A 55,415-nucleotide genomic window follows, 5' to 3' on the forward strand; every position below is an offset into this window, starting at 1 on the left:
ACCCCGGCCACGGACCCGATGGCCCAGGCGACGGTGAGACCGAGACCGATCTGGGCGGGCGACAGACCGACCACTCGGGTGAAGTAGAGCGCCGAACACACGTAGTAGGCACCGTCTCCGACGGAATTGCTCAGCTGGGCGGCGGCCAGGCGGCGCGGCGCGCCCGGCGGCGGCAGGATCCGTATCCTCATCCGACCATTTGAACAGGCTTTCGGCCGGTACGGAGGGTGCGGGTGACCGTAGGTCCGGTGGGCCGCTTGCCCACGCCAACAGCTCCGCCGGTTTGGGGTGGAACGGGCGCCTTCCGGGGCGTGGACCGGGCCCTTCGGGGCCTCTTCCCGAGCTGGCGGAAAACAGTGTCGCGCCGTTGCCAAAAGGGGGGTTCATATGGGGACTTCTAGGAGCTACATTGAGCCACTCGCGTTCACCTGACAGCCCGTTGCCTTTCACTCGCGTTTTGCGCGGGGGGTGACGTCAGAAGCGCAGACTGTGCCACCACCCCACCGCCTAGAAGGACCGAAGGCTCCGTGCCCGTACCCGTACTCCTCGCCGGCCGCACCGTGCGGCTCGAGCCCCTCGCCCCCCACCACACCGAGGCCCTGGCCCTGGCCGGGGCCGAGGATCGTACGACTTACGCCTTCACCCCCGTACCCCACGGGCTGCAGGCGTCCCACGAGTACATCGACCGTGCCCTCGCTGATCAGGCAGCGGGTCGATCGCTCCCCTTCGCGGTGGTCAGGGCCACCGACGGACGGGTGGTCGGATCGACCCGGTTCCTGGAACTCGACTACTGGCAGGGGCCCCTGGTGTGGCCCGCCGTGCCGGGAGTCCCGTACGGCGACCCGGCCACGTCGATCCCCGATGCCGCGGAGATCGGGAACACCTGGCTCTCGCCGGGTGCCCAGGGAACCGGCATCAACACCGAGGCGAAGCTGCTCATGCTCCGCCATGCCTTCGAGACCTGGGGGGTCCGCCGGATCTCGCTGCGCGCCGATGCCCGCAACACCCGCTCCCGCGCGGCCATGGAGCGGCTCGGGCTGACCTGTGAAGGGGTCCGCCGGGCCCATTCGCGGGGGCTGGACGGAGCCGTGCGCAGCACCGCCTTCTACTCGGTGCTCGATGAGGAGTGGCCGGCCGTGCGCTCCGTCATCGAGCTGCGGATCTCGGGCCGGCGGCCGCGCCGGTCCCGGCGCCCCGCGGAATCCCTGATCCCGGCGTAGACCGGCACGGGGCTCCCCCCTCGGCCCTCGCCCCGCCTCCCGGCTGTGCTCAGCCGAGGAAGGCCGGGGCGAGGGCCGAGGGCATGAACCGGACGGGCGCGCCGCTGCCGTCGGCGGGTACGGAGTACAGGTCGGAGCCGAAGTCTCCGGGCAGGGAGTAGGCCACCGTGTGGTCGTCGGTCCACACCGCCTGGTCGTCGACGCTGCGGGCCTCGGCGAGCGGGGTCTCGACCCCGGAGGCGAGGTCGAGCGCGTAGAGCCGCCAGGGCGCGTCGGCGGGGGCTCCCGACACGCGCTTCTTGAAGACGATCCGGGTGCCGTCGGGCGACAGCGAGGGGCACTCCACGTTCTCGCGGACGGTGGTGAGGGTGCGCTCGGCGAGGTCGCCGTGGACCAGGTAGGTCCTGCCGCCGGTGGCGAGGGTCGCGTAGAAGGTCCGCTCGTCGGCCGCGAAGGTCACGCCCCAGAAGTTCACGTCGGCCGCCCGGTAGGGGTGTCCGTCCTTGCTGATGGCGAAGTCCTCCAGGGAGGCGTCGTACTTCCCGGTGCGGGTGTCCAGCAGCGAGGTCCGGGTGGAGAAGTCGGTCCCGGCGTACGAGTCCCCGCCGACGAAGACGGTCCAGGCCACCAGGTGTCCCCCGGGCGAGACCCGGGCGCGGGTCGGAATCCCGGCCAGCGGCTCGCTGGAGACCTCCTTGAGGTGGGCGTCGAGCACCACCGCCCGGTAGCTGTCCTGGACCCCGCCCTTGACGGAGCGCAGGCAGACCCCGGTGCCCGCGGCGGCGTAGAACCGCAGGCAGGAGACGCCGGACGCGGTCCGCTCGCCCTCCGGCCGGTCGGCGGGCACGCTGGCCAGCTCGTCGCGGTGCGGCCCCCAGGCCATGTTCCGGAAGACGATCCGCCGCCCGCCGCCCGGGGCCAACGAGAGCGGTCCCGGGGTGATCCGCGGCCCGCCCGCCTGTTCCTGGTTCTTCTCCTGCGCGCGGGAGGAGGCCCGTACGACGGCGACGATCCCCACTCCCGAGAGGACGAGCACGGCGGTGAGCAGGATCAGGATCCGGCGCTGGAGGGTCATGGGTGGGGGGCCTTTCGGGTGGGGGCGCGTCAGCGGGTCGCCGTGGCGGCGGCGGGTTCGGCGTCGTCGGGGCGCAGGCGGGCGCAGACGGCGGTGGCGGCGGCGAGCAGGACGGCGGCGGCGATCAGCGCGGGCCGGGCGCCCCAGGCGGTCCAGGCCGCGCCGAAGGCGAGGGAGCAGACGAAGCGGGCCAGGGCCTGGCCGGTCTGGACGAGGGCCAGGCCGGCGCCGCGGTGCTCCTCGGGGACGGTGTCGGCGGCCGCGGCCATCAGCACGCCGTCGGTGGCGGCGTAGAACGCGCCGTGCAGCAGCAGGACGGCGTAGGGCAGGGCGGGCTGTTCGGCCCCGGTCAGCAGGAGTCCGTAGGCCAGGAGCAGGGCCAGGTGGCCGCCGAGGAAGACGCGGCGGCGGCCGATCCGGTCGGCGAGCCGGCCCAGGGGCAGGGCGAGCAGGAAGAACGCGGCCGCGGTGCCCAGCGGCAGCAGCGCGAACCAGCGGTCGGCGATGCCGGTGGTGCGCTGGAGCAGCAGGAAGACGAAGGCGTCGCTGACCGTGCACAGGCCCAGCAGCAGCGCGCAGAGGCTGATCCGGCGCAGCGCGGGGCGGCGCAGCAGGTACAGGGAGGCGCGCAGCCGGGGGCGCGCGCCGGCGCCGGTCGCCGGGTCGGCGTCCGCGGCGTCGGCGCCGGGCCCGGCCGCGGTGTGGCGCGGCACGAACAGCACCAGGACGAGGACGCCGAGGGCGGCCACGCAGGAGCTGACGGTGAAGACGGCGTCGTAGCCGTCGGCGGCGCCGCGCAGGATCACGAAGGCGAGGACCGGTCCGATCAGCGCGCCCGCGGTGTCCATGGCCCGGTGCGCGCCGAAGGCCCGGCCGCGGTCCTCGGGGGTGCTGGCCAGCGAGATCAGCGCGTCGCGCGGGGCGGTGCGCAGGCCCTTGCCGGTGCGGTCGAGCGCGAGCACCGCGCCGATGGCCGGGAGGGTGTGCGCGAGCAGCAGCAGCGGCTTGCAGAGCGCGGAGAGGCCGTAGCCGAGTCCGGCGAGCAGTTTGTGGCGGCGGAAGCGGTCGCCGAGGTGGCCGCCGGTGAGCCGGACGAGGGCGCTGACCCCGTTGTAGAGGCCGTCGAGCAGGCCGAACCCGAGCGGGGAGAGACCGAGTCCGACGACGAGGTAGAGCGGCAGGACGGCCGTGACCATCTCGGAGGAGACGTCGGTGATCAGGCTGACCGTGCCGAGGGCGAGGACCGTGGGGGCGAGCGCGGCGCGCCGCCCCGGGCGGATGCCCGGGGCGACGGCCGGTTCGGTGGTCACGGCGGGCGCGGGAGTACCGCGGCTGTCCGCAACGTACATCGTCAGCTCGCCCAGATCCCCGTGATGTCATGGGCGGAGGCGGCGTTCCCCGCGTGGGTGGTCAGGCCCGCCAGGCCCTCCAGGGTGCGCAGCACGTCGTAGTGGTTGTACGTGGTGGCGGAGGAGGAACCGGGGGTCACGGGCTGGCCGTAGAGCACCGTCGGGATCTTGTTGCCGGCGAGCCGGTTGTCCTCGTCGAAGGTGACGACGAGGAGGCTGTTGTGGGTCTTGGCCCAGTCCGCGTAGGCCTTGAGGTTGGTCTTGAGCCAGGTGTCACCGGTGCCGACCGAGCAGTCGTGCATGTCGCTGCACAGGTTCGGGACGACGAAGGAGACCTTGGGCAGGGTGGTGTAGTCCGTCGGGAACTGGGCCATCGTCTTGGCCGTGTTCGTCGGGACGTTGGAGAAGCCGAACCAGGGGTTGTGCTTGCGGGCGTACTTGCCGCTGCTACAGGTGGTGGAGCCCTGGCTGGGCAGGGTCTCGTTGTAGCTGCCCCAGGTCTTGCCCGCGGCGATCAGCTCGGAGGCCAGGTTGGGCGCGGAGCTGAAGCCGGGGGTGTAGCAGCTGTCGTCGGTGACGCCCTGGTTCGAGCCCGAGAACAGCTGCATGTAGTTGGGCTGGCTCGGGTGGGTGACGCCGAACGACTGGGTGAGGTTGGCACCGCCCGTCTTGAGCGAGTTGATGTAGGGCGCGCTGGAGCTGCCGATGACCTGGTTGTAGGCGTGGTTCTCGAACACCACGACGACGACGTGGTCGGGGGCGGGCAGCGAGGCCGCGTGCGCCGGCTGGACCGCGCCGAGCGAGGTCCACAGGGCGGCGAAGGCAGCGGTGAGGCCGATCGCGGACGCGAGGGCGGTGGTGCGGCGGGGCCGTGACAAGGGCAGGCCGAACACGGGATGTACCTCCGGCTGAGGGGGTTCTGGGGGCGGCGCGGACGCACCATACCGACGGGCATGTGCAGGGGCCAGAGATCGTGGGCCAACGGAAAAAGAACGCGCGCTGCACGCTGGGGGCCGGGTAAGGAAGTGCTCTAGGTGAGATCAAGAAAGTGAAAAATTAGGAACCTGAGGGCTCTGTCGTTCATCCTTCGAACGGAAGAGGACCATTCCCGCCCACGTGCGGGGCCCATAACAGCCGGAGAGCTCCGCACATGTCGTATTCGCCCGACGGGCAGTACCAGCCGTACCAGCCGTACCCGCCCGAGGGCCAGCGACCCGACGGGCCCTACCAGCAGGCACAGCACACCCAGCCGCTGCCGCGCCAGCAGTACCCGCGCCAGGACCAGTACGGCCAGGGCCAGCAGCAGGGCCCGTACCAGGGTCAGCAGCAGGCTCCGCGCCAGGACCGCCACCAGGGCGTGGCGCCCGGCGAACTGTGCCCGACCTGCGGGCACGTGGCCCCGGAGGCCGAGCCCGAGCGCCGTCCGTCGCGGGTCAAGCGCTGGGTGATCGCCGGTGGCACGGTGCTCGCGCTCGCGGGCATCGCGGCGGCCGCGATGACGTACTTCGAGATACCGCCGTTCACGGACAAGGGCAGCGCGGTGTCCTTCGGGGACACCCCGGGCGCCGGCAAGGGCGGCGACGCGCCGCAGGCGGCCAACTCCAAGGCCCTGATGCCCACGGGCCCCAAGGCCGACTTCGCGAACTCGATGACCCTGCCGGACGGCACGCACGTGGCCGTCACCACCATCACGGGCAAGAAGTCCGGCTTCAAGGGCAAGGTCTGGGTCTGGGCTCCGAAGGAGTACAACGACCCGAAGTTCGCCAAGAGCGGCTTCCCCGTGATGATCGCCCTGCCGGGCGGCGCCGGATTCCCCAACAACTACTGGATGGGCACGGACCTCGGCCTCCAGAAGAGCGTCAGCAAGTGGTACGAGGAGGGCAAGGGCAAGCCCTTCATCCTCGCCATGCCCGTGCTGAACCCGGCGCCCGACGACAACGGTACCTACTGGGACGGATCCGACATTCCGGGTCAGCCCAAGATGGGCACCTGGCTCACCGACGACGTCCCGGACCTGATGCGGGAGAACTTCCGCACCATCAAGTCGCGCGACGGCTGGGCCTTCATGGGTTCCTCCACCGGTGGCTTCGCGGGCCTCAAGGCCGTGCTGAAGTACCCGGAGAAGTTCAAGGCCGTGATCGCCTCCGGCCCGGACATCGTCCCGGACTCGCTGCTCTGGAAGGGACACGAGCAGGAGAAGGCCGCGAACAACCCCGAACTCCTCGCCAAGGAACTCATCAACAAGAAGGGCCCGGACGTCTACCTGGCCTTCCAGGTGGGTGACAACGAGAGCAACAAGAAGACCTTGCCGGACGTGCAGAAGTTCATCGCGACCTACACCAAGGGTCCGATCCACACGAGCCTGCGCGTCATCCCGGGCGGCCAGCACAACGCCAAGACCTACGTGCCGAACATGGGCGAGGGTCCGATCCAGTTCATCAGCAAGGTCATGGAAGGACCAGTGGAGTAGCGGCCTCCCGCCGCACCTCTCCCGCGTCCCCTTCCGCGCCTTCGCGCTCCGGCCCGCCGAACGTCTTCGGCGGGCCGTTGCCGTCCCAGGGCTCCCAGCCCGGGCTGCCGGTGACCGCGAAGCGCACCCAGGCCGCGTGCATCTCGTCGGCCAGAGCCTGCGGCGCGTCCGGGCCGGCCAACCACGTGCTCTCGGGCACGGCGAGGGTGTCGAAGACGAAGCCCAGCTCCAGCGCGTGGCAGGCGCCGAGCCCCGGCAGGCCGGACGGCCAGGCGAACTCGTACAGGTAGCTGGGCGCCTCCCGGCGGGCCCCGGCCAGCCGCCGCAGCGGATCGCGCAGCAGCTGGTCGGTGAGCAGCCGGCCCACCAGGTCGGCCGGACTCACCCCGGGCAGGTTCTCCCGCAGCTCCCGCACCGCGAGCCGGTCCTTGCCGCTGCGGTGCCGGGCCAGCGCCACCGCCAGCGGACCCAGCTGGTCGAAGAGCCGCATCGCCCCGCTGGGGGCCAGCCACAGGCGGTGCTCCTGCGCGGTCCAGCCCACCAGCAGGGGTATCTCCCGTGCCGCCCGGCCGTCCGCGACGGCGTCGAGCGGGGCCTCGGGCAGCGTGTCGGGGTCGGTGACCAGGAGGAAGGCGGGCCCGCCCAGCAGCGGTCCGGAACGGCGCAGTACGGCTGCCTGGGCGGCGAGCAGGGCGTCCGGCTCCACCGCGGTGAAGGCCTCGGCGGTGGCGGGCACCTTGAGCAGCGAGGCCATCCGGCGGACCATCGGGCGGACCCGGTCACGGGGATGGACCTCGGGGGCGCCGCTCTGCAGCACCGCCCGCGCGAAGAGCCCCTCGGCCCGGGGCGCCGCGAGCAGGGCCCCGACGCTGATCGCCCCCGCCGATTCGCCGAAGACGGTCACCCGGTCCGGGTCCCCGCCGAAGGCCTCGATGTTGTCCCGCACCCATTCCAGGGCGGCGATCTGGTCCAGCAGCCCGCGGTTGGCGGGGGCGTCGGGGAAGAGCCCGTAGCCGAGGACGCCGAGCCGGTAGTTGGCCGAGACCAGGACCACGCCGTCGCGGGCGAAGGCGGAGCCGTCGTAGACGGGCACGGCGGCGGAACCGCGGGGCAGGGCGCCGCCGTGGAACCACACCATGACGGGCAGCCGGTCGCCGGGACCCGCCCCGGGCGTCCAGACGTTGAGGTTCAGGCAGTCGTCGCCGGGGACGTCCGGATCCGCGAGCAGCGCGGCGAACCGCTGCGGGTAGGGGACCTTGGGAGCGGTCGGCCCGTAGGCACCGGCGTCGCGTACGCCGTCCCACGCGTCCGGGGGCGCGGGCGCGGCGAACCGCAGGGCACCGACGGGCGCGGCCGCGAAGGGGACGCCCTTGAAGGCGAAGACGCGGCCCTCGGCCCGTCCTTCGACCACTCCGTGCCTGGTCGTGGCCCTGGGGCGGGCTCCTGCTGCGCTCATCTCGTCCTCCTGTGTCCGCTCCTGGGCGCACCGTCGCACAGCCACCTACGGGTGACAAGGCGTGACCCGGGACGGGTCCGGGCGGGTTGGACCCCGTGCGGTGCAGCCGCACCGGCCGTTTCCAGACGTTCCCCGAGGGGCGAGACCTCCATGCGCATCCACCACACCATCCGGGCGGCCATCGGGCCAGTGCTGCTGCTGGCCGGAGCCGCCGCCGCGGCGGCGGGAGCCGCGGGCACGGCGCAGGCCGCCGGCGCGGACTTCCAGTACATCGGCCAGGACGACAAGCCCCACGCGGTCCCGGCGCGCGCGGGCTGCCACCCGGCGGAGGGCGGCAGTTCGCGGGGCGTGGTCAACCAGACGGGAATGAAGGCCGCGCTGTACCGGGACGAGGGCTGCAAGGGGCAGCCCGTGGCCTACGTCCTGCCCCGGACGAGCGCCCCCGTGACCGCCTACTTCGCGTCCGTACGGCTGTCCGGGTAGGTCCGACCCCACCAGGTGGGCGCACGGGCCGTGACTCCCGGGCGGTCGCTGCGTTGTACGCCATGTCAAACGCCGCAGATTCTGCGGCACCCCATTTCTCAGTAGGAGATCTTGATGTCGCGTATCGCGAAGGCACTCGTCGTCACCGCTGCGGCCGGTAGCGCCCTGGCCGCCGGCGCCGGTCTGGCCGCGGCCGATGCCGGAGCGCACGGTGCGGCGGTCGGCTCCCCCGGTGTCCTCTCGGGCAACCTGCTCCAGGTTCCGGTCCACGTTCCGGTCAACGTCTGCGGCAACACCGTCAACGTGATCGCCCTGCTGAACCCGGCCTTCGGCTCCACCTGCGTCAACGCGTCGGGCGGCGGCCACCACACCGAGGGCGGCTACGGCGGCTGATCACCGGCCACCGCATGACGGCCGTGCCGTGAGGAGGGCCCCCGCCGACCGGCGGGGGCCCTCCTTCGTGTCAGGACGCGTGGCGGCGGGTCAGACCTCGTAGCGGTAGAGGCCGACGTGCCCCAACATCTCGCGCGGCGGGATGCCCCACGGCGGCATCGGCTCGTCCAGGGCGATCACCCGGCCGTGCTGGAGGTCGTACTCCGGCGGCGGGGTCGCGGGCAGGTAGCCGGACCCGGGGTGGCGCTGCTGCCAGCGGTCCCAGACCAGGTCGACGAAGGCGTGGTGCAGCCAGAACACCGGGTCGTTGGGGGCCGTGCCGCCCGTCATGTGCCCGCCGACCCACTGGTGGACCTTGTTGTGGTTGCGCCAGCGCTCGCTCTTGGGCGCGGCCCAGCCCTCCAGCTTGTTGCGGAAACCGCCCGCCCGCGCCGTGGAGTCCCAGGGGTCCGTGTCGTAGACCGGGTCGTCGAGCGCCGTCCGCAGCTCGGCGGCGGTGGGCAGCGCGATGGGGTTCTGCGGTCGGCCGAGGTTGCGGGTGAGGAAGCGGGACTCGGTGACGCCGACGGTGACCGTCCAGTTGCCGCCCGCGTGGGCGAAGGGGCCGGTCATCACCTGGTGGTCGCCGTCCCGGCCGGTGCCGCCGAGGAAGTCCTCGGCCCAGAGGGAGGAGACGGGGCTGGTGTCGGTGGTCCAGTCCCAGTACGGGATGGAGACCCCGGAATCCACCTCCCGCAGTTGCTTCTCGAACTCCAGCAGGTAGCGCCGGTGCCACGGGAAGAACGACGGCGACATGTGACCGACCCGCAGTTTGCGGTCCCGGTCCGGCACGAAGTACTTGTCGTGGGTGCGCACGAACGCGTCGTAGGTCCCGTTGCGCTTGAGCTCCAGCACGGCGGCCGTGAACCGCTTCTTCTGCGCGCTGGTGAGGTTCTTCTGGTTCTGCCGGGTGTACACGCCGGTGTCCTCCCCTTTCCCGTGGTCCCGTCGGGTACGGCCGTCCGGTCCGGCCGCGCCGGGTCTCAGCCGTGGTGCGGGGCGCCGGCCGCGAGCGCCAGTCGGGCGGTGCCCAGCTCGTCGACGGCCGCCCGGGCCAGCTCGATGGGCGTCGCGAAGGACTCGAAGTGGTTGACCCCGCTGAGGTAGCTGCCGTCCGCGCGCCGCATGACGTGCAGCGGGCGCCCGTCGATCCGGATCCCGGTCCGGCCGATCGCGATGTGCCGGCCCCGGTACGTCTCCTCCGCGAACGGGGCGGGGGTCACCGTCTGCACCGGGCGCCGGGCGCGCAGTACGGGCGCCAGTGCGGCCGCGGTGGCGGCGACCACCGCGGCCGTGAAGAGCGTGCGCAGGGCCGCGCGCCGCGTCGGCGGAGCGGTGGGGCCGGTGGCCGCGTGCATGCGTTCTCCCTCGATCGGTGGCTGCGTCACGGGGTCTAACGCCGCGCGGCGGGCGAGGTCACCGCCGCGGGGAGCGGCCCGCCGGAACGGCCGCCCGGATCAGCTGCCGACGCGCTGGAGGCGGGGCAGGTGGAGGTCGCCGAAGACCGCCGCCATGCGCAGGGCGAAGACCAGGCCCGCCGAGACCACGATCGCCACGGTGGCCGAGGCTCCGGTCCAGTGCAGGAGCAGGTAGCAGCCGGCTCCGGCGAGCGCCGCCGTCGCATAGACCTCCTCGCGCAGCAGCAGCGGCGGGAACTCGCCGCACAGCACGTCGCGGACGACCTCGCCGGTGACCCCGGTCAGGACGGCGAGGATGAGCACGGCGACGGGGGTGACGTGGGCGTCGATGGCGGCGCGCGCTCCGATGACGGTGACCACGGCGAGGCCGACGGCGTCGACCACCATCAGCGTCCGCTGGGGCAGTTCCCATCGGCGCAGGTAGAGCATGGTGGCCGCGGCGACCGACGCGATGAGGACGAGGAGCACCCAGTCGTGGGTCCAGTAGAGGGGGTGCCGGTCGAGGATCAGGTCGCGTAGGGTGCCGCCCGAGATGCTGGCGGCGAAGGCGAGTACGAAGCCGCCGAAGGGGTCCATGTTGGCGCGGTGCGCGGCCAGCACGCCGGAGGCCGCGAAGGCGGAGATGCCGAGCAGGTAGAGGGCGTGCAGCACGGCGCCTCCTTCACGGGGCGGGGGCGGGACGGGGTGATCCGTCGAGGATGCCGGAGCTCCGATCCCCCGCGCATCGGCCGTTCGGCCACGCCGCGGCCCGGCTCCCTCGACAGATAGTCTGCGCGCAGACAGTCTGTGCACAGATAAAAAACACGGCACGACGACGTCCGAGGAGACACCCATGTGGGACTACGAGCACAGCCTGGACACCGACGCCCCCGCCGAGGCGATCTGGGCGCTCTGGACCGACGTACCGAACTGGGGAACCTGGAACGGCGAGATAGAGCGCATCGACTTCGAGGGTCCGTTCGCCGTCGGGGCCGGGATCACCATGACCCCGCCCGGGGACTGCCCCGTGGAACTGCGGGTCACCGACCTGGTCGCCGGCGAGTCCTTCACCGACGAGGCACGCGTGGGCGGGCTGGTCCTGCGCACGGCCCACACCCTCGCGCCGCTCCCCGAGGGCCGGACCCGTATCGTCTACCGGATGGAGATCACCGGTACGGGCGCCGACGAGGTCGGCCCGCAGATCGGCCCCGGCATCACCGCCGACTGGCCCGAGACGATGGCCGCGCTCACCGCGCTGGCCGCCCGGGGCTGAGGGCGGTGCAGCCCGGCGAGAGCCCCGGCTTCCTGCTCTGGCACGCCACGCTGCGCTGGCAGCGCGGCATCGCGGCGGCCCTGGCTCCGCTGGGCCTGACGCACGTCCAGTTCGTGCTGCTCGCCTGCACCTGGTGGATGAACGGCCGGGGCGAGCGCCCCAACCAGCAGGCCCTCGCCCGGCAGGCGGGCACCGACGTGAAGATGACCTCGCAGGTGTTGCGGACCCTGGAACAGAAGGACCTGGTCGCCCGCGAGGTCGATCCGGCCGACAGCCGCGCCAAGCGACTGCACGTGACCGACCTCGGCGCCGAGCTGGCGCCGCGCGCGATCGCCGCCGTCGAGGAGGTGGACGCGGGCTTCTTCGGCCCGGTCCCGCTCGACGACGCCCTCACGCTGCTCGGCCGCCTCGCCCACCCGGCCGAGACGGCCTAGTCGCGGCCCGGCCGGTCGGGCGCCGTCGGCCGGACGCGGTCGCTCAGATGCGGTCGGCCGCGATCAGGACGTACTGGAAGGAACCGTCCCGGTAGGAGTTGATGAAGGCCTCCTCGATGCCGGTGACCAGCGAGGAGGTGGCCCTCAGCTCCCAGTACGGCAGGGTGTCGGGCGTCAGGTCGATCACGGCCTGGGGGACGAGGCGGTTGTCGGCCATCGCCTTGAGGTACTCCCGGCGCGAGTGGATGTTGCACTCGAAGTGGGCGTTGATCTGGGAGACCCACTTCGAGGGCTGGCCGTAGCGCGGGTTCCAGCAGCCGGTGATCGTCACGTACCGGCCGCCCACCCGGAGCACGCGGGAGTGCTCGGCGAAGAGGTCGTCCAGGTCGACGTACATGCTCGACTCGTTGTTCCACGAGGCCGCGGCGCTGCCGGTCTCGAAGGGGGTGCGGAGCATGTTGCAGACCCGGGCGCGGACGTGGTCCTGGATGCCGAGTTCGGCGGCGCGCTGGTTGCCGAACTCGGCCTGCTTCGCCGACAGGGTGACGCCCTCGACCTTGCAGCCGAAACGTTGATGCGCCATGACCATCGAGCCGCCGCGGCCGCAGCCGGCGTCCACGAGGGTGTCCTCGGAACCGATGGCGCCGAGGTTGTCCAACAGGACCTCGGCCTGCGCCGACTCCAGCCGGTGCAGCTCGGCGATCAGCCGCTTCTCGTAGGCGCTGTCACCCGTGTCCCCCAGGGCGGCGTGGTCGACGTCGCCGATGCCGTAGTGGTGGTGGTACAGGCCGTCGACGTCACCGAGGCGCAGGTTCACGGGCCTGGCCTCGTGGTCCCAGTAACGGGCGATGTCCCCCTGGTAGGCGGTCGCCGGAGACGGGATGAACACGGAGCCGCTGACGGAGGTCGCGGTCGTGGCGGTGGTGAAATCGGTACCGGTCATGAAGAGTTCCGTCCTTACCAGAAATCGGGCAGGCTGTAGCGGTAGGTGTTGGTCTGGTGCCAGTAGTGGTTGCCGTCGACCCACGCGGCCACGCCGCGCAGGAAGCGCAGCACGCTCGGCGCGGGGCAGCCGGCGGCCAGGGCGGCGGCTTCGGATTCGAAGTCGCGCATGAGGTCGTTGTGCACCTCGACCGCCTTGAGGTACGCGTCCCGCTCGGAGGCGCCCTCGCGGTCGGCGATCACCACGGGCAGGTTCAAGTGCCGCCCGGGGCTGGCGAGTTCCTTGGTGTACGAGTACAGGTCGTTGACGATGGTGGTGGCGTTCCCGGCGAGTGCGATGACCCGCTGCATGGCGGGCTGCGCGTGGAGGTCCGCGGGCAGTTCGTAACCGCCGACGGTGTCCGTGATAGTCGGACAGGGGCGGAAGTTGTTGAACTGCCGCATCGCCAGGTACTCCCACACCTCCGGCACGTGCTCCGTCTGGGCCCAGGCCGCCTCGGCGAGGTAGCCCATGTGCAGCCGGGCCATGTCGTGCCGGAACCGGTCGGCCTGGGACGGCGTGCACTGCCCCAGGAGGTACTGCATGGCGGAGCGGTAGGCGCGCCGCGGCGCGTCCGCCGAGAGGGAGTCCGCCCACTGCGGCTGGTACTCCTTCGTCGTGTGGAGGGGATCGAGCGCGGTGTGGGCCAACAGGAGCCGGCCGCCGAGGCCGATGGGCGAGCCGCCGTGGTCCTCGCAGTAGACGTCGTCGACCGCGTTCTCGGCGACCATCAGCCGCGTGGCGACCATCAGGTGTTCGATGGTGGGGGCATCCGGGTGGCAGGCCACCATGTAGCGCCCGACCAGGAAGCCGTCGAACTGGTCCTCCCATTCGTCCGGGTAGAGATCGACCTCGTCCAGCGCCCACGCCTTGATCCGGCGGCTGACCTCTGCCACGCGCGCCGGATCGGGCTCCGGCACGGGGTGGTAGTAGAGGCCGGGGATCGGCGTGCCGGCGACCGGCTCCGGGTGCGTCGCGACCTCCGGTGTCGGCGCCAGGTACAGGCCCGCCGTACCCAGGCCGCTCGGGCCGCGCAGGAGCCGCTCCAGGGCGGCCGCGACTCCGGCCACGGACCCCGCCGCGGAGATCTCCGGGGTCGGGTCCGGCCGCACGTCCGGGACCAGGTCCGGGGACGGGTCCACCGGGACGGGCACCGCCGCGGGGGCCGGCGCCGGTACGTCCCCTACCTCCCCTACCTCCACGGGAGGGGTCCCCGCGGACAGGCCGGGGACGGACGGCGGACCCGGGAGGGAGGGCTGCGCGGGAGTCGGGACGGCGGGTGCGACGACGGCCGCGTCGGCAGCGGGGGGCTGCGCGGACGCCTGGGCGGTCGCCAGGACGTGGGCGCCGAAGCGCGCCGCCGCACCGGGCAGGCTCGACTGCAGGGGGGAGAGCCCGGGCTCGGGCATCCGTAACTCCTTGGGTGGCGTGGAGGGGCTGCCCGGGATCCGGGCATGCCGGTCCGGCCCGCGGGGGTCCGGGGCAGCTCGGGGATCCCGGGCAGCCGTGACCCTCGGGGGACGTCGGACGGGTGTTTCTGTCGCGCCTAGTCGCGCCTGCGCGCGATCTGCACGTTCTCCAGGACGCCGAGGGCGTCGGGGACCAGGATGGCGGCGGAGAAGTAGGTGGTGACCAGGTAGGAGATGATCGACCGCTCGTCGATGCCCATGAAGCGCACCGACAGGCCCGGCTCGTACTCCTCGGGCAGGCCCGTCTGGTGCAGGCCGATGACGCCCTGATTGTCCTCGCCGGTGCGCATGCAGAGGATCGAGCTGGTGTTCTCCTTGGTGATCGGGATCTTGCCGCAGGGCAGGATCGGCACCCCGCGCCAGGCCGGCACCTGCTGACCGCCGAGGTCGACGTGGTCCGGGTAGAGCCCGCGCGCGTTCCACTCCCGTCCGATGGCGGCGATCGTCCGCGGGTGGGCGAGGAAGAACTTGGAGCCGCGGCGGCGACAGAGCAGGTCGTCGAGGTCGTCCGGGGTGGGAGGACCGGAGTGGGTCTGGATCCGCTGCTTGAAGGCCGCGTTGTGGAGCAGGCCGAACTCCCGGTTGTTGAGCAGCTCGTGCTCCTGGCGTTCCCGCAACGCCTCGATGGTGAGCCGGAGTTGCTCCTTGGTCTGGTTCATCGGCTCGTTGTAGAGGTCGGCGACCCTGCTGTGGACCCGCAGCACGGTCTGCGCGAGGGACAGTTCGTACTCGCGCGGATGGGGCTCGTAGTCGACGTAGGTGCCGGGCAGTTCGGCCTCGCCGGTGTGGCCGGCCGACATCGCGATCTCGGCCTCGCCGTGCTTGTTCTGCCGTTGCAGGGGAAGCGCGCTGAAGTGCCGTACGTGCGCCTGCAGGGCCGGCGCCAATGACAGTACGGCGGCGAAGTCGGCGCGGGAGAGGGTGAGCAGGGTGCCCGCCGTCTCGGCGGTGGCGGTGCAGTCCCACACGGCGTCCGCGTCGAGCAGGGCGTCCTCGCCGAACTGCTCGCCGTCGGCCAGTACCGCGACGGCCACCACGTCCCCGTACTGGCCCACGGAGGTCTGACCGACCCGGCCGTGGGCGATCAGGTGGACCCGCTCCGCGGGGGCGCCGCGCTCGGCCAGCACCTCGCCCGCACGGAAGTCGCGCTGCACGCACCGGTCGGCGATCGCGGTCAGCACGTCCACGTCGTCGAAGCCCCGCAGCAGGGCCAGTTCGCCCAGCTCGCGGGGGATGACCCGGACGTTGCCGCCGTCCTGGACGAACTCGATGCGCCCGTCGCCGACGGTGTAGCTCAGCCGCCGGTTCACCCGGTACGTGCCACCCTTGGTCTCCACCCAGGGGAGCATCCGCAGCAGCCAGCGGGAGGTGATCTCCTGCATCTGCGGCGCGGACTTGGTGGTCGTGGCGAGGTTGCGGGCAGCCGCCGTGCCCAGGCTGGACTGCCGGGGCGGCTCCAACTGGGCTTCGGGGCCGGTGTCAACGGTCATCAGCGAGGCTTCCTTAGCGAGGTAAAGGAATGAATGTCCGGCAATGGGTCCAGAACCGTTCAGAACCGTAACGGCCTGCCGCCGTCCGCTTCGGCGGAGCCGGTCGGATTTACCTCGATGCAGTGATCTTGTGCGATTGGGGGTTTGCCTGAGCCGTTGACGGTATCTGGACACCGACCAGATGGATTCGGCCGAGCGCGGGGTCGGTGGAGCCCGTCAGTACGCCATTTTCATGGCATTTCGGACCTCCGCGAGGGTGGCGTCCGCCTGCGCGCAGGCCCGTTCGTTGCCCTCCCGGAGCACGGCTCGTACGTGCGTGCGATCGCGGGACAGTTCGGCGCGACGGGCCCGCATCGGTGCGAGGTGGTCGTTGACGGCCTCGGTGACGGTCCGCTTCAACGCCGCCGATCCGCCGGCGCCGATCTCCCGCGCGACCTGCTCCGGGGCGCGGTCCTGGCAGAGGGCGGCGAGGAGCAGGAGGCTGGAAACCTCCGGCCGGGCGTCGGGATCGTAGGTGATGTGGCGTTCCGCGTCCGTCTTGGCGCCCTTGATCAGTCGGGCGGTCTCGTCCGCGGTGGCGGCCAGGGCGATGGCGTTGCCGCGGGACTTGCTCATCTTGGTGCCGTCGGTTCCCAGCAGGACCGGCGCGGCCGACAGCAGGGCCGCCGGTTCGGGGAAGACGGTGGCGTAGCGGTCGTTGAAGCGGCGGGCCACGGTCCGGGTGAGTTCCAGGTGCGGGAGCTGGTCACGGCCGACCGGTACCAGGTTGGCCTTGCAGAAGAGGATGTCGGCGGCCTGGTGCACGGGGTAGGTGAACATCAACCCGCTGACCGCGGCCTGCCTCGAATGCGCGATCTCGTCCTTCACGGTGGGGTTGCGGCCCAGTTCGGCGACCGAGACCAGCGAGAGGAAGGGCAGCATCAGCTGGTTGAGGGCCGGGACCGCGCTGTGGGCGAAGATCGTGGAGCGCCGTGGGTCGATCCCCGCCGCGAGGTAGTCCAGGACCAGGTCCTCCACGTGCTCCCGCAGCCGCTCGGCGACGTCCCGGTCGGTGAGGACCTGGTAGTCGGCGACGATCACGTAGGTCTCCACCCCGAGGTCCTGGAGCTCCACCCGTCCTTTGAGCGTCCCGAAGTAGTGCCCCAGGTGCAAGCGGCCCGTCGGCCGGTCGCCCGTCAACACCCGGTACGCGCCGGGGTCGCGGCGGATCTCGCGGATCGCCTCGTGGCGGTCCGGCTGCGTCGTCGTTTCTGTCATGGTCTGCTCCTGCCGCTCGGTTCGGGCGCTCCCCAGGGACCCGGCCGGCTCCGCACACCACGCACCGCGCATGCGAAAAGGGCCGTCCCATGGACGGCCCTTGGATGTGTCCAGTCTGTGGCCGTCCCTACAAGGGACGCCACCAGCACAGACAGGACAACGTAGACATGCCCCCAACATAGCCCGGATCACCCCGGTGATCCAGGGCCACACGTCCCGCGGGAGGGGACTTACGTCACCGGCCGTTCCGGTCTCCGTTCTCGCGACGACTGCGGTTGCGTCGACTGAGGCTCCCCACGAGGGCGATCAAGCCGCCGGTGAGCGCGCCGGACACGAGGATGCGCAGCAGGTCTTCCATCGAGTACTCCCCTTCGGAACCAGGTTCAGGTGGCTTTCGGTCCGCTCCGGCGACGGCCGGTAGCGGATCCCGGGCGCCCCCGCGGGGGCGCCCGTCGGCCACACAGGGGACGCTACTGAGCCACGTACGGCCTGGCTTGGACGAATCCGACCTGGGCCGCCCCTTTCCGATCTTGCTCCGTCACAGCGCGACGGCCCCCTCGGTCACCCGCGCGGCGGCCAGCTGGCCCGGGGTGGTCCCACCCAGGACGCGGAACTCGCGGTTGAGGTGGGCCTGGTCGTAGAAGCCACAGGCGGCGCTGACTTCGGCGGGATGGGCGTGCTCGTGGGTGAGCAGTCGCACGGCCCGGTGGAAGCGCAGCACCCGGCCGGACGTCTTGGGCGTCAGGCCCACCTGCTCGGTGAACCGGCGGGTGAGGTAGCCCTGGCTCCAGCCCACTTCGGCCGCGATCCGGGCCACCGGGATCGCGCCGCCCGCGCGGGACAGCAGGTGCCAGGCGTGGCTCACCTCGGGTGCGGGCAGCGGGCCGCGGGCCAGCCGGGCCGTCAGCGCCAGGTCCAGCAGGTCGAACCGGGCCGCCCAGTCGCCGGTGGCCGCCAGCCGCTCCACCAGCCCCGCGGCCTCGGGTCCCAGGACGTCGCCCAGCTCGACCACCCGGTCGGTCAGCTCGCTCATCGGCAGTGCGAACAGCCGGTACGCGCCCAGGGGGGTCAGCTCCAGTCGGATCGCCTCCTGGCCGCCGGGGTGGTCGCAGACCCGGGGGCCGTTCTCCAGGCCGGCCACCAGCGAGCCGGTCACCTGGTGGTACGGGCTCGCGTGCCCCTGTCGGTCGATCCGGGCGAAGGGCTCCCCCAGGCTGATCACGACGACGGCCCGGCCCGTGGGAACCAGCCTGACCCGGAAGGGCGAGACCGCCCCCTCCCAGTAGCCCGCGTAGCTGTGCACGATCGGGCGCAGGTGGGCCGGCCAGGGCCGGGTCACCCGCCACCGGCCGGCCACGCCGACCCGGGTCACCTCGATCCCCCGACCGGCCGCGCGAAGCCCCGGGCCCGCGCTCGTGAGCACCGTCATGTCCCTCCCCTTCCCGTGCTCCCTCCCGGGCTCCCTCCCGTGGCGACGGGGGCGCGGCTTCGGACCGGCCCCGTCGGGGGGACGGACCCGTCCCCCCAGCACGTCCGGATCGGGGATCAGCATCCCAGACCGTGTCGGGCGGGGTACCGGGCAGTTGGCTTGAACCCGCAGGCCGCGGCCGTGCGGGAGTCGCTGCGCGGCGCCGTCCGGGCCGGGCGGCACGGGCTGCGCGGCGCGCTGGCCGGAACCGGCTGTCCCGGGACCCGGGAGGGGGAGGGTTCCCCGAATCGGCAGCGGGGCGGGGGTCCGGTCGTCAGGATGGGGGCATGGAGCATGGGGATGCGGGACGGGGCGGGGCGCGGCCGATCGTGGTGCGGGTTCCCGTGGAGCCGGTGGAGGCCGCGGTGGAGGCCGATGCGGTCGACGCCGTGGCCAGGGCCGGCGAGGTCGTCGTGCGCGGTCCCCTGTTCGGGGTCGCGGCGCAGGGTCCCGAGGACGGGGCGCGGTGGCGGGTGGTCATCGCGGTGATCAACCCCTGCCCCCAGCTGGCGCGCGACAGCCTGAACTCGAAGCTCTGGTTCCGCGCGAAGGACGAGGCGAAGGACAGGGCCGAGCGGCGCGAACTGCTGGCCGCGGTGGCCCGGTTGGAGAGCGAGCGGGTCGACGATCTGGAGGCGGGCGGGACCCGGTACCGGGTCGTCCGCGCCGAGGAGTACGCGGGCTCGGGGCCGGACGGGATCGAACTGCCGCGCCCGACCGATCCGGAGCCCCTGGTGCCCGACTGGACCCGTGGTGCCCGGGGGCCGGACATCGACGACGCCCTGCTGCTGGACCCGGACGAGCCCGTCCCGCCGACCCGGGCGCTCGAACAGTTGGCCCTGCGCGGCCTGCGCTACAGCGGGGCGCGCTACCCCGAGGACGTGCTCGCCGACTCGCGGCGGGCCCTGGACAGCCACCCGGACGTGCTGCTGCTGCCGCCGACCTTCACCGTCGTGGAGCAGACGGGACCCCGGAACTGGGAGCCGGTCAGCGGCCCGCACGTCAGCGCGCACGAAGCCCGCAAGTCGATGGACTTCACCCTGACGTGGGCGTGGCCCCGGATGCGGGGGCTCATCCCCGTCGACGCCGACATGGGCGCGGACGCGCGGAGCCGGGTCGCCGACGCCGTCGCCGCCGGTGCGCCGGAGGCGGAGCTGGCCGAGTACGCGGGGGCCGCCGACGCCCTGCGCGTCGGGCGCGTGAACCGGTTGGAGTTCCAGGGCACCGCCTACCAGATCGCCCGTACGCGGCGCCTGCTGCGCTGGGGGCCCGACGGGCCGGAGGGCCCGCGGCCCTCCGACTCCAACAGCCAGGAGCCCACCCGCATCCACCTCGCGCTGGACGAGGACGGGCGCGTCGTCCCCGAGGAGCACCCCGAGGATGATCCCGAAGGCCTTCCCGGGGACCTTCCCGGGGACTGACGGGCTACGTCTCTCGCGTCGTCCACGGCCACACGGCCCGTTGGCCGGCCTCGACGAGGCCGATCAAGCGGAACCCGGCGTCCGTGAGGCCCCCGTAGGCGTGCCGGTGGGGCCCCGTCGGACCGTGGGCGGGTCGGTAGCCGGCGAGGTTCCAGGTGTGGACCGGGATCGAGGTCGGGACCGGGTCCCCCGGCGCGCCGGGACGGGGGCGCGCGGCCTGTTCGTCGGTGACGATCAGGACGCGGTCGTGGCCCTGGTAGTGGGTGCGCACCGCCTTCGTGGTCTCGGTGCCGCCGAGGTTGTGGAAGCGCTCCAGCACCTCCAGCACCGGCTCCCCCGCCCGGAAGGGGACCAGCGCACTGGACCAGCCGAACTCGACCAGGTCCGCCTGCTCGGCGCGCATCGCGAGCGCGGTGCCGAACACGGCCGCCGCGTCCGCCCTGGTCAGTCGGGACCGCTCGGAGACGGTGTCGTAGTACATGGAGCCGGACCGGTCGACCATGACCAGCGTCCGGCCGGGCAGCGAGGGCACGTTGGCCAGTGAATGCCCCAGTGCCCGTTCCAGCGGGTCCGCCCAGCGCGCCGACGGGGCGTGCCGGTGGGCGGCGAGGTAGCGCAGGGGGAACTGTCGGGACCGGGCGACCTCGGAGGCGTCCGAGAGCCGTGCGGCGACCCGGGCCGCGACCTCGTCCGAGACACCGGCCTCGTCGAAGTTCCGCAGGTTCCGCAGCAGTGCCATCGGCGCCATCGAGGGGATCACGGCCTCCCAGACGGCGGCGTCCATCGGCCCCTGGAGCCAGCCCGCCAGGGCCTCCCAGGTCAGGCCCGCCGCGGCCAGCCGCTCGGCGCCGCCGGGCCCGGTCACCGCGGCGCGCCGCTCGTCGACCGGCACCGCCAGCAGCGCCCGGTGCGCGCCCAGCATCCGGTCCGAGGCCGGTGGCAGCGCGCCCTCCGGGTGGTGGCGGCGGTCCAGGGCGTGCCGGAACAGCGCGCCCTGCCAGGGCTTCTCGGGGTCCGGGGACGCGTGCACGAGGTTCAGCACGTCGCCGAAGCGGAAGGCGTGGGAGGCGGTGTCGTACTTCAGCAGCGAGCGGGAGGTGTACAGCCTGCGGACGGCGTCGGCGAGGCCGCGCTTCACGGGCTGGGGCACGTTGCGCCCGTAGGCGGAGGTCCAGTGGGCGAGCAGCTCGCCGGGCTCGTCGGCGCGCTGGAGCACCGAATCGATCACGGACCGGTTCGAGGGGCCCGCGGGCCCGGCCGCGGTCGGCCCGGCAGCCAGCCGGGCCCGGACGTACGCGGCCGCGCCCACCAGCGACGCCGTACGCATGTTGCCCTCGCCGCGGAGCCAGCGCAGCAGGCCCGCGGTCCACACCGGATCCTCGACGGCGAGTTGGCCCACGAGGCGGGCGTAGCGTTCGTCGCGCTCCTGGCCGCCCTCGTAGAAGGTGCGTTGGGTCACGAAGTTGCCGACGGCCAGCAGGAAGAGTTCCTCCCGGGGCTCGCGCGCGCGGACCGGGCCGCCCTCGTAGGTGTGGCGGGGCCTGTGGTGGATCCCGGGGTCGGACGGGGTGCGGGCGGCGGTCGAGACGTGCGCGGCCACGAGCATCTCGGACCAGACCTTGGAAACGCGTTGGGTGTGACGAGGCAGTGAATCCCCCCGGATCCGGAGCGAGCGGACGGACCGGCCCGCGCGTCCGTCGCCGATCGGAACGGGACGGGGCGGGGCGGAAGACGACCGCGCTCCCGAGATCAAAGGGGCGGCGGCGTCACTTGGTTGTCAGAAGGAAGTAGCCGCAGCCGGGCGCATCGGGGCGCGGTCGCGGCGTCACCGTATGCGGCTCGGGCGACGGCGCGCCAGCGAATTACGGCGGCGGTCGGTGACCGCTGCTCGGTGGCCGTTGCTCGGTGGCCGCCCGGGCCCGGGCGGGTCACCGCGGTCGGCGCGCCGCGAGCAGCCGGTCGACGAGGGTGTCGACGTACTGCGGTGTCAGGGGTCCGACGCCGAACAGCATCCGCAGGTAGATCGGCGCGAGGACGACGTCGAGCACGTCCAGGACCTCGGGCGGCTCCTCGCCGCGGGCCCGGGCCCGGTCGAGCATGGCCTGGAGCTGTTCGGCGCGGGCGCCGAGGAACCGGTCGCGGGCGGCCTCGCCGGAGGGGCCGGTGGCCAGCACGGTGACCACGGTCCGCAGGAGTGCCAGACCGTCCGGCCCCGAGACGTCCTCGGCGGCCTTGGCCGCGAAGGCGCGCAGGTCGTCGGCGAGGCTGTCGGTGTGGGGCACGGGCGAGCGCTCGGTCAGCCGGCTGACGACCACGTCCATCAGCAGGGCTTCGAGGGTTCCCCAGCGGCGGTAGACGCTGCTGTCGGCCACCCCGGCCCGGGCGGCGACCTCGGCCACCGCGAAGGTGCCGTATCCGCGCTCGGCGATGAGGTCGGTGACGGCCTGGTGGACGGCGGCGCGGACCCGGGCGCTGCGCCCGCCCGGGCGGCGCGCGGCGGGGCGGTCCGGGGACGCCGGCTCGGGGGCGGGCTCGGGGGCGTGGTGGATCGGCACGTCGGGCTGCTCGTTCACGAGGAACATCTTAACGCAGCCACGGATTGCGTTAATGGCGCACCCAGGCGTACGGTTTCCTAAAAGCAGTAATCCACTGCGTTAGGAGCCTCCATGAAGCCGCTCTTCTTCCCCGAGCACCCCTCGTTCTGGTACGAGACCCTGCGGATGCTCGGCCACATCACTTACGGCGGCGCCGACTTCGGGGAGGTCGTCGTGACCGCACAGCGCATCACCCCGGGCGACTACGACAGCTGGCACGACAACTGGCGCGCCACCGCCGAGCGCGTCGACGCCGAGGCCCGCACCTCCTTGGCGGGCGGCCACCCGGTCAGTGCGCGCGACGGGTTCCTCCGCGCCTCGAACTACTACCGCTCCGCCGAGTTCTTCCTGCACGGAAACAGTGCCGATCCCCGCATCCGGCACGCCTACGACGCCTCCGTCCGCTGCTTCCGGCAGGCCGCCGCACTGTTCACTCCTTCCGTCGAGCCGATCGAGATCCCCTACGAGGGCACCACCCTCCCGGGGTACCTCTACCGCCCCGCGGACACCGGGGACGCGGCGCTGCCCACCCTCGTGATGTTCAACGGCTTCGACGGGACCGCCGAGGAGATGCACTTCTTCGGCGCGGCGGCCGCCGTGGAGCGCGGATACGCCGTCGTCACCTTCGACGGCCCCGGACAGCCCGGCACCCTGCACCGCCAGGGGCTCCACTTCAGGCCGGACTGGGAGAACGTCGTCACGCCGGTGCTCGACCACGTCCTGACGCTCCCCGGGGTGGATCCGGAGCGCATCGGCGTGCTCGGAGTCAGCATGGGCGGCTACCTCGCGCCCCGCGCCGCCGCCTTCGACCACCGGATCGCGGCCGTCGTCGCGCTCGACGGCGTCTACGACCTCGGCGACATCAGCACCGCCGCCATCCCGCTGCCCCGCAAGGAGGCGGAGGAGCGGCTGCGCGCCCCGCAGGCTCCCGAGATCGACGCGGCGCTGGAGGCCGCCATGGCCGCCTCCCCCATCGCCAAGTGGGCGATGGAACAAGGCATGTTCACCATGGGCGTCGACACCCCGCGCGCGTTCTGCGCCGCCTACCTCGACTACCACCTGCGTGACGGCATCGCCGAGCGGATCACCTGCCCGGTACTGGTGTGCTCCGCCGAGGACGACGGCTTCTTCAAGGGGCAGCCGGAGGCCCTGTACTCCCACCTGACCTGCGAGAAGACCCTCCTGACCTTCACCGCGGAAGACGGCGCCGAGGCACACTGCCAGGCGGGCGCGCAGCGACTGGCCTTCGCCCGGATCTACGACTGGCTGGACCGCACGCTGAGCGGGCGGGTCGCCGCCTGAGGGGGGCGGCGACCGGCGTCGTGCCGCGCCGACCGCGCGGCACGGCACGGCACGACGCTTCCGCGTCAGAGGCGGGTGGTCAGCAACAGGGGCAGCGGACCCGACCCCCCGGCGCCGCGGGCGGAACCGCTGACCGTCACCTCGCGCCCGGCGGCCGAGACCGTCCAGGGCGCGTACGACCGCTCCGCCGTGCTCGCCGGGAAGCCGAGCGAGGTCACGCGCGAGCCGGAGACCCGCAGGGCGAATCCCCCGTCGGCGCCCAGCAGCCGTCCGACGGCGACGACGCCGCCCGGCGCGGCGGCCACGCCCGTCAGGGACCCCGCCTCGGCGGGCCCGACCACCCGCGTCCACGTCCGTCCGTTCCAGTGCATGATCAGCGCGTGCCCGCGGTCGTTCTCGTCCAGGAGCGTGCGGCCCACCGCCCACACGTCAGCCGGCCCGTTGGCGACGACGCTGTTGAACTCGCCGTACAGACCGCCGTAGGGGGGCGTCGGCAACTGCTTCCAGGAGCGGCCGTCGTAGTGCAGCACGACCGGCCGGTCGTCGTCGCCGTAGCCGCTGCCGACCGCCCAGACGTCGTTCGGGCCGGACGCCGAGATCGCGTTCAGCCCCCAGTTCGCGTACCCCTTGGGCAGCTCCGCGCGCTTCCAGGCGCGCCCGTCCCAGTGCTGGACGAGCCCTTCCATGTGGTCGATGATCTGCGTCGACCCGTCCGGGTCGGGTATCCGCTCGTCGAGGGCCTGGGTCCAGCCCGCCGCCCACACGTCGTTCGGCGCCACCGCGGCGACGCCCAACAGGCCGCCGCCGAGCGAGTTGTCCGGCATCGCCGCCGGCTTCTCCCGCCACGCGCGCCCGTCCCAGTGCTGCGTCATCGCGGGGCTGCCCTCGCCGTCGGCGTCGCCGACCAGCCAGGCGTCCCGGTCCGAGGTCGCCGCGATGGCGTTGACCCGGCCGCTCACCCCGGGGGCGGTCGGCCGTTCCGTCCAGGAACCGCCGCGCCGGTCGTCGTGCGCGTACAGGACGGGCTGGAACGAGACGCCGCCCCCGTCCTCGTTCACCCGGAAACCCGCCGCCCAGGTGGTGTGCGCGTCGGGCTTGACCGAGGCGCTCAGTACGGCGTCGCCGCCCGGCAGCTTGGCAGCACTCCAGCGCGGCGCCCCCGCGTCGGGCGCGGGGGCCGCCATTGCCGTTGCGGGCAGGAGCCCGCCGATCACGAGCGCCGATACCCCGCCCAACACCATCGATCTGGCGCGTGAGCCGACAGCCATGTCGTCTTCTCCAGACTCGGGGCGCGTTGCCCCGTCGCCCGCATGACGCCCCATCAGACCGCCGCGGTTGCAGCGCGCGGCACTCCTGTCCACCCGGCGCCGATCGAAGGGCTCCTCGGGTCTCCGGAAGCCTAACGTCCGTCCTTCAGAAGGGTGTTGAGCCGGGCCGCCTGGCGGGTCAGGTGGTCGCGCTCGGCGAGGTTGGGCGCCGAGCGCGCCGCCTCGGCGTACAGCCGGGCCGCCGCCGCCAGGTCGCCGTCGCGCTCGTGCAGGTACGCCGCCACCGCGGCCCTGCGGGGTACCGGAGCCACCTTCGTCGCGGTGCCCGACGTCGCGGTGCCCGACGTGGCGGCGTCCAGTGCCGCGAGTGCCGCGAGCCCGGCGCGCGGTCCGTCGGCCTCGCCGACGGCCACCACGCGGTTCAGCCGCACGACCGGGCTGTCGGTCAGGCGCACGAGTTCGTCGTACCACTCGACGATCTGCACCCAGTCGGTCTCGCCGGCCGTGGGCGCGTCGGCGTGCAGCGCCGCGATGGCGGCCTGGACCTGGAACTCACCCGGCCGGTCGCGGGCGAGGGCCGCCTGCAGGATCCCGACGCCCTCGGCGATGGCCCCGGTGTCCCACCGGGTCCGGTCCTGCACCGCCAGCGGCACCAGGCTGCCGTCGGGTGCGGTGCGGCTGACGCGCCGGGCGTGGTGCAGCAGCATGAGCGCGAGCAGTCCCGCCACCTCGGGGTGGTCGATCGTCTCCGCGAGCTGCCGGGTGAGCCGGACGGCCTCGGCCGCGAGGTCGACGTCGCCGGAGTAGCCCTCGTTGAAGACCAGGTAGAGGACGCGCAGCACGGTGGCCACGTCGCCGGGCCGGTCGAACCGCACGCCGGAGACGGTCCGCTTGGCCCGGCTGATGCGCTGCGCCATGGTCGCCTCGGGCACCAGGTAGGCCCCGGCGATCTGGCGCGTGGTCAGCCCGCCCACGGCGCGCAGGGTGAGCGCGACCGCGGACGACGGCGTCAGCGAGGGGTGGGCGCACAGGAAGTAGAGCCGGAGCGTGTCGTCCCGCGCGGGTGCGGGACCGGGCGCCGGCTCCTCGTCCACGAGGTCCTCGCGGCGGCGGCGGGCGGTGTCCGACCGGTTCGCGTCGAGGAAGCGGCGCCAGGCCACCGTGACCAGCCAGCCCTTCGGATCCCGCGGCGGCTCGGCCGGCCAGACCCGGACCGCCTCGACGAGCGCGTCCTGGACGGCGTCCTCGGCCGCCGCGAAATCTGCTCCGCGGCGGACGAGGATCCCGAGCACGCCCGGGGTGAGGCTCCGCATCAGGGCCTCGTCGATCGGAGTGCTCATCGGGGGCTCACTCCGTGATGGTGGGCGGCGCGGACAGGAAGGGGCGCAGCTCCAGCCATTCGTGGATCGGCTTGCCGCCCGCCCCGGGGGCGGCCGAGAGCTCGCCGGCCAGCTCGACGGCGCGGTCGTAGCTGTCGACGTCGATCACCATCCAGCCGGCGATGAGGTCCTTGGTCTCCGCGAACGGGCCGTCGGTGACCGGCGGGCGCCCCTCGCCGTCGTACCGGACGAAGGTCCCCTCGGGGGCGAGGGCCTGGCCGTCGACGAACTCCCCCGTCTTCTCCAGCCGGTCCGCGAAGTCCTGCATGTACTGCATGTGGTCCGCGATCTCCTGCGGGGTCCACCGGTCCATGGGGACGTCGTTGACCGCCGCCGGAGCGCCGCGGTAGTGCTTGAGCAGCAGGTACTTGGCCATGGGGTGCCTCCTCGGTGCTGGTGCGACCCATTGTGGTCGCCTTCACCACGGGGACGGAGCCGGGAGGGCGTTCTCGACATCACCGGGAGAAATTCTTTTCCGCCGTTCCCGTCGGCGCCGTCACCGCGGTCGGGACAGCCGCTGCCGCCACTGCCTCCGGTGCCGTCACTGCGGCACGATGCGCTCGATCGCCGCGTCGATGAGCCGTTCCCGTTCGGCCTCGGAGAACACCCCCGGCAGGGTGAGCTGCTCGACGATGAGCCAGTTGAACGCCAGGTAGAGCAGCTTGACGGCGGTCGCGTCCCCGGTCAGGCCGGATTCCCGGTGGTAGGCCACGTTGGCGTCGACGTCGGCGCGGACCCGTTCGGTCAGTACGGCGCGCAGCTCGGGCCGGCGGGTCGCTTCGAGGCGCAGTTCGAGCAGGGCCAGGTAGCCGGCGCGGAAGGCGTTGATCCGGCCGATCAGCTCGTGCATGAGCACCGCGTAGGCCTCCCGGTCCGTCGCACCCTCCCGCAGCCGGGCGACCGCCGCCTCATCGGGCTGGAGCCGCTCGTAGACCCGGGCGCCCGCCTGGGTGAGGAGGTCGTCGCGGTTGGCGAAGTAGTTGGAGGCCGTGCCGTTGGGGACGCCGGCCGCGACGTCCACCGCGCGGAAGGTCAGCCCCCGCGCGCCCTCGGCGGCGAGCACCTCGATCGCGGCGTCGACGAGCGCCGCTCTTCGTTCGTCGTTCCTGCGGGCCATTGATACCACTCCAGCCGTAGTACTACAGTCAAACCACTTCAGTCAGAGTACTACGAATGAGGCCCACTGCATGCGCAAGCTCGTGTACTACGTCGGAGTCACCCTCGACGGATACATGGCCGGCCCCGGCGGCCAGTTCGACTTCTTCCCCTTCGGCGACGAACAGCAGGCCGCCGCCTACATCGAGTGGAGCGTCGCCCACTACCCCGACACGATCCCCACCTTCATGCGCGCGGCCAACGGTCTGGCGGACACCCCCGGTCAGCGGTTCGACACCGTGCTGATGGGCCTCGGCAGCTACCGCCCCGGCCTGGACGCGGGCTTCACCAGCCCCTACGCCCACCTGAAGCAGTACGTCGTCTCCAGCACCCTCGCGCCCGACACCGACCCGGCCGTCACCGTGGTCGCCGAGGACCCGCTCGGCCTGGTCCGCCGCCTCAAGCAGGAGGAGGGCCGGGACATCTGGCTCTGCGGCGGCGGGGTCCTCGCCGGTCAGCTGCTGCCCGAGATCGACGAACTGATCATCAAGAGCTACCCCGTGGTCGCCGGATCCGGGATCTCGGTGTTCAACGGGACGTTCGACCCCACCGTCTTCGCGGTGACCGACCGCACCTCCTTCGACAACGACGTGACGATCACCTCGTTCACCCGCCGCTGACCGACCGGCCCGCCGCACCTCCGCCCCGACCGGATCGCCGGCCCGCTCACGGGACGAGGTGCCACCACTGGTCGGCGTACTGCTCGCCGCAGGACGTCTGCGCCGCGGGTCGGCCCGCCCCGGGGCCCTGCACCATCAGGCACTTGGAGTTGCCGTCCGCGCGCAGCACGAAATGCCCCGAGCGGTCGCCGCTCCCCCACATCAGCTGCCACCGCTGCCCGTCCGCCCGGGGGCCGCAGGTGCGCTGGACGGCGGGGGCGGAGTTCTCGGAGCCCGTCACCGTCAGGCACCGGCCGCCGAGCCCGTCGCGCAGCGTGCGGGTCGCGCCGCCGTCCTGCGCGCGCAGGGTCCAGGTCCCGGCGGCGGCCCCGGTGCAGGAGTCCTGCACCGGTACGAGGTCGTCCCCGGTGCCCGCCGCCCGCAGGCACAGCCCGCTGCCGTCGTTCACCAGCCGCCCGACGAGCACCGACTGATCGGTGCCCGCCGCGCCCTTGTCGGTACCCGTACCCGTACCCGTGCCCGGGATCGCGGTGGGCGGGGCGGCGGAGCCGCCGCCCTCGTCTCCGCCCAGCCGGACGGCTATCACGGCGACCGCGCACACCAGCGCGACCGCACAGGCCGTGAGGATGATGCCCGTACGGTGCTCGTGCAGGTTGACCTGGAAGTTCCCGCTGCCGTGCTGCACCCCGGTCGGGCCGTGGAAGGCGTCCCCGGCGCGCCCGTCGGCCCGGGGGGCGCCGTCGTCCCCGCCGCTTCCCTTCCCGCTCACGGGCGCGCGTCGAACCGGTTCACCTGGACGTTCCCGTCCCCCGACACGATCGCCGCCGGGCCGTGGAACACGTTGTGCGCGACGCCCGCGCCGGCCGCGGGCGCCGCCGGCGCCGCTTCGCCGAGCAGCGTCCGGAGTTCCGCCGCGACCACGGCCCGCTCGGCCGGGTCCAACTGCTCCAACAGCACCTCGACCCGGGTCCGCCAGACCGTGCCGAGCCGGGCCCGTTCCGCGCTCCCGCCGTCCGGCGGCCCACCGTCCCCGACCGCCGCCAGTTCGGCCGCGGTCCGGTCCAGGTGCTCCAGCTGGACGCCCTCGTGGTGCGCGTCGCGCCGACCGAGCACCCGGGCCAACCGGTCGCGCAGCGCCGTCCAGGCGTCCGTCCCCGCGGCCTGTACGACGCCCGATCCCACCGAAGCCGCCAACGCGACCATCGCCTCGTCCAACATGCCGCTCCCCCCTCGACCGCCCCCGCGGTGCCGCAACGGTAACGCCGACCTCCGGGGCCGCGACAGGCGTGCGGGCGCCGGATCCGGTCGAGTTCGGGCCCCGCTTCCGCCGGGGAGCGCGGTGCGGGGCGGCGCCGGCGCGGCGGTATCGTCGCCGACATGGAGCTACGCACGCTGCGCTACTTCGTGGCCGTCGCCGAAGAACTCCACTTCGGCCGCGCCGCCGCGCGGCTCCACATGAGCCAGCCGCCGCTGAGCCGGGCGGTCAAGCAGTTGGAGGGCGATGTCGGTGCGGCCCTGTTCCACCGCTCCGCCACCGGGGTCGCGCTCACCGCGGCCGGGGCGGCGCTGCTGGAGGAGGCCCGCGCCCTGCTGGCCCGGGCGGACCGGGCACGGCTGCGCGTGGCCGCGGCGGCCGGCGCCACCACGCTCACCCTCGGTGTCCTGGGCGGCGGTACCGACCCGGGCGCGACGCGACTGGCCGCCGCGTTCCGTCGGCGCCACCCCGCCGCCGACGTCCGCATCCGTGAGAGCGACCTGACGGATCCGACCTGTGGACTGCGCGCCGGACTGGTCGACGTCGCCCTGACCCGGGGGCCGTTCGAGGGGAGCGGCCTGTCCGTGCAGGCCCTGCGCGCCGACCCGGTGGGCGTGGTGCTGCGCTCGGACGATCCGCTCGCCGGCCGGGACCGCCTCGATCCGGCCGACCTCGCCGAGCGGCGCTGGTTCCGCTTCCCGGCCGGCACCGATCCGCTCTGGCAGGCGTACTGGCACGGCGGCGAGCCCCGCGAGGGGCCGGTGGTGCGCGGCGTCCAGGAGTGCCTGCAGGCCGTGCTCTGGAACGGCACGGTCGGGGTGATGCCGCTCGGCCACCACCTGCCCGAGGGGCTGGTCGTCGTCCCGCTGCCCGACATGGCGCCGAGCCGCGTGGTGGCCGCCTGGACCGGGACCGACCCGGACCCGCTGATCCGGTCGTTCGTCCGGATCGCGACGGCCGCCTACCGCGGCTGACCAGGAGCTGATCGCCGCGGGCCGGGAACCGACCTCGGCGGGCACCATCCGCATGATGAGCCACTACGCCACCGAAGCGGCCACAGCACGAGGCAAATCGCTGTCGTGTGCGAGCGGTGCGGCCGTACGATCACGCGATGACCGCCGATGCCCCGCTCACCCGAGAGTCCTTCCGGCGCCTGCAGCCGATCAGTGCGCCCCGGCCCGTATCCCGGTTGCCGGCACGTGTCTGGACCGACGAGGACTGGGGTCGGATCCGACGCGGCTATCACGCCCGGGACATGGACGAGAAGTGGAACGTCTTCGTCGAGGGCGATGTCCTCGCCGGTCTCGTGGCGTCGACCGCCCGGGCTTCCGGAAGGACCGATCTCCCCGCGGGCGTGGTGCAGCACAGCGTGCTGGGCCTGCGCTCATCGGGAGCGTAGGCTCCGCGGCCCCGCGAGGGTTCCGGCGGGCGGGAGAGCCGCTCGCCCGCCGGTTCCGCGGGGGTCCGGTGGGCGCGCGGCGGTGGCTACGGCGCCGGGAGTTCGGCGAAGTCGGCCACCAGGGCGCGGTGGTGGCCCGCCGTGCCCAGGGCCAGGGAGTCGGCCTTGGCCCGCTTGAGGTAGAGGTGGGCGGGGTGTTCCCAGGTCATGCCGATGCCACCGTGCAGCTGGACGCACTCCTCGGCGGCGCGTACGGCGACCCCCGAGCAGTAGGCCTGCGCGACGGCCACGGCCAGGGGCGCGTCCGGGGCCGAGGTGGCCAGGGCGTCGGCGGCGGCCCGGGCCGCCGCGCGGGCCGAGGCGACGTCGAGCCAGAGCGCCGCGAGCCGGTGCTTGAGGGCCTGGAAGGAGCCGATGGGCCGGTTGAACTGGTGCCGGGTGCGGACGTGGGCCACCGTCTCCTCCAGGCACCACTGCGCCAGCCCGAGCTGCTCCGAGGCCAGCAGCCCCGCGCCGGAGAGCAACGCCCCGGCGAGGGCGGCGCGGGCGGTGGCCGGGTCCGCGAGCCGGGTGCCGCGGGCCCCCTCCAGGGTGACGGACGCCAGCGGCCGGGTCAGGTCCAGCGGCACCTGGGCCCGGATCCGGGCCGCCGCGGCCGGGACGGCGTAGAGCCCGCTCTCGGCGAGCACCAGCAGCACGTCGGCGGCGGCCGCGTCCGCGACTGCGGTGACGGTACCGGTCAGCGTGCCGTCACCGGCGTCCCGCACCAGGACCGCGGGCTGCGCGCCGGGGCCGAGGGTGAGCGGCAGCACGGGCACGCACACGCGCGTCCCGGCGGCCAGCTCGGCGAGCAGCGCGGCGACGGCCGGGTGCTGGCAGTCGCAGTCGAGCAGGATCGCGGTGGCCAGGACGGAGCTGGTGAGGTAGGGGACCGGTGCGACGGCCCGGCCCAGCTCCTCCAGGACGACGGCCACCTCGCGGTGTCCCGCGCCCTGCCCGCCGAGCTTCTCCGGTACCAGGAGTCCGGCCGCGCCGATGCCCGAGGCGAGGGTGCTCCACAGCGCCGGGTCGTAGGGGTCGCCGCTCTCGATGCGCCCGAGGAGGGCTGCGGGGGCGCAGCGGTCGGCGAGCAACGCCCGTACCGCCGCGCGCAGTTCCTCCTCGGTCTCGGAGTAGAGCAGGTCGAGCGAGGAGGTCATCGGGCCAGGTCCTTCCAGGCGAGGTCCTTGTCGTCGCGCGGCTCGGCGGGCAGGCCGAGGACGCGTTCGGCGACGATGTTGAGGAGGACCTCGCTGGTCCCGCCCTCGATGCTGTTGCCCTTGGCGCGCAGGTAGCGGTATCCGGCGTCGCGGCCGGTGAAGTCGACGAGCTCGGGCCGGCGCATGGTCCAGTCCTCGTACAACAGGCCTTCCTCGCCGAGGAGTTCCACTTCCAGGCCACTGATCTCCTGGTTGAGGCGGGCGAAGGCGAGCTTCATGCCCGAGCCCTCCGGGCCGGGCACTCCCGCGGCGAGCTGCTGGCGCAGCCGTTCGCCGGTGAGCCGGGCCACTTCGGCCTCGACCCACAGTGCGAGCAGCCGCTGGTGCAGGGCGTGGGTGCGCAGCTCGGGGCGCTCGCGCCAGGCGGCCGCGACGGGCGCGATCATGCCGCCCTCGCGCGGGATCCGCATGCCGCCGATGGAGACGCGTTCGTTCATGAGGGTGGTGCGGGCGACCTCCCAGCCCTGGCCGACGGCGCCGAGCCGGTGGGCGTCGGGGATCCGCACACCGGTGAGGAAGACCTCGTTGAACTCGGCCTCACCGGTGATCTGGCGCAGCGGCCGGACCTCGACGCCGGGGGCGGTCATGTCGCACAGGAAGTAGGTGATGCCGCGGTGCTTGGGCACGTCCGGGTCGGTGCGCGCGATCAGGATGGCCCAGCGGGCGGTGTGCGCGCTGGAGGTCCACACCTTCTGGCCGTCCACCACCCAGTGGTCGCCGTCGCGCACGGCGCGGGTGCCGAGCGCGGCGAGGTCCGATCCGGCTCCGGGCTCGCTGAACAGCTGGCACCAGACCTCCTCGCCCACCCACAGGGGGCGCAGGAAGCGGCTCTTCTGCTCCTCGGTGCCGTAGGCGAGGATCGTGGGCGCGGCCATGCCGAGCCCGATGCCGATCCGCCGCGGGTCGTTGTCGGGGGCTCCGGCGGCCTCCAGCTCGGCGTCCACGGTCACCTGCAGGGTGCGCGGGGCGCCGAGGCCGCCGAGGCCCTCGGGGTAGTGCACCCAGGCGAGTCCGGCGTCGAAGCGGGCGCGCAGGAAGCCGGTGCGGGAGGTGTCGGCGGGCGGGTGGGCCGCGAGCAGCGCGCGGGTGCGCTCGACCAGTTCCTCGGCGGTGGTCACCGGGCGCCTCCGTCCAGGGCCGGTACGACGACCAGGCGGCCGGTGGTGACCCCGTCGGCGAGGCGCTGGACGGCCCCGGCCGCCCCGGCGAGCGGGACCCGCTCGCTGACCAGGGGCTTGATGGCCCCCTCGGCCGCGAGCCGGGTGAGTTCGGCGTGGCAGGCGAGGACGGCCGCCGGTTCCTTGCTGGCGTACAGGCCCCAGTGGAGGCCGACGATCGCGTAGTTCTTGACCAGGGCGTGGTTCAGGGCGGGGGTGGGGATGGTGCCGCTGGCGAAGCCGACGACCAGGATCCGGCCCTCGAAGGCCACGCACTTGGCGGAGGCGGTGTGGGCGTCGCCGCCGACCGGGTCGTAGACGACGTCGGCGCCGCGGCCGCCGGTGAACTCCTTGACCCGTGCGACCAGGTCCTCGGTGTGCCGGTCGATGACCAGGTCGCAGCCCAGCTCCTCGGCGGCGGCCGCCTTGGCCTTGCCTCCGACGACCCCGATGACGGTGGCCCCGGCGGCCTTGCCGAGCTGGACGGCGGCGCTGCCGACGCCACCCGCGGCGGCGTGCACGAGGAGCGTTTCGCCGGCCTGGAGCCCGGCTCTGCGGTGGAGGCCGAACCAGCCGGTCTGGTACCCGATGTGCAGGGCCGCCGCCTCGGCGTCGTCGAGGCTCTCGGGCGCGGGCAGCAGGGCGCGCGCGTTCGCCGTGACGTACTCGGCGAAGCCGCCGTGCGGCAGGCTCGGGTTGGCGATCACCCGGCGGCCGTCCTCGGTCTCGCCGCAGATCTCGACGCCCGGGGTGAAGGGGAGCGGCGGCCTGATCTGGTACTGGCCGCGGCAGAGCAGCGCGTCGGGGAAGTTGACGTTGGCCGCGAGCACCTTGAGCTTCACCTCGCCCTCGCCGGGCACCGGTTCGGGAATCTCTTCGAGGCGCATGGCCTCACGGGGCTCACCCGGGGTATGTACTCGCCATGCCTGCATCCGGGGCCTCCAGCCGCCGTCGATGAACCACGCTCCGCCCGGCATACTAAGCGGTCGCTTGTCGCGTTGGGAACCAGTTCGTCCGGACCGAACCAAACGGGCGGGGACCGCTAGGGGGTGTCTGACGGATGTGCGTGGGGAAGGAGCGGTGTCCGGTGCGTGCTCTCGGCGCGGCGACCGGAAGTCCGCGTACTGGACGTACTCGGGCTTTCGGTCGGTGCGGCGAGAGTGCGTGCCGGGCGCCGCGACGCCACGGACATCCGTCGGACACCCCCTAGCCGCCGGGCCGGCGGATGCACGCAGTGACCGCCTCCCCCCGTCCCGACATCCGGAAACATCCCCGGAAACGTCCTCGCCGCGCCCGCCCGCCCGCGCCCATGGCGATCTCGGGCCGGGCACGCTATCGATGCCCCCATGGAATCCATGGAGTCCCCCGAGCACGCCCCGCCCGCACCGGGTTCCCCGCCCGCCCCCGGCGGCCTCCCCGGGCCGCCGCCGCCCGGCGCCACCGCCCTCCCGCCCGGTACCTTCGCGGGCCAGGTGGTCCTGGTCACCGGCGGCGGGACCGGGCTGGGCAAGGCCATCGCGACCGAGTTCGCCCGGCTCGGCGCCGACCTGGTGATCGCGGGCCGCCGGGCCGAGCCGTTGCAGGCGGCGCGCGAGGAGCTGGCCGCGGTCCCCGGCGCGGGGCGGGTGACGGCGGCCGTGTGCGACATCCGGGACCCGGAGCGGATCGCGGAGGTCTTCGACGCCGCCGCGGCCGCGCTCGGGCTGCCGGACGTCCTCGTCAACAACGCGGCCGCCAACTTCCCCTGCCCGGCCGAGGACCTCTCCCCCAACGCCTGGCGGGCGGTCGTCGACATCACCCTGACCGGGACCTGGTTCATGACCCGCGAGTTCGGCCGCCGCCACCTCGCCGCCGGCACGCCGGGGTCGATCGTGAACATCGGCGCCTCCTACGCCTGGACGGGCGGTCCGGGCTTCGCGCACAGCGCGGCCGCCAAGGCGGGGGTGAAGAACCTGGTGGAGACCCTCGCCGTCGAGTGGGGCCCGTACGGCATCCAGATCAACGGCCTGGTCCCGGGCCTCTTCCCGCACGGCGACATGAGCGCGGACATCCGCGACGGCCTAGACCGGGCGGGCCCCGACGCCAAGGACGCCCGCCAGCCCGCGCTGCGGGTCGGCCGCCCCCGCGAACTGGGCTGGGCCGCGACCTTCCTGGCCTCGCCCTACGCACGCTTCGTCACGGGGCACACCTTGGTGGTGGACGGCGCGAACTGGCAGCGCCGCTCCCTGGTCAACCCGGAGGTGGTCCCGGTCCGCGCCCAACTGGGCCGCGGCCCCTTCGAGGGGTGAGCGGCCCGGTCCCGGCACCGGATCGTCCCTTTCGGATCGTGTCGGCCCGGCACGATCCGAAAGAGACGTCCTAGCAACCCTCGAAGCGCGGGGGGCGGCGGGCCGCCTTGGCCGCGTAGCCCTCGCGACTGTCCTCGGAGGTCAGCGTCAGGGCCGCCGTCATCGCGACCCGGTCCAGGGCGCTCGGCAGGGCCGCGTCGGCGTAGGCGTCGACCGCCCGCTTGATGCCCTGGACCGCGAGCGGAGCATTCGCCGCGATCTCCATCGCCACCGCCCGCGCCCGCGCGTCCAGTTCCTCGCGCGCGGTCACCAGTTGGACGAGGTTCAACCGCTCGGCCGTGGCCGCGTCGATCCGGCGGCCGGTCAGCGCCAGCAGCTTCGCCCATCCCGCGCCCGCCTCGCGGGCGATGCGCAGGTCGCCGCCCGCGTCCACGGCCACGCCCAGCGCGGCCTCCGGCAGCGCGAAGACGGCGTCGTCCGCCGCGATCCGGATGTCCGCCATCAGCGCCAGCTCGAAGCCGAAGCCGAGGCAGTAGCCCTGGACGGCGGCGACCACCGGCTGCGGAAGGCGGGCGAGGACCGCGAAGCGCTCGTGCACCCACCGGATGCCCTCGTAGTAGTTGCGGGTCCGCTCCGCGGCCGAGGCGCCGGTGATCGCTCCGCCGGGGGCAGTGACGTCGATGCCCGCGCAGAAGGCCCGCCCCTCGGCCCGCAGCAGGACGGCCCGGACGGAGCCGTCGAAGCGGATCCGGTCCGCGAGCAGGCCGAGCTGCCGCGTCGACTCCCAGCTCCAGCCGTTCAGCTTCTCCGGGCGGCACAGGGTGAGGACCGCGAGGCCGTCGGCGACCTCCAGCCCGATGCGTTCCTCACCCTTCCCGATCTCCGTGGACAGAGTGTCGATCACGCCCGGCTCCCTCACATCTGACGATGCGTCAGGATAGGGCGCGGTCCCGGCCCGGCGGAAGGGTCAGCGCGGGAAGACCTCGAAGGCCACCGCGGGGCGGCCGCCGAACCGGGGCGCCGCCCGCTCGACGTTCATCGTCAGGAAGCCGCGGGCGTAGCTCTCGGGGTCCTCGTCCGTCAGTCCCTCGATGTACGCGCGGTGCTCCAACAGGGACGCGACGGACCGCTCGAACCCGGGGCCCGCGTCCACCGCGTGCGTCGGCGTGCTGGTGCCGGCCACCGCCACCCACCGCACCCCGTTCCAGGGCTCCAGCTCCTCCTCGGTGATGAGGTCGGGGAAGATCCAGCGGTTGCCCGCGTCGGCGGCCGCGTCCAGCGCGGCCCGGCCGACCGCCCGGTGGTCGGGGGTGTTCCAGTAACCGCCGCCGCCCTCCCCGCCCCAGGTGTCCCGGTGGTTCAGCGTGACGACGAGTTCGGGGCGGTGGCGGCGGATCGCGGCCGCGATGTCGCGGCGCAGGCCGAGGCCGTACTCGACCACGCCGTCGCGGTGGTCCAGGAACTCCACCGCGTGCACGCCGACGACGGCCGCGCTGGCGCGCTGCTCGGCCTCGCGCAGCGGGGCGCACTCCTCGGGCGCGATGCCGTCGATGCCGGCCTCGCCGCGGGTGGCGAGCAGGTACACGACCTCACGGCCGGCATCGGTCCAGGCCGCGACCGCGGCCGCGCCGCCGTACTCCAGGTCGTCGGGGTGGGCCACCACGGCCAGGGCGCGCTGCCAGTCGGTGGGCATGGGTTCGAGCTGGTTCGGTTCGCGGATCGCGTCGTCGGTCATGATGCGCACGATAGGCGACGGGTCGCCGGACGAACCGTCAACCACGGAGGAACGGGGGCGGCATGGGGGATCACGACGGATCGGCGGCGGCGGCCGGGGCGATGACCGCGGGAGCGGCGGCGCCCGAGCGCTACGGACGGGTGACGGCCCTGCTGGACGCCACCGGCACCTTCTTCGAGTCGGCGCGGGTGGCGTTCCCGGACGCCCGCGCCGCGGACTGGGCGCGCGCCGCCCGGATCGACCCGGGGGCGGTGGGACCCGGCGGCACCTGGCGGCTGGACTTCCGGTGCTTCGCGATCGCCCGACCCGGTGGTCGCTGGGTGCTGGTGGACGCGGGGGTCGGTCCGGCCGACGGACCGGCCGCGGGCTGGGCGCCCGTACCGGGCCGGCTGCCCGAGGCGCTGGCCCGGGCGCGGATCGCCCCCGCCGAGGTGGACACGGTGGTGCTGACGCACCTGCACGAGGACCACGCGGGCTGGTCGGTCGACGCCGCGGGCGAGCCCCTCTTCCCGGCCGCGCGGTACGTCGTCCAGCGCGCCGAGGTCGCCGCCCTGGACCCGGCGGATCCCGTGCGCCGCTGGGCCGTGGATCCGCTGCGGGCCACCGGGCAGCTGCACGAGGTGGAGGGGCGCCACCGGCTGGGCGACGGGCTGACCCTGTTGCCCACCCCGGGGCACACACCGGGCCACCAGTCGGTGCTGGTGGCGGCGGCCGGTGGGCGGGGGCGGGGACAGGGGCGGGACGTGGTCGTCACCGGGGACGTGTGGGTGCACGCCGTCCAACTGGCCGATCCCGCGGTGGCGTACGCCCACGAGCGGGACCCGGCCGCGGCCCGCGCCTCCCGCGTGGACCTGCTGGCACGGGCCGTGGGACGCGGGGCGCTGCTGGCCACGGCCCACCTGACCCGGGCCTTCGTCGAGCCGACGGCCGACGGGTCCGACCGGGCCTGCGGGACGGTGGAGCGGCCGTCAGGCGAGTTCCAGGAGGCCGCCGAAGGTGAAGACGAGCCCTCCGAAGCCGATGAAGGTGGCGAGGTACCGGTAGAACTGCGCTGACGGGACCCGCTCGGGCGGTCCGAGGTCTCCCCGGGCGTGCATGGCGCGCTGCTGGTTGCCGGTGGCCCAGCGCTCCAGCCCGTCGGCGCTCCCCCGGACGTTCAGCGCGACCGTGGCACCGGCCACGAGCGCGACGGGACCGATGGTCAGTAGGACGGTGGCCAGGCTCAAGGAATGCCCCCCAGGCAGTGTGATGATCGACTGGAGGTTACTCGCAGTCGGATACCGGCGCCACGCCCTCCGCCGCGGCCGGAAGGGCCGGGCCCGCCGCCGGGGCCGGCCCGGACGTGGCTCCGCGGGGGCCCGGAGCCGGGCTGTTAGCGTCGGCTCATGACGACCGCACCGCAGCGCTTCGAGGTCCTGCTGGTTCCCGAACACATCCAGGGCGAGGACGCCGGCCCCGCCGCACGGCACGCCGTACGCTCCGCCGTCGTCGGGGCGACCGGGCAGACCGGGGCCTCGGGCTACCCCCGGTACGAGGGGGAGGGCATGGCGGCGGACATCGACCCCGCGACCGGGGCGGTCGAGGCCCTGCTCGTCGACGGCGCCGAACTGGACTACGGGCTGCGGGCGGTGACCTCGCCGGTGGAGTGACCGGTCACCGCGTGCGGGCACCACACGGGGGCACCACACTGGGGCACGCATGGGGAGCACCGCCCGCCGCCGAGCACCCTGGTGTCAGGCCTCGTCCCGGACCAGGGCGAGGAGTCGGTCCAGGACGCGCGGGCCGCCCGCGCGGACGCCGTCGTGCTCGAACTCGTCCGTCACCCAGGTGCGCAGGCCCCGGATCGCGCGGGCGGTGGCCAGGGAGTGGGCGGTGTCCACGTACATGTCGTCGTGGTAGACGGCGGCGGCCACCGGCACCTCGTTCGCCGCGAGGCGCGCCGGGTCGTAGAGGGGCTGCCAACCGGTACGGGCGGCGAGAGCCTCGGCGGTCGCGCGCACCGGGACGAGGGACGGGTCGGTCGTGAAGTGCCAGGGGTGGATGCTCTCGCCGGTGAAGAGCAGCGGCTCGTCCCCGGCCAGGGTCTTGGCCGCATCGAAGCGCGGGTGCCCCGCACGGGCCCGCTCCGCGGCCCAGGCGGTGGGGACCGCCGGGTCCTGTGCGTAGATCGCCTCGTGGAGGAGCGCGTACAAGGGGTGGCCGGCGAAGGACAGCAGGGACCGTGCGCCGTCCAGGAAGGCGTCGGAGAGGCAGGGTCCGGCGGGGGTGGGGACGAAGGCGTCCTCCAGCAGGTAGTGCAGCTGGTGGCTGCCGTCGCCGGTGCCGAGGAGGATGCCCAGCGACTGGAACGCCTCGGGGGTGAACGGGTGCCCGCCGGGGAGTTCGGTGGGGTGCTCGGCGAGGTGGGCGGCGACGGCGCGGGCGCGTTCGACGTCCATCGGGTAACGGGCGTAGTGCGCCGCGTTCTTCCGCTCGATCCGCGGGGCCGCCGCCGCATAGACCTCGTCCGCGCTCGCGTCGAGGGCGGGCAGACCGCCGGTGATCAGCGCGGCGGTGAGTCCCTCGGGCGCGGTGGACAGGTAGTGGGTGACGCAGAAGCCGCCGAAGCTCTGGCCGAGCACGGTCCACGGCGCACCACCGGTCAGCGCCGCACGGATGGTCTCGCAATCGCGGACGATCGCGTCGGAGCGGAAGTGCGCGAGGTACTCGGCCTGCTCGGCGGGGCCGCCGCGCAGCGGGAGGGTCTGCCGGTTCGCCGGGGTGGAGCGGCCGGTGCCGCGCTGGTCCAGGAGGAGCACCCGGAACTCGGTGAGCGCCCGCTCCAGCCAGGCCTGGCGGCCGGTGAAGCGGCGGGCGCCGAAGCCGGGGCCGCCCTCCAGGTAGAGCAGCCAGGGCAGCTGGGCCGGGTCCTTGCCCGTGGCCACGACCTCCCGGGCGTACAGCATGATGCGCTCGCCGTCCGGACGGTCGTGGTCGAGCGGGACCGTGAAGTGGTGGTCGGTCAGGACGACGCCGGGCTGACGGTAGCTGTGGCTGTTGGTCACGGACGGATCCCAAGGTCGGTGCGGGCGCTGGTCGGCCCCCCGTGCTCCGTCACCGGCGCCGCGGCCGCGTCCCGGGCCGCGACGGAAACGGCGGCCGGGCCGAGTCTAAAGGTTGTTGCAGGAGTCGCCGGGCCGCGGGAGCCCGCGGCCCGGCGCGGCGGTTCAGAACAGGACGACCGAGCGCAGCACTTCGCCGCGCTCCATCCGCGCGAAGGCTTCCTCGACGCCGTCGAGCGCGATGGTCTCGGAGACGAAGGCGTCGAGGTCGAGGCGGCCCTGGAGGTAGAGGTCGATCAGCAGCGGGAAGTCCCGCTCCGGCAGGCAGTCCCCGTACCAGGAGGACTTGAGGGAGCCGCCGCGGCCGAAGACGTCGAGCAGCGGGAGTTCGAGCTGCATCTCGGGGGTGGGTACGCCGACCAGCACGACGGTGCCGGCCAGGTCGCGGGCGTAGAAGGCCTGGCGGTAGGTCTCCGGGCGGCCGACGGCGTCGATGACCACGTCCGCGCCGTTGCCGCCGGTCAGGGCCTTGACGGCCTCGACCACGTCCTCGGTGCGACCGTTGACGGTGTGGGTGGCGCCCAGCCCCTTGGCCTGTTCGAGCTTGCGGTCGTCCAGGTCCACGGCGATGATCCGGCCCGCACCGGCGAGCCGGGCGCCGGCGACGGCCGCGTTGCCCACTCCCCCGCAGCCGATGACGGCCACCGAGTCGCCGCGGCCGACGTTGCCCGTGTTGAGGGCCGCGCCGAGGCCCGCCATCACCCCGCAGCCCAGCAGTCCGGCGGCGGCGGCCGAGGCGGCCGGGTCGACCTTGGTGCACTGTCCGGCGGCGACCAGGGTCTTCTCGGCGAAGGCGCCGATGCCCAGGGCCGGGGAGAGCGGGGTGCCGTCCTCCAGGGTCATGGACTGGGTCGCGTTGTGCGTGTCGAAGCAGTACCACGGGCGTCCGCGCTTGCAGGCGCGGCAATTACCGCACACCGCACGCCAGTTGAGGATGACGAAATCGCCGGGTGCGACGTCGGTGACGTCGGGGCCGACGGCCTCGACCACACCCGCCGCCTCGTGGCCGAGGAGGAAGGGGAACTCGTCGTTGATGCCGCCCTCGCGGTAGTGCAGGTCGGTGTGGCAGACCCCGCAGGCCTGGACCTTGACGAGGGCCTCGCCGGGTCCCGGGTCGGGCACGAGGATCGTCGCCATCTCCACCGGTGCGCCCTTGCTCCGTGCGATGACCCCTCGTACGCGATGCGTCACGTCGTACCCCGTTCTCGTGTGATCCGTGCCGTACCGCGAACGTACACGGCGGGGCATGCGCGGGTGGCCCGGTGCGGGAGTTGTGTCACGTTTCCGGCCGCGCCGACGGCGCGAGCTCCGGCGGTACGGCCTCGCGCAGCGCGGCGGCGAAGGCGGCCACGGCCGGGTGCGCCGCGGCCCCGCTCCGGAAGGCGATCTTCGTGCGCCGCTCCATCGGCAGCCGGGTGAGGCGCACCCCGGGCACCCTCGGCGCACCCGCTTCCGCCCCCGCCCCCGGCGCGGCGGATCCGGCCACGCCGAGCTGCGGTACGACGGCCACCCCCTGCCCCGCCGCGACCAGGGCGAGCACGGTCGCGAACTCGTCCACGCGGTGGCGCTCCCGCGGACTGAACCCGGCGGCCTGGCAGGCGCGCACGGTCATGGCGTGGCAGAGGGTTCCCGGGGTCGCGGTGATCCAGGGCGCGTCGCGGTGGGCGCGCAGCGCGACGCCCTGGCCGAGGGCGAGGTCCGGGGCCGCGGAGCCGGGCGGCGGGGTCGGCTCCGCGAGGTACATCGCCTCCCGACACAGCGGCTCGGTCTCCAGGCCCGGTTCGACGGGCGCGGGCACGAAGTCGTACTCGTGGACCAGCGCCACGTCCAGGTCACCGGCCCGCAGGGCGTGCGCGACGGCGGCGGGGTCGGTTTCGGACACCATCGCCTCCAGGGCCGGATGGCGCCGGGCGAGGGTGACGAGGGCGGCGGGGACGATGGCCCGGGTCGCGGTCGGGAAGGCGCCGACCCGCAGGGCTCCCGCCAGCCCGTCGCGGGCCTCGGCGAGGTCCGCCTCGGCCCGTTCCAGGCGCTCCAGCACCGCTTCCGCGTGCCCGACCAGGTGCTGGCCGGCGGGGGTGAGCCGGACCCGGCGGCCGGTGCGCTCCAGGAGCGGCAGGCCCGCCTCGCGTTCGAGGACGGAGAGCTGTTGGGAGACGGCCGAGGGGCTGAAGGCCAGCGCCTCGGCGACGGCGGCGATGGTGCCGCGGCGGGCGAGTTCGCGCAGCAGGCGCAGGCGGCGTACGTCGAGCATCGGCTCAGCTTACGGGTTGGGACGGAAATGCGAACTGGACCCGGGGCTCGGGGGCGGGCCACCCTCGACCCATGGCGCAGAACACCACACAGGACACGGCCCGGAGCGACACCTCCGCGCTCCCCACCCTCCCGACCCTCCCGACTCTCCCCACTCCTCCCCCGCTCCCCGGCCTCCACGGGCTGGAGGGGCTGCACGTCCCGCTCGTCACCCCCTTCGACGCGTCCGGCGCGGTCGCCCTGGACGCCCTGGAGTCGCTCGCCCACGAGGTGCTCGCGGCGGGCGCCACCGGCATCACCGCCCTCGGCACCACCGGCGAGACCGCCTCCCTCGACGCGGCGGAGCGGGACGCGGTGACCGAGGTGTGCGCACGGGTCTGCCGCGAGCGCGGGGCGTTCCTGAGCGTCGGCGCGGGGGGCAGCAGCACGCGGGCGAGCGAGGTCGCGCTGGCGGGGCTGCGGCGGTGGCCCGAGGTGGGGGCCGCGCTGGTGACCGTGCCGTCCTTCGTGCGGCCCTCGGCGGCGGGGGTGCTGGCGCACTTCGAGCGGCTCGCGGAGGTCGCTCCCGTACCGCTGGTCGTCTACCACATCCCCTACCGGACCGGTCAGCCGCTGGACGCCGGGGCGCTGCGGGCCCTCGGGGCGCTGCCCGGGGTCGCGGGGGTCAAGTACGCGGTGGGCGGCATCGACCAGGACACGGTGGAGCTGCTGGGCGAGCTGCCGGACGGGTTCACGGTCCTGGCGGGCGACGACGCCTACGCCTCGCCGCTGCTCGCCCTCGGGGCGGGCGGCGCGATCCTGGCCTCGGCGCATCTGGCCACGGAGCGTTTCGCCGCGCTCGTGCGGGCCTGGCGGACGGGCGACGTGTCCGGCGCGCGGGCACTGGGGCACGCCCTGGCCCGGCTGTCGGCGGCGGTGTTCGCCGAGCCGAATCCGGTGGTCCTGAAGGGGGTGCTGCACGCGCAGGGGCGCATTCCGACCCCCGACGTGCGGCTGCCGCTGCTGCCCGCCGGCGCCGCCTCGGTGCGGGAGACGCTGCGCAGGCTGGAAGAGCTGGCGGAGCTGACGGAGCTGGCGGAAGGGGCGGAACCGGAGCGGCTGGCGGACCGCACCGCGTAGGCGGGCTCGCACCCCCGCAAGAAATCCCCAAGAAGCATGAATGGGCGATTTGCCCTTGAATGCCGTACGGGCCGCTCGCCGGTGACGTCAGTCACGCGGGAGCGGCCTTCGCGGCCACCCCCGCGGGGGTAGCGGAAGGCTGGATTCCGGGCGCCGCAAAGAAATGCGGGATTTCCCGACCCGCCGGGACGAGATCAATTTCCCGGCCGTTTCCGATATGCCGATCACTGCGCGGAATTCAAGCCCTTGTTCCACTCCTCTTCTCTCCTCTACGGTCACCGCAATCCGGGTGGAACGCCGAATCCTGCCGCTACCCGGGAACCCATCCCACTCATGTACGGCAGGAGCGGGGGAACCAGGTAGGCCGCTGGTCCGGACTCAGAGTCCGGCCCGGCTCGGGGTGAAGTCGCACCGCTGACACGCACGTCCTCGTCATGCCTCGGGCATGACCGCGGGCGAGCCGCGTCACGGTGCGGCCGGACAGCTCCCGTCCGAACCCGACAGCTCACCTCGCAGGCGACGGAGAGGAATTCGCCATGTCCGCATCGGGCAAGCACCGCCGTCCCAAGACCAGCCCCCTCGCCCGCCTCCTCGCCGTCGCGGGTACCGGCGGCATGGCACTCGCCCTCCCCCTGATCAGCGCCTCCGGCGCCGATGCCGCACAGCCGGCCGCCGCCCCGGCCGCGGCCCCCGCCGTCGCGGCGCCCGTCGCCGCCACCGCTCCCGCGCTCTCCGTGCGGGCCGCGGCGTCCACCACCTATTCCGTGGTCGCGGGCGACACCCTTTCCACGATCGCCCAATCGCATTCCGTGAGCGGCGGCTGGAAGAAGCTCTACGCGGACAACCGTGCGGCGATCGGCAACGACCCGTCGGTGATCCGGCCGGGGACCGAGCTGACGCTCGGCGGCGCGGCGAAGGCGGTTTCCGCCAAGGCTGGTTCGGCGACGAAGACCGCAACGACCCCGGCGGCCGGGCGCGATGCGGGGGCCACCCCCGCACGGGCCGACCGTTCCGTGCGGGCCACGACCCTGTACGCCAACAACCTCGACGGCTGGATCCGGCAGTCGCTGGACATCATGGCCCAGCACGGAATTCCGGGGACCTACGACGGAATTCGCCGCAACGTCCTGCGCGAGTCCTCGGGCAATCCCCTCGCCATCAACAACTGGGACTCCAACGCCGCGGCGGGCATCCCCTCGAAGGGCCTCCTCCAGGTCATCGACCCCACCTTCCGGGCGTACCACGTGCCCGGTACCGCGACCGACTCCTACGACCCGGTCGCGAACATCACCGCCGCCTGCAACTACGCCGCCGACCGCTACGGATCGATCGACAACGTGAACGGCGCCTACTGAGCGGACCAGGACGCGGCCACCAACGACCGCCGCGCGGCGTGCAGATGGGTGGCCGCGGCCAACCAGGCCCACGCGTAGCGGTCGGCGCCGGGATCGAGGAGACGACCGAAGACGTCCCGGGGCCGCCGGTCGGCCTCGGCGGCCAGCGCGGCGGCCAGCTCCTCGGCCCCCGCGAAGCCGGCCCGACGCAGCGGCCCCCGGCCGCCGTTCGGCGCGAACTCACCGCGGGCCGCCTCCGCCACCGCGCGACGGCCCCCCGCGACCCCGGATTCCAACAGCCGCCGCACCCGCCACAGCGGTGACCCGCCCAGCGCGTCCGCCGCCGGCTCCCGGTCCCCTACGTCGGCCGGTTCGGGTGCGTCGGCCCCGGCCGGGAGGTGGGACCCCTGGAGCAGGTCGTAGCCGAGGTCGGCCCGGCCCAGCCACTGCGGTGGCAGCCGCAGGGTGTACGCCGACCCCGGCACCGGACCGACGGCCAGCGGGCGCAGGGTCGCGCTCCGGTCCGGGTCGGGGCGGCCGAGCACGCGCAGCGCCAGCCCGGGGCGGTCGGCCAGGCGGCGGAGGTTCGCGGTGTGCGCCAGGTCCGGATGCGGGTGGGCGGGGACCAGGGCGATCAGCGGCGCGTCGGGACGTACCGCGCCGTCGGACGACAGCTCCCGGACCAGCAGCCGGTCGCCGGCCGCGGCCACCACCAGCACGTCGCACCCGAGCAGGCCCGGGTCGGCGGCCGGGTCGGCCAGGAGCCGCGCCACGGCCTCGGCCGCCGGGCGGGCGAAGAGCGCGGCGGCCGGTCCCTCGCTCCAGTCGATCCCGCGCAGCGGCGTCGCCCGCACGCCCCGGCCCGACCCGAGACGGCCGTCGGCGGACACGGTCGCCCCGACCACGTGCAGTGCGCCCCGGGCCAGGCCGGCGTGGTCGAGGACGGCGCCGCCGAGGGACACGGAGGCGCTCGCGGCGCCCCGGGCCCGGCCGATCCCGCCGGGGCGGACGTCGGCGAGGGTGAACCGGTCGCCATCGGCGTCGACGAGGTGCGTGACCACCCCCGCGTGTCCGGTGGCCGAGAGGACGGGCTCCCGGCAGAGTCCGTACACGCGCAGGCTGCCGCCGGACCGGTAGGCGCGCCGGGAGCCTCCGGGGGACGGGAGCGCCGCGGTGTGCAACAGCTCGCGGAAGGCCTCCGTCAGCTCGGTCAGCCGCTGGGCGGCGCTGCGGTCACGGGCGGCGCGCAGCCCGCGGACCACCCGGAGGGCGGCCGCCTCGGCGTGCGGCAGGCCCGCCAGGCGCGCGGTGTGCGCGGCCCGCAGCAGCTCGGCCTGTACGACGGCGCCGCCCGCGGGCACTCCCGCCGCCAGCGCGGCGGCGGCAGCCTCCCACAGGGCCGCGGCGGCGACCACCTGCTCAGGGGACGGGGAAGGGGACGGTGGCGGTGGCGCGCCGTCGGTCGCGGGCTCCGGGTCGGATGCCGGCTCGGGCTCCGGGTCGGCGGCCAGGTCGGCCGCCGGGTCGGTCCCCGGTGGCTCCGCGATCGGGGACACCGCGAGGACGGCGGTGCGGTGGAGGCAGCGGGGGCTCAGGAGGCAGCTGCATACGGCCTGTTCGGGGGCGGTGATCGCACCCGAGGGGCCGGGGCGCAGGGTGACCAGGGCGTCCTCGCCGAAGCGGTGGGTGACCTCCCCGTCGGCCGCCACGACGGCCGGTGGATCGCCCGCCGCGCAGGCCTCGATGGTGGCGTCGAGCTTCTTGCGCAGCCGCGCGGAAAGCCCGCCGACGGCCTCGGCCAACAGCTCCGGAGCCACCGGAGGGAGCGCGGGTACACGTACGGGTGCGGTCACGGGAATCACGCGCGCTCTCCACGGAGGCGGTCGCCGACCCAGCGGGCCAGGGCGAGGGGGCTGAGGGCGGCCACCGGCATTCCGGCGGCGACGAGTTGCTGCGCGACCGGGACGCTGTAGCGGGGCGCACCGGTGTCGTCGAGGGCTGCGCAGCCCAGCAGTCGGGCACCCGAGTCGGCCAGTGCGCGGACCTCGCCGAGCAGCCCGCCGAGCGCGTGGCCCTCCTCGAAGTCGCTGACCACGACGACCAGCGTCCGGCTCGGCACCGTGATCAGGGACCGCGCGTGCGCCAGCCCCGCCGCGATGTGCGTACCGCCGCCGACCCGTACTTCGAGCAGGAGGGACAGCGGGTCCTCGACCCGGCCCGTGAGGTCGACCACTTCCGTGGAGAAGGCCAGGAAGTGGGTCGAGAGGGTGGGGACCCCCGCCAGGACCGCGGCGGTCAGGGCGGACCACACGACCGAGGCCTCCATCGAGCCGGAGACGTCGACGACGAGGATCAGCCGCCAGTCGGCCTCGCGGCCGACCCGGGTGCTGAACACCGGTCGTCGCGGCACGACGACCAGGCGGCCGTCGTCCGTCCGGCGGGTGTGCGCGAGGTTGGCCCGCAGGGTCCGGGGCAGGTCGAGCACTCCGCCGGGGCGGCGGGTGGGGCGCGGGGTGGACAGCCCCGAGAGGGCGGGGCGCAGCCGGGTGGCCAGTTCCCGGCGCAGTTCGTCGACCAGCCGCTTGACCAGGGGGCGCAGCCGGGCGAGTTGCTGCTCGGGCAGTCCCCCGGCGAGGGCGAGCACCGAGGCGAGCAGCTCCACGGAGGGGCGTACGGAGGCGGGGTCGAGCTGGGTCAGTACGTCGGTGCGGCCCGCTCCGGCGGCCTCGGCGAGCACTTCTTCCCGTACGTCGGCCCCGAACAGGGCTTCCAGTTCCTCGGCCCACTCGCGGGCCGTGGGGAAGGACGCCTCCCGGCCGCCGCCGGACCCGCCCCCGTCGAGGTCGCCCGCGCCCTCGCCCCGCCCGGCGCCGTACAGCTCGTCCAGGGCGTGCGCGTAGCGGCGGGCCCCCGCGGAAAGCCGGTCCCGGTGGCGCCCCAGGAGCAGCCGCCACCGGTCGTCCGGGGCGATCCGCCGCGGGTCCGCGGTCGCCGACCCGGGGGCCGGGGCGCCGGGCCCGGCCGGTGGGAGCGGTGCGGCGGGTGCTTCGGGGGCCGGGGCCGGGGCCGCGGGACCGGGCGGGAGCGCGGAGGCCGGGGGGAGCGGGAGGGACCGCAGGGCCGCGAGTCCTGCGGCATCCGCCGCCGCCCAGAGGGACAGCAGGGCGGGCGGCGCGTCCAGGGAGAGGTCGATCCGGTCGCCGAGCCGCTGCGCGACGGTGTCCAGCAGCCGGTCCCGGGCCGCCGGGGCGAGGGCGTCGAACCCGCCGCGCAGGGCCGGGAGCCGGTCCAGGAACTCCTGGTCGGTGAGGTGGTCGACGCGGTCCAGGACCGGTGTGAGCGCGTCGGCGCAGGCGTCGAGGAGCGGTCCCGCGGCGGTGAACAGGCCCGCCAGCCGGCGGGTCAGCGTGCGGCGGCCCTCGACGGCGGTGGCGCCGTCGATCCATCCGGCCGCGCGGGCACCGAGGTCGGCGGCGCGGTCCAGGTCGAGCAGGACCCGTACGGCGAAGGCCGCGCCCTGCATCAGTGGGGAGGCCGCGGGGCCGCGACCCGTACCGGTCAGGGCCGCGAGGGAACCCTCCAGCCGCAGCCCCAGCTGCTGGGCGGCGGCCCGGTCCGCGAGGGCCACCAGGGCGGCCGCGTCGGCCGGGTCCTCGCTGCCGGCGAGTCCGGGCAGCGCGCGGACGCAGGCGTCGAGCAAGGTGGCGGCGAGCTCGGTCGTGTCGGGCCGGACCCCGGGGAAGTGTCCGCGCCGCAGGGCTTCCAACAGGTCCAGGGCGCCGAGGAGTTCGGGGAGGGTGGCGGCCGAGGGCAGCACCTGCGCGGCCTGCTCCAGTCGGGCCGCCACGAGGACGGGCAGGTCGCAACGGGCCGCGGCGGACAGGCCGGTGAGCACCTGGGCGCTCGTAGGTCCGCCCTCGGCGACGGCGCGCCGGGCGGTGTCGCGCAAGGTGCCGGCGGCGGCCTGCTCGGCCGTGACCCCGCGCACGCCCGCGAGGTCGAGGCGCGCCGGGACCGAAGGCGTCCAGGAGAGCCGCCACTTGGTGCCGAGGGCCGACCCGTCGCCGGTCGCGGCGACGGCGAGCGGCTCGCCGTACGCCGCCCCGCACACCAGCAGCCGTTGCAGCAGCACCTCGCGGCGGGCGTCCAGCGCGGAGCGCAGCGGGTCGAGGCGGACCTCGCGGGGGGCGGGGTCCTCGGGGGACGGCAGGCGCAGCGCGGCCAGTTCGGCCTCGACGCTGGGGCCGAGGCCGGACCGGGGGGTGTGCGGGGCGATCCGGCCGCGGGCGGTGCCGACGAGCACGACCTCCAGGGCCCGGGCCAGCGCCCGGCCCCGGCCCAGGGGTTCGCCCTGGCCCAGGACGCTCGTGACGGCCTCCAGCAGCTCGCCGCGGCCGGGGGCGGGCAGCGCGCGCAGCCGGGCCAGGTCGCAGGCGACGCGCAGGGTCTCCGCGGCCTCGCCGGTGCCGGCGGTGTGCCCGGCCCGGCGCAGCTCGCGGCAGACGCCGGTCACCGCGGCGGAGGCCGCCGCGCGCAGCCGGGCGGGGTCGCCCGCCGCGGCCAGCACGGCCTGCTGCCACAGCGGGTCCCGGATCCCGGCGGGGTAGCCGGAACGCGAGTCGAGCAGGTCGAAGGAGTACGGCACGAGCGAGGTCACGACGCCGTGGGGGGCGGCCGGGCCGTCACCGGTGCGGGGGGTGGCGGATCCCGTGTCCGGGGTGGCTGACGGGGTGGCCGTCGCGCCGGGCAGGAGGGCCGGGGCGTGGAAGGCGCCGATCACGGCGGCCACGCGGTGGCCTCCGGCGGTGAGGGTCGTGATCACCTGTCGCATGTGGGCCTCGCGGGCCAGGTCCGTGGCGGCGACGGCGGGTGTGTCCTCTCGTAGGGCCCAGCCCACGGCGAGGGCGGCGCGGCGGATCGCCTCGGGGGTGCAGCCGGGGGCGAGCACCTCCACGGAGCGGTCCCAGAGGTCGTCCCCTGCGCGGCCGGTGCCGGTGCGGGTGCCGGTGGCGGTGGCCTGGGCTGCGGTCGCCAGGCCGTCGGCGTAGCCGGGCCGGGGGGCGTCCGACCCGTCCGTCGTCCCCTCCGGGGGCGCCTCAAACGCCGGCGAGGCTGAATCGGGGGCACCAGTCGCCAGCGAGGCTGAATCGGGGGCACCGGTCGGCGGCGGGGCTGAATCGGGGGCCCCGGTCGGCGGCGGGGCGGGAACGGGGGGACCGACCGGCGGCGGGGGAGGAAGTGGAGTCGCAGGGGCTGGAGTGGGCTTCGGTCCGAGGGGGAGGTCGCAGCAGATGAGGTCGATGTTCCGGGCTCGGGCCCAGCGGATCGCGGCCAGTTCCGGGGAGAAGTCCGCGAAGGGGTAGAAGGACAGGCGGCCGTCGCCGCCCGTGGCCGCGAGGGCTACGGGGGCCACGGTCTCCGGGTCGGCCAGGTGCTCCAGCCACGGCTGGAAGTCGGCGGGCAGCTCCACGCACACCACGTCCGCGCCGGAGGCGTCCAGCAGGGCGGGCACGACGGCGGCCAGGGCGGGGCTGTGGTGGCGCACGCCCAGCAGGTACGGCTCCCGGCACGCGGCCAGCGCCGCCACCCGCCCGCGGGGGTCCCCGGGGTCCCGGGGTTCGGGGATCGTCATCGCAGCGAACCCCGCAGGTCCCACAGGCGGCGCCACATCGCCGAGCCGTCCTCGGCCCGGCGGCGGACCGGGCCGTCCCAGTACCCCAACAGGCGCCCGTGATCGGCGGGGTCGTCCTTGCGGACGACGCCCAGGAGGTGACCGGGCAGCAGGTCCAGCACGTCCCCACCGGGCAGGTAGGCGGCGGCCACCCCGAGGGACGCGGCCACCTGGACGGCTTCGGCGGTGGACATGACCGTTCCCGGGCGTTCCACGTCCCAGCCCTCGGCGGAGCGCCCGCACCGCAGGTCGCGGAAGACGGTGACCAGGGCGTCGAGCACCGCGTCGTCGACCTCGAAGGCCGCGCCCGCCCGCTGGACGGCGGCCACCGCCTGGCGGCGGATCAGGGCCGCCTCGGCGTCGGCGTCGGCGATCGGCTCGACCGTCTCGAAGTTGAAGCGGCGCTTGAGGGCCGCGGACATCTCCGAGACGCCCCGGTCGCGCAGGTTGGCGGTGGCGATGACGGTGAAGCCGGGCGCGGCGGCGACCTGCGCGTCCTCGGTGGCGGTGAGTTCCGGCACGCTGATGCGACGGTCGGAGAGCAGCGAGACCAGCGCGTCCTGCACCTCGGGCAGGCAGCGGGTGATCTCCTCGACCCGGACGACCCGTCCGGTCCGCATGGCGGCGAGCACCGGGGAGTCGACCAGGGCCTGCGGGGTGGGCCCCTGGGCCAGCAGGAGGGCGTAGTTCCAGCCGTACCGGAAGGCGTCCTCGGTGGTGCCCGCGGTGCCCTGCACGGTGAGCGCGCTGGTGCCGCTGACCGCGGCGGCCAGCAGTTCCGAGAGCATCGACTTGGCGGTTCCGGGTTCGCCGGTGAGGAGCAGGCCGCGCTCGCCGGCGAGGGTGACCACGCAGCGTTCGACGAGGGCCCGTTCCCCGACGAACTTCGGGGCGATGACCAGCTTGGCGGGCAGGCCGGTCCGGCGCCCGGGCAGGGCGAGCGCGGCCCCGTCGCTGCCGCAGACGAAGGTGACGACGGCGCGCGGGGTCAGGAGCCAGCCGGGCGGGCGCGGGCCGGTGTCCTGGGCGGCGAGGAAGGCGAGTTCGGCGGCGTGGCGCTCCTCGGCCGGGAGGGTCCGGCGGGCGCCGCCCTCAGTGGGTTCGGTGGCGGTGGGGTCGGCGGTGACGGTCATCGTGCTTCTTTCGCGAAGGGGTTCGGTGGTCAACGGCGGCGGCTGCGCTTGACCTTGAGGGTGTCGAAGCGCGGCGCGTCGCCCGCGCGCACCCGCTGCCAGGCGCGCCGGTAGAGGTCGGCGGCCGGTTCGGAGGGCACCAGGGCGCCCAGGCCCGGCTGCCCGTCGACGAGCGGCTCGTACAGCGGGAGCTTCCACTCCTCCAGCGGCAGGGCGGGGGCGGCGGGCTCGGTCCAGCCGCCGGGGAGGAAGAGGGTGCGCCCGGCGCGGGCCCGGGTGGCGCTCACCACGAGCTCGGTCGCGGCCAGTTCGGCCCGGGCGGCCTTCAGCCGGGCGGGCTTCCACCCGGTCCAGCGGGCGGTGTTGCGGTCGGTGGGGTCGGGCATGGCCAGCAGTGCGAGGTAGAGGGTGCTCGCGTCGGCGCCCAGCCCGAGATCGGCGGCGGCCTCGGCGACCAGGTCCGGCACCGAGCGGCTCGGGTCCTGCGGCCACCAGGTGCCGTCCGCCGCGGCGGAGCCCGCCGCCGGGGCTCCCGGGTCGGCGAGCAGCGCGGCGAAGTCCGGTCCCTGCACCACCCGCAGGGCGGTCTCCACCCGGGTGGGCTGTTGTCGGACGCCGCGCAGCAGCGGCAGGTAGGGGTCGGTGCCGGCCGAGTCGAGGAGGGCGGGGCGCAGCGCGGCCGCGGCCTGGGTGTGGACGGTGGGCAGTACGACCGCGCCGTAGCGTTCGTGGTCCTCGGCGGTCTCGGTCGGCGTACCGGCCGCGGCGCGGAACTCCTCGCGCCCGCAGTACCCGACGGACAGCAGGAGTTCGGGGGCGGCGAGCCGCTGGCGCAGGGCGGTGAGCGCGGGCGGCAGCGCGGCCCGCACGGGGTCGCCCGCCGGGAGTCGGTGGGCGAGCCACGCGGCGAGCGCCAGGGACCCGGTCAGGACGCCCGTGGTGAAGGGGCGGGCGGCCGGCTCACGGGGTTCGGGCTGGTTCCCGTTGATGGTCCAGGGCACGTCGGTGGAGAGTTCCGGCGCGCTCGCGGGGTCGAGGAGCGCGGGCAGTGCGTGGTGCACCGCCCATCCGGCGCGCACCTCCCGTACGGCGTCGGTGAGCAGTTGCTCGGGGACGGGCGTACGTCGGCCCACGCGCCGGTTCCACACCTCGGCGGCCGCGGCCGCGTCCGGGCCGGTGGTCCACAGCGCGGCGGGGTCGCTGGGCAGCAGCGCACCGGTCAGGGCGCGGCGCAGCTCGGGGGCGAGGCCGCGCAGTTCGGTGCGGGCGACGGCGGCTTCGGCGACCTTGACGTCGAGCAGGGTGCGCAGCGCCGTGGGCAGGAAGTTGTTCTCGTAGGCGTCGATGTGGGGCAGTCCGGCGACGACCAGCTTGGCGAGTGCGGCCGGTACGCCGGTGAGCCGGGCGAATTCACCGGCGGCCTCGGGGAACCAGGGCGCCGCGCCGCGGGCTTCGGCTTCGGTGCGCAGCCGCGCGGCCCAGTCGGCGTCGCGGTCCCGGTCGCGGTCGCGTCCGGCGAGGGGGGCCGCGGTGCGCAGGGTGTAGGGCGCGGGCACGGCGAAGCGGCCGGTGGGGTCGTGCAGGAGGGCGTCGAACTCGTGGCCGTCGGGGACGGCGCGGTCGGCGCCGGTGAGGGCCAGGACGGCGCCGCCGCCCAGCGGCAGGACGGTGCGGTCCTGGAAGTGGCGTCGCGGGCCGGCGCCGGCGCCGCGGATCCGGTCCGCCGCGAGGTGGACCACGACCCGGCGCCAGTGGGCCGCGGATCCTTCGGCCGCGGCGAGGCCCAGGCCCTCGATCGCGGCGAGCAGGGCGAGCAGCGCCTCGCGCTGGGGTGCGGTGGTGCCCGGCGCGACGGCGCGGAGGGCGAGGGCGGCGGGCCGGTCGAGGAGTCCGCTCCAGGGCAGGCCGGAGTGGGCCGGCGCGGGCAGGTCGAGGTGGACCCGGCCGGGTACGGCCGGGGCGGTGGTGTCGGCGCGGGCCGCCGCGAGCGCGTGCAGGTAGTGGTGGAGCAGGTCCTGTTCGCCGTTCCAGCGGTGGTAGCCGGATCCCAGGAGCCCGCCGAGCGCCTCGTGGAACAGCTCGTCGGTGGGGCCGGGGGCGCAGGTGCGGTCGGTGGCGGCGGGTTCGAGCCGGGCGGCGGCGCGGTCCAGGACGTCCTGCTGGGCGAGGGCGAGGGTGAGGGCCTCGACGACGCCGCCGATCATCTTCGGCTCGGTGACGGTGGGCAGGGCCGCCGCGACCAGGGCGGGCAGGTCGGCGTTGCGGCCGGCCGCGGCGGCCGCCTTCAGGAGCGCTCCGATGCCTTCGCGGTCGGCGGTGCGCAGCGCGGCCGAGGACTCGGGGTCGCGCGGGCGCAGGGCGTACCAGTGGGCGAGGGGCGGCAGTTCGACGCTGCCGGTGGAGAGGGAGGTGTGGTATCCGCCGCGGGATTCGACGGTGACGACGCCGTCGGGGTCGGTGAGGCTGAGCTGGCGCCAGTGGTGGGTGAGGACGCGGGGGCGGTCGTCGCCGGGGAAGACGAGGGCGGCGACGGGCATCTCCCGGCCTTCGGGGGCCGTGACGTGGCGGCCGGCCGTGTCGCGGGCGCTCCAGCCGTGGCCGGGGGTCCGGACGGCGCACCAGCCGAGCAGGCCGTCCGCGGGGGCGCCGAGGACGGAGCCCGCGACGGTGGGCGCGGGGCGCAGCCAGTTGCCCTGGCAGGAGCAGTTCCCGCTGCACGGGCCGGCGGGGACGCCGTCGGCGCTCTGGTCGCGCAGGGCGTCGGTGAAGAAGGCGGGCAGGGAGCGCCGTCCGTGGGCGCCGCTCGCGGGGTCGTATTCGCACCAGCCGCCGTGGTCCTCGCCCTGGGCGCCCTCGGTGTGCTGCCACACCCAGTAGGAGGAGCCGTCGTGGAGGACCGGGCGTTCGGTGGGCAGCCGGGTGTCGCCCCGGTGCAGGACTCCGCCGCCGAGGGCGCGGCCGCCGCCGGACAGGGGCAGCGAGACGTGTTCGGAGCGCATGTTCCAGTAGCCGCGGTCGTTGCCGTCCTTGTCGAAGGCGACGGTGAAGACCCGGTCGGGGGCGGAGTGCCAGTAGCCCTCGGTGGCGCCGCCGTACGTGCCCCAGAGCACCAGGAGTTCGCCGTCGACGTAGTGGAAGCCGTACCGGCGGTGGCCGCCCTTCGGTGCGCGCAGGTCGTGGACGAGGACGGTGGACTCGGCGTCGATGACGCGCACCTGGGAGGTGCTCGCCACGATCAGGTGGGGCCAGGCGTCGACGACGGTCAGGCCGTCCTGGCTCCCGCCGGCGGACAGGGCGGCGAGGGCCTCCTCCCAGGCGGGCCAGTGCAGTTCCTCGAAGAGTCCGCCGCGCAGGGTACGGGCGAGGGTCTCGCCGAGGTCGGCGGCCACTGCGGCGGCGACCTCGGCCGGAGCGAGCTCCAGGGCCTCGGTGGGCAGCCAGCCCAGCCGTGCGGTGGCCGCGGGCAGACCGGGCAGGCCGGCGGCGCAGGACTGCGCGGCGACGCCGCGCATCCACTCGGCCAGCATGGTCCGGCCGCCGGGGGCGGCGGCGAGGCTGCGGATGACCTGCGGGCCGGGGGCGCCGTCGCCGAGCGCGTTGACGGCGCGTTCGAAGGCGGGCCGGAACCGCTGGTCGGCGGCGAGGGCGAGGAGGTCGCGCCGCTGCTCGTACTGGGCCCAGTCGCGCAGGCCCAGTTGGGCGTTCGCGTCGTGGCGC

51 protein-coding genes and 1 riboswitch (2 of these 52 running past the window's edge) are annotated in these 55,415 nt (G+C 74.5%); of the genes, 16 read left to right on the plus strand and 35 right to left on the minus strand.

Translation table 11 applies throughout. From position 1 onward, the window contains the following. On the minus strand, positions 1-191 hold the 5' end (the start) of the coding sequence (locus ACIQWR_RS11590) for an MFS transporter (RefSeq protein ID WP_404006953.1). It extends 1,054 nt beyond the left edge of the window; the window shows 191 of its 1,245 coding nt (coding positions 1-191); its start codon is at positions 189-191; its stop codon lies off the left edge, out of view. Positions 192-527: 336 nt separating this feature from the next. Here ACIQWR_RS11590 and ACIQWR_RS11595 point away from each other — a divergent pair, with 336 nt between their 5' ends. Continuing rightward, positions 528-1,220 (plus strand): GNAT family N-acetyltransferase, encoded by a 693-nt coding sequence (locus ACIQWR_RS11595; protein WP_404006955.1) that lies wholly within the window; start codon positions 528-530, stop codon positions 1,218-1,220. 49 nt (positions 1,221-1,269) lie between these two features. On the opposite strand, the gene ACIQWR_RS11600 is transcribed toward ACIQWR_RS11595, so the two are convergent. The 3 genes from ACIQWR_RS11600 to ACIQWR_RS11610 are packed head-to-tail and all read right to left on the minus strand — an operon-like array spanning position 1,270 to position 4,537. Beyond that, positions 1,270-2,295, minus strand: a complete 1,026-nt coding sequence (locus ACIQWR_RS11600; protein WP_404006958.1) for a TolB family protein — start codon at positions 2,293-2,295, stop codon at positions 1,270-1,272. Positions 2,296-2,324: 29 nt separating this feature from the next. Then, positions 2,325-3,644: an MFS transporter gene (locus ACIQWR_RS11605; RefSeq protein ID WP_404006960.1), complete on the minus strand. Its 1,320-nt coding sequence runs from the start codon at positions 3,642-3,644 to the stop codon at positions 2,325-2,327. A gap of 2 nt (positions 3,645-3,646) precedes the next feature. Continuing rightward, on the minus strand, positions 3,647-4,537 hold the full coding sequence (locus ACIQWR_RS11610; protein ID WP_404006963.1) for an alkaline phosphatase family protein: 891 nt from the start codon (positions 4,535-4,537) through the stop codon (positions 3,647-3,649). 257 nt (positions 4,538-4,794) lie between these two features. Here ACIQWR_RS11610 and ACIQWR_RS11615 point away from each other — a divergent pair, with 257 nt between their 5' ends. After that, entirely contained in the window at positions 4,795-6,114 is a 1,320-nt protein-coding gene (locus ACIQWR_RS11615; protein ID WP_404006966.1) for an alpha/beta hydrolase, read from the plus strand. Here the strand turns inward: ACIQWR_RS11615 and ACIQWR_RS11620 are convergent. Continuing rightward, on the minus strand, positions 6,092-7,570 hold the full coding sequence (locus ACIQWR_RS11620; protein WP_404006969.1) for a carboxylesterase/lipase family protein: 1,479 nt from the start codon (positions 7,568-7,570) through the stop codon (positions 6,092-6,094). The two genes, ACIQWR_RS11615 and ACIQWR_RS11620, sit on opposite strands and share 23 nt — an antisense overlap. Before the next feature lie 150 nt (positions 7,571-7,720). On the opposite strand from ACIQWR_RS11620, the gene ACIQWR_RS11625 reads away from it, so the two are divergent. Both ACIQWR_RS11625 and ACIQWR_RS11630 read left to right on the plus strand, forming a co-directional pair. Next, positions 7,721-8,053 (plus strand): hypothetical protein, encoded by a 333-nt coding sequence (locus ACIQWR_RS11625; RefSeq protein ID WP_404006972.1) that lies wholly within the window; start codon positions 7,721-7,723, stop codon positions 8,051-8,053. Between the two features lie 114 nt (positions 8,054-8,167). Continuing rightward, positions 8,168-8,446: a chaplin gene (locus ACIQWR_RS11630; RefSeq protein ID WP_385779656.1), complete on the plus strand. Its 279-nt coding sequence runs from the start codon at positions 8,168-8,170 to the stop codon at positions 8,444-8,446. A gap of 90 nt (positions 8,447-8,536) precedes the next feature. Here the strand turns inward: ACIQWR_RS11630 and ACIQWR_RS11635 are convergent, their stop codons facing one another. The 3 genes from ACIQWR_RS11635 to ACIQWR_RS11645 form a co-directional block, all read right to left on the minus strand. Beyond that, on the minus strand, positions 8,537-9,403 hold the full coding sequence (locus ACIQWR_RS11635; protein ID WP_404006975.1) for a tyrosinase family protein: 867 nt from the start codon (positions 9,401-9,403) through the stop codon (positions 8,537-8,539). A 65-nt stretch (positions 9,404-9,468) separates the two neighbouring features. After that, the gene (locus tag ACIQWR_RS11640; RefSeq protein ID WP_404006978.1) at positions 9,469-9,843 is read right to left on the minus strand and encodes a tyrosinase family oxidase copper chaperone; all 375 of its coding nucleotides are present in this window, start codon (positions 9,841-9,843) and stop codon (positions 9,469-9,471) included. Positions 9,844-9,942: 99 nt separating this feature from the next. Further along, entirely contained in the window at positions 9,943-10,554 is a 612-nt protein-coding gene (locus ACIQWR_RS11645) for a trimeric intracellular cation channel family protein (RefSeq protein ID WP_404006981.1), read from the minus strand. Positions 10,555-10,735: 181 nt separating this feature from the next. Between ACIQWR_RS11645 and ACIQWR_RS11650 the strand changes: the two genes are divergently transcribed. Beyond that, the gene (locus ACIQWR_RS11650; RefSeq protein WP_404006984.1) at positions 10,736-11,155 is read left to right on the plus strand and encodes an SRPBCC family protein; all 420 of its coding nucleotides are present in this window, start codon (positions 10,736-10,738) and stop codon (positions 11,153-11,155) included. A 5-nt stretch (positions 11,156-11,160) separates the two neighbouring features. Beyond that, positions 11,161-11,589 (plus strand): MarR family winged helix-turn-helix transcriptional regulator, encoded by a 429-nt coding sequence (locus tag ACIQWR_RS11655; protein WP_385779646.1) that lies wholly within the window; start codon positions 11,161-11,163, stop codon positions 11,587-11,589. A 43-nt stretch (positions 11,590-11,632) separates the two neighbouring features. On the opposite strand, the gene ACIQWR_RS11660 is transcribed toward ACIQWR_RS11655, so the two are convergent. The 6 genes from ACIQWR_RS11660 to ACIQWR_RS11685 all read right to left on the minus strand — a co-directional run bounded on the left by ACIQWR_RS11660 (position 11,633) and on the right by ACIQWR_RS11685 (position 18,216). Next, on the minus strand, positions 11,633-12,532 hold the full coding sequence (locus tag ACIQWR_RS11660; RefSeq protein WP_404006987.1) for a geranyl diphosphate 2-C-methyltransferase: 900 nt from the start codon (positions 12,530-12,532) through the stop codon (positions 11,633-11,635). A 14-nt stretch (positions 12,533-12,546) separates the two neighbouring features. Continuing rightward, entirely contained in the window at positions 12,547-13,980 is a 1,434-nt protein-coding gene (locus tag ACIQWR_RS11665) for a family 2 encapsulin nanocompartment cargo protein terpene cyclase (protein WP_404006990.1), read from the minus strand. Positions 13,981-14,117: 137 nt separating this feature from the next. Further along, positions 14,118-15,530, minus strand: a complete 1,413-nt coding sequence (locus ACIQWR_RS11670) for a family 2B encapsulin nanocompartment shell protein (protein WP_404006993.1) — start codon at positions 15,528-15,530, stop codon at positions 14,118-14,120. A 216-nt stretch (positions 15,531-15,746) separates the two neighbouring features. Continuing rightward, on the minus strand, positions 15,747-16,787 hold the full coding sequence (gene trpS, locus ACIQWR_RS11675) for a tryptophan--tRNA ligase (RefSeq protein WP_404006996.1): 1,041 nt from the start codon (positions 16,785-16,787) through the stop codon (positions 15,747-15,749). 235 nt (positions 16,788-17,022) lie between these two features. After that, on the minus strand, positions 17,023-17,145 hold the full coding sequence (locus tag ACIQWR_RS11680; protein WP_404006998.1) for a hypothetical protein: 123 nt from the start codon (positions 17,143-17,145) through the stop codon (positions 17,023-17,025). A 180-nt stretch (positions 17,146-17,325) separates the two neighbouring features. Continuing rightward, positions 17,326-18,216: a helix-turn-helix domain-containing protein gene (locus ACIQWR_RS11685; protein ID WP_404007000.1), complete on the minus strand. Its 891-nt coding sequence runs from the start codon at positions 18,214-18,216 to the stop codon at positions 17,326-17,328. A gap of 326 nt (positions 18,217-18,542) precedes the next feature. Here ACIQWR_RS11685 and ACIQWR_RS11690 point away from each other — a divergent pair, with 326 nt between their 5' ends. Next, the gene (locus ACIQWR_RS11690; RefSeq protein ID WP_404007003.1) at positions 18,543-19,676 is read left to right on the plus strand and encodes a DUF5954 family protein; all 1,134 of its coding nucleotides are present in this window, start codon (positions 18,543-18,545) and stop codon (positions 19,674-19,676) included. Positions 19,677-19,680: 4 nt separating this feature from the next. Here ACIQWR_RS11690 and ACIQWR_RS11695 read toward each other — a convergent pair whose 3' ends face one another. After that, a complete protein-coding gene (locus ACIQWR_RS11695; RefSeq protein ID WP_404007005.1) occupies positions 19,681-21,282 on the minus strand; it encodes a TROVE domain-containing protein in 1,602 nt (533 codons plus the stop codon). Between the two features lie 322 nt (positions 21,283-21,604). Beyond that, on the minus strand, positions 21,605-22,225 hold the full coding sequence (locus tag ACIQWR_RS11700) for a TetR/AcrR family transcriptional regulator (protein ID WP_404007502.1): 621 nt from the start codon (positions 22,223-22,225) through the stop codon (positions 21,605-21,607). Positions 22,226-22,342: 117 nt separating this feature from the next. On the opposite strand from ACIQWR_RS11700, the gene ACIQWR_RS11705 reads away from it, so the two are divergent. Further along, complete coding sequence (locus ACIQWR_RS11705) at positions 22,343-23,572, plus strand: alpha/beta fold hydrolase (protein ID WP_404007008.1); 1,230 nt, start codon at positions 22,343-22,345, stop codon at positions 23,570-23,572. A 65-nt stretch (positions 23,573-23,637) separates the two neighbouring features. On the opposite strand, the gene ACIQWR_RS11710 is transcribed toward ACIQWR_RS11705, so the two are convergent. From ACIQWR_RS11710 to ACIQWR_RS11725, 4 genes are all read right to left on the minus strand, one after another. Then, positions 23,638-24,840: a hypothetical protein gene (locus ACIQWR_RS11710; protein ID WP_404007010.1), complete on the minus strand. Its 1,203-nt coding sequence runs from the start codon at positions 24,838-24,840 to the stop codon at positions 23,638-23,640. A gap of 131 nt (positions 24,841-24,971) precedes the next feature. Further along, positions 24,972-26,168 (minus strand): RNA polymerase sigma factor, encoded by a 1,197-nt coding sequence (locus tag ACIQWR_RS11715; RefSeq protein WP_404007505.1) that lies wholly within the window; start codon positions 26,166-26,168, stop codon positions 24,972-24,974. A gap of 19 nt (positions 26,169-26,187) precedes the next feature. Next, positions 26,188-26,595, minus strand: coding sequence for a YciI family protein (locus tag ACIQWR_RS11720; protein ID WP_404007013.1), 408 nt, complete (start codon positions 26,593-26,595; stop codon positions 26,188-26,190). Between the two features lie 165 nt (positions 26,596-26,760). Further along, the gene (locus ACIQWR_RS11725; protein ID WP_404007016.1) at positions 26,761-27,336 is read right to left on the minus strand and encodes a TetR/AcrR family transcriptional regulator; all 576 of its coding nucleotides are present in this window, start codon (positions 27,334-27,336) and stop codon (positions 26,761-26,763) included. A gap of 70 nt (positions 27,337-27,406) precedes the next feature. Here ACIQWR_RS11725 and ACIQWR_RS11730 point away from each other — a divergent pair, with 70 nt between their 5' ends. Continuing rightward, positions 27,407-27,994: a dihydrofolate reductase family protein gene (locus tag ACIQWR_RS11730; protein WP_404007019.1), complete on the plus strand. Its 588-nt coding sequence runs from the start codon at positions 27,407-27,409 to the stop codon at positions 27,992-27,994. Between the two features lie 46 nt (positions 27,995-28,040). Here the strand turns inward: ACIQWR_RS11730 and ACIQWR_RS11735 are convergent, their stop codons facing one another. Next, positions 28,041-28,763 carry an RICIN domain-containing protein gene (locus tag ACIQWR_RS11735; protein ID WP_404007022.1) on the minus strand — a complete coding sequence of 241 codons (723 nt, stop codon included), beginning with the start codon at positions 28,761-28,763 and terminating at the stop codon, positions 28,041-28,043. After that, a complete protein-coding gene (locus ACIQWR_RS11740; protein ID WP_404007025.1) occupies positions 28,760-29,212 on the minus strand; it encodes a hypothetical protein in 453 nt (150 codons plus the stop codon). The genes ACIQWR_RS11735 and ACIQWR_RS11740 overlap by 4 nt, the downstream gene beginning before the upstream one ends. A 159-nt stretch (positions 29,213-29,371) precedes the next feature. Between ACIQWR_RS11740 and ACIQWR_RS11745 the strand changes: the two genes are divergently transcribed. Both ACIQWR_RS11745 and ACIQWR_RS11750 read left to right on the plus strand, forming a co-directional pair. After that, positions 29,372-30,223 carry a LysR family transcriptional regulator gene (locus ACIQWR_RS11745; RefSeq protein WP_404007027.1) on the plus strand — a complete coding sequence of 284 codons (852 nt, stop codon included), beginning with the start codon at positions 29,372-29,374 and terminating at the stop codon, positions 30,221-30,223. A 137-nt stretch (positions 30,224-30,360) separates the two neighbouring features. Next, entirely contained in the window at positions 30,361-30,648 is a 288-nt protein-coding gene (locus tag ACIQWR_RS11750; RefSeq protein ID WP_404007029.1) for a hypothetical protein, read from the plus strand. A gap of 86 nt (positions 30,649-30,734) precedes the next feature. Here the strand turns inward: ACIQWR_RS11750 and ACIQWR_RS11755 are convergent, their stop codons facing one another. Genes ACIQWR_RS11755 through ACIQWR_RS11765 form a run of 3 tightly spaced genes read right to left on the minus strand, consistent with a single transcriptional unit; the run spans position 30,735 to position 33,996 of the window. Continuing rightward, entirely contained in the window at positions 30,735-31,847 is a 1,113-nt protein-coding gene (locus tag ACIQWR_RS11755; RefSeq protein ID WP_404007032.1) for an acyl-CoA dehydrogenase family protein, read from the minus strand. Next, entirely contained in the window at positions 31,844-33,025 is a 1,182-nt protein-coding gene (locus ACIQWR_RS11760; RefSeq protein WP_404007034.1) for an acyl-CoA dehydrogenase family protein, read from the minus strand. Before ACIQWR_RS11760 ends, ACIQWR_RS11755 begins: the two co-directional genes overlap by 4 nt. Continuing rightward, positions 33,022-33,996 (minus strand): NADPH:quinone oxidoreductase family protein, encoded by a 975-nt coding sequence (locus tag ACIQWR_RS11765; protein WP_404007037.1) that lies wholly within the window; start codon positions 33,994-33,996, stop codon positions 33,022-33,024. Before ACIQWR_RS11765 ends, ACIQWR_RS11760 begins: the two co-directional genes overlap by 4 nt. A gap of 414 nt (positions 33,997-34,410) precedes the next feature. Here ACIQWR_RS11765 and ACIQWR_RS11770 point away from each other — a divergent pair, with 414 nt between their 5' ends. Further along, positions 34,411-35,352 carry an SDR family oxidoreductase gene (locus tag ACIQWR_RS11770; protein ID WP_404007040.1) on the plus strand — a complete coding sequence of 314 codons (942 nt, stop codon included), beginning with the start codon at positions 34,411-34,413 and terminating at the stop codon, positions 35,350-35,352. A 70-nt stretch (positions 35,353-35,422) separates the two neighbouring features. Here ACIQWR_RS11770 and ACIQWR_RS11775 read toward each other — a convergent pair whose 3' ends face one another. Continuing rightward, positions 35,423-36,256: an enoyl-CoA hydratase/isomerase family protein gene (locus tag ACIQWR_RS11775; protein ID WP_404007043.1), complete on the minus strand. Its 834-nt coding sequence runs from the start codon at positions 36,254-36,256 to the stop codon at positions 35,423-35,425. A gap of 63 nt (positions 36,257-36,319) precedes the next feature. Further along, a complete protein-coding gene (locus tag ACIQWR_RS11780; protein ID WP_404007046.1) occupies positions 36,320-37,087 on the minus strand; it encodes a PIG-L deacetylase family protein in 768 nt (255 codons plus the stop codon). Positions 37,088-37,149: 62 nt separating this feature from the next. Here ACIQWR_RS11780 and ACIQWR_RS11785 point away from each other — a divergent pair, with 62 nt between their 5' ends. After that, positions 37,150-38,142, plus strand: coding sequence for an MBL fold metallo-hydrolase (locus ACIQWR_RS11785; RefSeq protein WP_404007049.1), 993 nt, complete (start codon positions 37,150-37,152; stop codon positions 38,140-38,142). Here ACIQWR_RS11785 and ACIQWR_RS11790 read toward each other — a convergent pair. Then, the gene (locus tag ACIQWR_RS11790; protein WP_404007052.1) at positions 38,056-38,313 is read right to left on the minus strand and encodes a hypothetical protein; all 258 of its coding nucleotides are present in this window, start codon (positions 38,311-38,313) and stop codon (positions 38,056-38,058) included. The genes ACIQWR_RS11785 and ACIQWR_RS11790 overlap by 87 nt on opposite strands. 159 nt (positions 38,314-38,472) lie before the next feature. Here ACIQWR_RS11790 and ACIQWR_RS11795 point away from each other — a divergent pair, with 159 nt between their 5' ends. Next, complete coding sequence (locus ACIQWR_RS11795) at positions 38,473-38,736, plus strand: hypothetical protein (RefSeq protein ID WP_404007055.1); 264 nt, start codon at positions 38,473-38,475, stop codon at positions 38,734-38,736. Positions 38,737-38,820: 84 nt separating this feature from the next. Here ACIQWR_RS11795 and ACIQWR_RS11800 read toward each other — a convergent pair whose 3' ends face one another. From ACIQWR_RS11800 to ACIQWR_RS11810, 3 genes are all read right to left on the minus strand, one after another. Further along, positions 38,821-40,131, minus strand: a complete 1,311-nt coding sequence (locus tag ACIQWR_RS11800) for an alpha/beta fold hydrolase (RefSeq protein WP_404007058.1) — start codon at positions 40,129-40,131, stop codon at positions 38,821-38,823. A 162-nt stretch (positions 40,132-40,293) separates the two neighbouring features. Continuing rightward, positions 40,294-41,379 (minus strand): S-(hydroxymethyl)mycothiol dehydrogenase, encoded by a 1,086-nt coding sequence (locus ACIQWR_RS11805; RefSeq protein WP_404007061.1) that lies wholly within the window; start codon positions 41,377-41,379, stop codon positions 40,294-40,296. 85 nt (positions 41,380-41,464) lie between these two features. Further along, positions 41,465-42,442, minus strand: coding sequence for a LysR substrate-binding domain-containing protein (locus tag ACIQWR_RS11810; protein WP_404007064.1), 978 nt, complete (start codon positions 42,440-42,442; stop codon positions 41,465-41,467). 71 nt (positions 42,443-42,513) lie between these two features. Between ACIQWR_RS11810 and ACIQWR_RS11815 the strand changes: the two genes are divergently transcribed. Next, the gene (locus tag ACIQWR_RS11815) at positions 42,514-43,560 is read left to right on the plus strand and encodes a dihydrodipicolinate synthase family protein (protein WP_404007067.1); all 1,047 of its coding nucleotides are present in this window, start codon (positions 42,514-42,516) and stop codon (positions 43,558-43,560) included. A 285-nt stretch (positions 43,561-43,845) separates the two neighbouring features. Then, a riboswitch (cyclic di-AMP (ydaO/yuaA leader) is annotated at positions 43,846-44,092 on the plus strand. A 4-nt stretch (positions 44,093-44,096) separates the two neighbouring features. Continuing rightward, entirely contained in the window at positions 44,097-44,915 is an 819-nt protein-coding gene (locus ACIQWR_RS11820; protein ID WP_404007070.1) for a transglycosylase SLT domain-containing protein, read from the plus strand. Here the strand turns inward: ACIQWR_RS11820 and ACIQWR_RS11825 are convergent. The 4 genes in view from ACIQWR_RS11825 to ACIQWR_RS11840 are tightly spaced (at most 29 nt apart) and all read right to left on the minus strand, a layout consistent with a single transcriptional unit that may run on beyond the window. After that, positions 44,909-46,756, minus strand: a complete 1,848-nt coding sequence (locus ACIQWR_RS11825) for a hypothetical protein (protein ID WP_404007073.1) — start codon at positions 46,754-46,756, stop codon at positions 44,909-44,911. The genes ACIQWR_RS11820 and ACIQWR_RS11825 overlap by 7 nt on opposite strands. Beyond that, entirely contained in the window at positions 46,753-50,526 is a 3,774-nt protein-coding gene (locus ACIQWR_RS11830; RefSeq protein WP_404007075.1) for a DUF5682 family protein, read from the minus strand. The genes ACIQWR_RS11825 and ACIQWR_RS11830 overlap by 4 nt, the downstream gene beginning before the upstream one ends. Then, positions 50,523-51,698: an AAA family ATPase gene (locus tag ACIQWR_RS11835; protein ID WP_404007078.1), complete on the minus strand. Its 1,176-nt coding sequence runs from the start codon at positions 51,696-51,698 to the stop codon at positions 50,523-50,525. The genes ACIQWR_RS11830 and ACIQWR_RS11835 overlap by 4 nt, the downstream gene beginning before the upstream one ends. A gap of 29 nt (positions 51,699-51,727) precedes the next feature. Continuing rightward, positions 51,728-55,415 carry the 3' portion of a DNA-binding protein gene (locus tag ACIQWR_RS11840; protein ID WP_404007081.1) on the minus strand. 1,400 nt of this gene lie beyond the right edge of the window, so the window shows 3,688 of its 5,088 coding nt (coding positions 1,401-5,088); its start codon lies off the right edge, out of view; it ends in the stop codon at positions 51,728-51,730.

Origin of the sequence: Streptomyces sp. NPDC098789, assembly GCF_044759975.1 — a bacterium.
GTDB lineage: Bacteria > Actinomycetota > Actinomycetes > Streptomycetales > Streptomycetaceae > Streptomyces.

Coding starts and splice junctions, on each gene's coding strand:
- ACIQWR_RS11820 (WP_404007070.1), top strand. CDS start 44,097: ATGTCCGCATCGGGCAAGCACCGCCGTCCCAAGACCAGCCCCCTCGCC.
- ACIQWR_RS11665 (WP_404006990.1), bottom strand. CDS start 13,980: ATGCCCGAGCCCGGGCTCTCCCCCCTGCAGTCGAGCCTGCCCGGTGCG.
- ACIQWR_RS11740 (WP_404007025.1), bottom strand. CDS start 29,212: ATGTTGGACGAGGCGATGGTCGCGTTGGCGGCTTCGGTGGGATCGGGC.
- ACIQWR_RS11765 (WP_404007037.1), bottom strand. CDS start 33,996: ATGCAGGCATGGCGAGTACATACCCCGGGTGAGCCCCGTGAGGCCATG.
- ACIQWR_RS11690 (WP_404007003.1), top strand. CDS start 18,543: ATGGAGCATGGGGATGCGGGACGGGGCGGGGCGCGGCCGATCGTGGTG.
- ACIQWR_RS11755 (WP_404007032.1), bottom strand. CDS start 31,847: ATGACCTCCTCGCTCGACCTGCTCTACTCCGAGACCGAGGAGGAACTG.
- ACIQWR_RS11620 (WP_404006969.1), bottom strand. CDS start 7,570: ATGAGCGCAGCAGGAGCCCGCCCCAGGGCCACGACCAGGCACGGAGTG.
- ACIQWR_RS11680 (WP_404006998.1), bottom strand. CDS start 17,145: ATGGAAGACCTGCTGCGCATCCTCGTGTCCGGCGCGCTCACCGGCGGC.
- ACIQWR_RS11705 (WP_404007008.1), top strand. CDS start 22,343: ATGAAGCCGCTCTTCTTCCCCGAGCACCCCTCGTTCTGGTACGAGACC.
- ACIQWR_RS11615 (WP_404006966.1), top strand. CDS start 4,795: ATGTCGTATTCGCCCGACGGGCAGTACCAGCCGTACCAGCCGTACCCG.
- ACIQWR_RS11795 (WP_404007055.1), top strand. CDS start 38,473: ATGACGACCGCACCGCAGCGCTTCGAGGTCCTGCTGGTTCCCGAACAC.
- ACIQWR_RS11600 (WP_404006958.1), bottom strand. CDS start 2,295: ATGACCCTCCAGCGCCGGATCCTGATCCTGCTCACCGCCGTGCTCGTC.
- ACIQWR_RS11605 (WP_404006960.1), bottom strand. CDS start 3,644: ATGTACGTTGCGGACAGCCGCGGTACTCCCGCGCCCGCCGTGACCACC.
- ACIQWR_RS11660 (WP_404006987.1), bottom strand. CDS start 12,532: ATGACCGGTACCGATTTCACCACCGCCACGACCGCGACCTCCGTCAGC.
- ACIQWR_RS11650 (WP_404006984.1), top strand. CDS start 10,736: ATGTGGGACTACGAGCACAGCCTGGACACCGACGCCCCCGCCGAGGCG.
- ACIQWR_RS11830 (WP_404007075.1), bottom strand. CDS start 50,526: ATGACGATCCCCGAACCCCGGGACCCCGGGGACCCCCGCGGGCGGGTG.
- ACIQWR_RS11745 (WP_404007027.1), top strand. CDS start 29,372: ATGGAGCTACGCACGCTGCGCTACTTCGTGGCCGTCGCCGAAGAACTC.
- ACIQWR_RS11750 (WP_404007029.1), top strand. CDS start 30,361: ATGACCGCCGATGCCCCGCTCACCCGAGAGTCCTTCCGGCGCCTGCAG.
- ACIQWR_RS11710 (WP_404007010.1), bottom strand. CDS start 24,840: ATGGCTGTCGGCTCACGCGCCAGATCGATGGTGTTGGGCGGGGTATCG.
- ACIQWR_RS11810 (WP_404007064.1), bottom strand. CDS start 42,442: ATGCTCGACGTACGCCGCCTGCGCCTGCTGCGCGAACTCGCCCGCCGC.
- ACIQWR_RS11630 (WP_385779656.1), top strand. CDS start 8,168: ATGTCGCGTATCGCGAAGGCACTCGTCGTCACCGCTGCGGCCGGTAGC.
- ACIQWR_RS11730 (WP_404007019.1), top strand. CDS start 27,407: ATGCGCAAGCTCGTGTACTACGTCGGAGTCACCCTCGACGGATACATG.
- ACIQWR_RS11685 (WP_404007000.1), bottom strand. CDS start 18,216: ATGACGGTGCTCACGAGCGCGGGCCCGGGGCTTCGCGCGGCCGGTCGG.
- ACIQWR_RS11695 (WP_404007005.1), bottom strand. CDS start 21,282: ATGCTCGTGGCCGCGCACGTCTCGACCGCCGCCCGCACCCCGTCCGAC.
- ACIQWR_RS11785 (WP_404007049.1), top strand. CDS start 37,150: ATGGGGGATCACGACGGATCGGCGGCGGCGGCCGGGGCGATGACCGCG.
- trpS (WP_404006996.1), bottom strand. CDS start 16,787: ATGACAGAAACGACGACGCAGCCGGACCGCCACGAGGCGATCCGCGAG.
- ACIQWR_RS11640 (WP_404006978.1), bottom strand. CDS start 9,843: ATGCACGCGGCCACCGGCCCCACCGCTCCGCCGACGCGGCGCGCGGCC.
- ACIQWR_RS11770 (WP_404007040.1), top strand. CDS start 34,411: ATGGAATCCATGGAGTCCCCCGAGCACGCCCCGCCCGCACCGGGTTCC.
- ACIQWR_RS11625 (WP_404006972.1), top strand. CDS start 7,721: ATGCGCATCCACCACACCATCCGGGCGGCCATCGGGCCAGTGCTGCTG.
- ACIQWR_RS11725 (WP_404007016.1), bottom strand. CDS start 27,336: ATGGCCCGCAGGAACGACGAACGAAGAGCGGCGCTCGTCGACGCCGCG.
- ACIQWR_RS11720 (WP_404007013.1), bottom strand. CDS start 26,595: ATGGCCAAGTACCTGCTGCTCAAGCACTACCGCGGCGCTCCGGCGGCG.
- ACIQWR_RS11835 (WP_404007078.1), bottom strand. CDS start 51,698: ATGACCGTCACCGCCGACCCCACCGCCACCGAACCCACTGAGGGCGGC.
- ACIQWR_RS11815 (WP_404007067.1), top strand. CDS start 42,514: ATGGCGCAGAACACCACACAGGACACGGCCCGGAGCGACACCTCCGCG.
- ACIQWR_RS11780 (WP_404007046.1), bottom strand. CDS start 37,087: ATGACCGACGACGCGATCCGCGAACCGAACCAGCTCGAACCCATGCCC.
- ACIQWR_RS11670 (WP_404006993.1), bottom strand. CDS start 15,530: ATGACCGTTGACACCGGCCCCGAAGCCCAGTTGGAGCCGCCCCGGCAG.